General features: G+C 63.0%; 44 protein-coding genes and 1 tRNA gene. 18 read left to right on the forward strand and 27 right to left on the reverse strand.

What is annotated here, in order from left to right:
- From APH30_RS06680 to APH30_RS06705, 6 genes are all read left to right on the forward strand, one after another.
- Positions 1-279, forward strand: a 279-nt coding sequence (locus tag APH30_RS06680) for an acyl-CoA dehydrogenase family protein (protein WP_256221961.1), incomplete at its 5' end; no start/stop codon positions are given.
- 150 nt (positions 280-429) lie between these two features.
- Positions 430-1,611, forward strand: coding sequence for an SfnB family sulfur acquisition oxidoreductase (locus tag APH30_RS06685; RefSeq protein WP_054912015.1), 1,182 nt, complete (start codon positions 430-432; stop codon positions 1,609-1,611).
- Entirely contained in the window at positions 1,611-3,008 is a 1,398-nt protein-coding gene (locus APH30_RS06690; protein WP_054912016.1) for an LLM class flavin-dependent oxidoreductase, read from the forward strand. Before APH30_RS06685 ends, APH30_RS06690 begins: the two co-directional genes overlap by 1 nt.
- Positions 3,001-3,801: a MetQ/NlpA family ABC transporter substrate-binding protein gene (locus APH30_RS06695; RefSeq protein WP_029884778.1), complete on the forward strand. Its 801-nt coding sequence runs from the start codon at positions 3,001-3,003 to the stop codon at positions 3,799-3,801. The genes APH30_RS06690 and APH30_RS06695 overlap by 8 nt, the downstream gene beginning before the upstream one ends.
- Position 3,802: 1 nt before the next feature.
- Positions 3,803-4,912, forward strand: a complete 1,110-nt coding sequence (locus APH30_RS06700) for a methionine ABC transporter ATP-binding protein (RefSeq protein ID WP_054912017.1) — start codon at positions 3,803-3,805, stop codon at positions 4,910-4,912.
- The gene (locus APH30_RS06705) at positions 4,902-5,546 is read left to right on the forward strand and encodes a methionine ABC transporter permease (protein ID WP_054912018.1); all 645 of its coding nucleotides are present in this window, start codon (positions 4,902-4,904) and stop codon (positions 5,544-5,546) included. The genes APH30_RS06700 and APH30_RS06705 overlap by 11 nt, the downstream gene beginning before the upstream one ends.
- A 31-nt stretch (positions 5,547-5,577) precedes the next feature.
- Here the strand turns inward: APH30_RS06705 and dibA are convergent, their stop codons facing one another.
- Entirely contained in the window at positions 5,578-7,476 is a 1,899-nt protein-coding gene (dibA, locus tag APH30_RS06710) for a phosphodiesterase DibA (protein ID WP_054912019.1), read from the reverse strand.
- Between the two features lie 146 nt (positions 7,477-7,622).
- On the opposite strand from dibA, the gene desA reads away from it, so the two are divergent.
- Together desA and APH30_RS06720 are read left to right on the forward strand one after the other, a co-directional pair.
- Entirely contained in the window at positions 7,623-8,807 is a 1,185-nt protein-coding gene (desA, locus tag APH30_RS06715) for a delta-9 fatty acid desaturase DesA (RefSeq protein ID WP_054912020.1), read from the forward strand.
- Positions 8,808-8,906: 99 nt separating this feature from the next.
- A complete protein-coding gene (locus APH30_RS06720; RefSeq protein ID WP_029884782.1) occupies positions 8,907-9,935 on the forward strand; it encodes a sensor domain-containing diguanylate cyclase in 1,029 nt (342 codons plus the stop codon).
- A gap of 21 nt (positions 9,936-9,956) precedes the next feature.
- Here the strand turns inward: APH30_RS06720 and APH30_RS06725 are convergent, their stop codons facing one another.
- From APH30_RS06725 to gabD, 3 genes are all read right to left on the reverse strand, one after another.
- Positions 9,957-11,219 (reverse strand): response regulator, encoded by a 1,263-nt coding sequence (locus APH30_RS06725; RefSeq protein ID WP_054905589.1) that lies wholly within the window; start codon positions 11,217-11,219, stop codon positions 9,957-9,959.
- Between the two features lie 135 nt (positions 11,220-11,354).
- Positions 11,355-12,632: a 4-aminobutyrate--2-oxoglutarate transaminase gene (gene gabT / locus APH30_RS06730; RefSeq protein ID WP_054912021.1), complete on the reverse strand. Its 1,278-nt coding sequence runs from the start codon at positions 12,630-12,632 to the stop codon at positions 11,355-11,357.
- 182 nt (positions 12,633-12,814) lie between these two features.
- A complete protein-coding gene (gene gabD / locus APH30_RS06735) occupies positions 12,815-14,257 on the reverse strand; it encodes an NADP-dependent succinate-semialdehyde dehydrogenase (RefSeq protein ID WP_009682215.1) in 1,443 nt (480 codons plus the stop codon).
- Positions 14,258-14,572: 315 nt separating this feature from the next.
- Between gabD and APH30_RS06740 the strand changes: the two genes are divergently transcribed.
- From APH30_RS06740 to APH30_RS06750, 3 genes are all read left to right on the forward strand, one after another.
- Positions 14,573-14,649: transfer RNA gene (locus APH30_RS06740), tRNA-Arg, on the forward strand.
- Between the two features lie 160 nt (positions 14,650-14,809).
- Complete coding sequence (locus tag APH30_RS06745; RefSeq protein ID WP_054912022.1) at positions 14,810-16,540, forward strand: dipeptidase; 1,731 nt, start codon at positions 14,810-14,812, stop codon at positions 16,538-16,540.
- Between the two features lie 221 nt (positions 16,541-16,761).
- Positions 16,762-17,199 carry a CBS domain-containing protein gene (locus APH30_RS06750; protein ID WP_009682213.1) on the forward strand — a complete coding sequence of 146 codons (438 nt, stop codon included), beginning with the start codon at positions 16,762-16,764 and terminating at the stop codon, positions 17,197-17,199.
- A 6-nt stretch (positions 17,200-17,205) separates the two neighbouring features.
- Here APH30_RS06750 and APH30_RS06755 read toward each other — a convergent pair whose 3' ends face one another.
- The 5 genes from APH30_RS06755 to APH30_RS06775 form a co-directional block, all read right to left on the reverse strand.
- Complete coding sequence (locus APH30_RS06755; protein WP_009682212.1) at positions 17,206-17,844, reverse strand: hypothetical protein; 639 nt, start codon at positions 17,842-17,844, stop codon at positions 17,206-17,208.
- Between the two features lie 69 nt (positions 17,845-17,913).
- Positions 17,914-18,156: a DUF2789 domain-containing protein gene (locus tag APH30_RS06760; protein WP_029884786.1), complete on the reverse strand. Its 243-nt coding sequence runs from the start codon at positions 18,154-18,156 to the stop codon at positions 17,914-17,916.
- 180 nt (positions 18,157-18,336) lie between these two features.
- Positions 18,337-18,969, reverse strand: a complete 633-nt coding sequence (locus APH30_RS06765; RefSeq protein ID WP_054905592.1) for a LysE family transporter — start codon at positions 18,967-18,969, stop codon at positions 18,337-18,339.
- Positions 18,970-19,072: 103 nt separating this feature from the next.
- Positions 19,073-19,660 carry a mechanosensitive ion channel family protein gene (locus APH30_RS06770; RefSeq protein ID WP_029884787.1) on the reverse strand — a complete coding sequence of 196 codons (588 nt, stop codon included), beginning with the start codon at positions 19,658-19,660 and terminating at the stop codon, positions 19,073-19,075.
- Positions 19,660-21,570 carry an ATP-binding cassette domain-containing protein gene (locus tag APH30_RS06775; RefSeq protein WP_054912023.1) on the reverse strand — a complete coding sequence of 637 codons (1,911 nt, stop codon included), beginning with the start codon at positions 21,568-21,570 and terminating at the stop codon, positions 19,660-19,662. Before APH30_RS06775 ends, APH30_RS06770 begins: the two co-directional genes overlap by 1 nt.
- Before the next feature lie 50 nt (positions 21,571-21,620).
- Here APH30_RS06775 and APH30_RS06780 point away from each other — a divergent pair, with 50 nt between their 5' ends.
- Positions 21,621-22,103, forward strand: a complete 483-nt coding sequence (locus APH30_RS06780) for a TIGR02444 family protein (RefSeq protein WP_054912024.1) — start codon at positions 21,621-21,623, stop codon at positions 22,101-22,103.
- On the opposite strand, the gene APH30_RS06785 is transcribed toward APH30_RS06780, so the two are convergent.
- Entirely contained in the window at positions 22,079-23,122 is a 1,044-nt protein-coding gene (locus APH30_RS06785; RefSeq protein WP_054912025.1) for an AlgP family protein, read from the reverse strand. The two genes, APH30_RS06780 and APH30_RS06785, sit on opposite strands and share 25 nt — an antisense overlap.
- A gap of 270 nt (positions 23,123-23,392) precedes the next feature.
- Between APH30_RS06785 and APH30_RS06790 the strand changes: the two genes are divergently transcribed.
- A complete protein-coding gene (locus APH30_RS06790; RefSeq protein WP_054912026.1) occupies positions 23,393-24,031 on the forward strand; it encodes an FKBP-type peptidyl-prolyl cis-trans isomerase in 639 nt (212 codons plus the stop codon).
- 9 nt (positions 24,032-24,040) lie between these two features.
- Here APH30_RS06790 and APH30_RS06795 read toward each other — a convergent pair whose 3' ends face one another.
- The 7 genes from APH30_RS06795 to APH30_RS06825 form a co-directional block, all read right to left on the reverse strand.
- Positions 24,041-24,511 (reverse strand): Rsd/AlgQ family anti-sigma factor, encoded by a 471-nt coding sequence (locus APH30_RS06795; protein WP_054912027.1) that lies wholly within the window; start codon positions 24,509-24,511, stop codon positions 24,041-24,043.
- A gap of 230 nt (positions 24,512-24,741) precedes the next feature.
- Entirely contained in the window at positions 24,742-25,248 is a 507-nt protein-coding gene (locus APH30_RS06800) for a disulfide bond formation protein B (protein ID WP_009682202.1), read from the reverse strand.
- 221 nt (positions 25,249-25,469) lie between these two features.
- On the reverse strand, positions 25,470-26,708 hold the full coding sequence (locus APH30_RS06805) for a heme biosynthesis HemY N-terminal domain-containing protein (protein WP_054912028.1): 1,239 nt from the start codon (positions 26,706-26,708) through the stop codon (positions 25,470-25,472).
- Positions 26,705-27,805, reverse strand: coding sequence for a uroporphyrinogen-III C-methyltransferase (locus APH30_RS29440; RefSeq protein ID WP_047150044.1), 1,101 nt, complete (start codon positions 27,803-27,805; stop codon positions 26,705-26,707). Before APH30_RS29440 ends, APH30_RS06805 begins: the two co-directional genes overlap by 4 nt.
- A 45-nt stretch (positions 27,806-27,850) precedes the next feature.
- Positions 27,851-28,618 carry a uroporphyrinogen-III synthase gene (locus APH30_RS29445; RefSeq protein ID WP_029887269.1) on the reverse strand — a complete coding sequence of 256 codons (768 nt, stop codon included), beginning with the start codon at positions 28,616-28,618 and terminating at the stop codon, positions 27,851-27,853.
- Positions 28,615-29,556, reverse strand: a complete 942-nt coding sequence (hemC, locus tag APH30_RS06820; protein ID WP_054912029.1) for a hydroxymethylbilane synthase — start codon at positions 29,554-29,556, stop codon at positions 28,615-28,617. The genes APH30_RS29445 and hemC overlap by 4 nt, the downstream gene beginning before the upstream one ends.
- A 163-nt stretch (positions 29,557-29,719) precedes the next feature.
- Complete coding sequence (locus APH30_RS06825) at positions 29,720-30,463, reverse strand: LytTR family DNA-binding domain-containing protein (RefSeq protein WP_054912030.1); 744 nt, start codon at positions 30,461-30,463, stop codon at positions 29,720-29,722.
- A gap of 296 nt (positions 30,464-30,759) precedes the next feature.
- On the opposite strand from APH30_RS06825, the gene argH reads away from it, so the two are divergent.
- Complete coding sequence (argH, locus tag APH30_RS06830) at positions 30,760-32,154, forward strand: argininosuccinate lyase (protein ID WP_054912031.1); 1,395 nt, start codon at positions 30,760-30,762, stop codon at positions 32,152-32,154.
- 89 nt (positions 32,155-32,243) lie between these two features.
- Here the strand turns inward: argH and APH30_RS06835 are convergent, their stop codons facing one another.
- Positions 32,244-32,906 (reverse strand): glutathione S-transferase, encoded by a 663-nt coding sequence (locus APH30_RS06835; protein ID WP_054912032.1) that lies wholly within the window; start codon positions 32,904-32,906, stop codon positions 32,244-32,246.
- Between the two features lie 149 nt (positions 32,907-33,055).
- On the opposite strand from APH30_RS06835, the gene APH30_RS06840 reads away from it, so the two are divergent.
- On the forward strand, positions 33,056-33,355 hold the full coding sequence (locus tag APH30_RS06840; RefSeq protein ID WP_054912033.1) for a hypothetical protein: 300 nt from the start codon (positions 33,056-33,058) through the stop codon (positions 33,353-33,355).
- A gap of 69 nt (positions 33,356-33,424) precedes the next feature.
- The gene (locus tag APH30_RS06845; RefSeq protein WP_009682190.1) at positions 33,425-33,670 is read left to right on the forward strand and encodes a TIGR02647 family protein; all 246 of its coding nucleotides are present in this window, start codon (positions 33,425-33,427) and stop codon (positions 33,668-33,670) included.
- Between the two features lie 155 nt (positions 33,671-33,825).
- Here APH30_RS06845 and APH30_RS06850 read toward each other — a convergent pair whose 3' ends face one another.
- On the reverse strand, positions 33,826-35,769 hold the full coding sequence (locus APH30_RS06850; RefSeq protein WP_054912034.1) for a cytochrome c/FTR1 family iron permease: 1,944 nt from the start codon (positions 35,767-35,769) through the stop codon (positions 33,826-33,828).
- 219 nt (positions 35,770-35,988) lie between these two features.
- Here APH30_RS06850 and APH30_RS06855 point away from each other — a divergent pair, with 219 nt between their 5' ends.
- On the forward strand, positions 35,989-36,444 hold the full coding sequence (locus tag APH30_RS06855) for a transposase (RefSeq protein ID WP_054912035.1): 456 nt from the start codon (positions 35,989-35,991) through the stop codon (positions 36,442-36,444).
- A 181-nt stretch (positions 36,445-36,625) separates the two neighbouring features.
- Here APH30_RS06855 and APH30_RS06860 read toward each other — a convergent pair whose 3' ends face one another.
- From APH30_RS06860 to APH30_RS06885, 6 genes are all read right to left on the reverse strand, one after another.
- A complete protein-coding gene (locus APH30_RS06860; RefSeq protein WP_054912036.1) occupies positions 36,626-38,044 on the reverse strand; it encodes an efflux transporter outer membrane subunit in 1,419 nt (472 codons plus the stop codon).
- Positions 38,041-38,916, reverse strand: a complete 876-nt coding sequence (locus tag APH30_RS06865; RefSeq protein ID WP_029885347.1) for an HlyD family secretion protein — start codon at positions 38,914-38,916, stop codon at positions 38,041-38,043. The genes APH30_RS06860 and APH30_RS06865 overlap by 4 nt, the downstream gene beginning before the upstream one ends.
- Positions 38,913-39,125 (reverse strand): DUF1656 domain-containing protein, encoded by a 213-nt coding sequence (locus APH30_RS06870; RefSeq protein WP_009682394.1) that lies wholly within the window; start codon positions 39,123-39,125, stop codon positions 38,913-38,915. The genes APH30_RS06865 and APH30_RS06870 overlap by 4 nt, the downstream gene beginning before the upstream one ends.
- Positions 39,122-41,209, reverse strand: a complete 2,088-nt coding sequence (locus tag APH30_RS06875) for an FUSC family protein (RefSeq protein ID WP_054912037.1) — start codon at positions 41,207-41,209, stop codon at positions 39,122-39,124. The genes APH30_RS06870 and APH30_RS06875 overlap by 4 nt, the downstream gene beginning before the upstream one ends.
- Complete coding sequence (locus APH30_RS06880) at positions 41,206-41,658, reverse strand: MarR family winged helix-turn-helix transcriptional regulator (RefSeq protein ID WP_029885345.1); 453 nt, start codon at positions 41,656-41,658, stop codon at positions 41,206-41,208. Before APH30_RS06880 ends, APH30_RS06875 begins: the two co-directional genes overlap by 4 nt.
- A 380-nt stretch (positions 41,659-42,038) precedes the next feature.
- Positions 42,039-42,833, reverse strand: a complete 795-nt coding sequence (locus APH30_RS06885; RefSeq protein ID WP_054912038.1) for a tetratricopeptide repeat protein — start codon at positions 42,831-42,833, stop codon at positions 42,039-42,041.
- A 207-nt stretch (positions 42,834-43,040) separates the two neighbouring features.
- On the opposite strand from APH30_RS06885, the gene APH30_RS06890 reads away from it, so the two are divergent.
- Complete coding sequence (locus tag APH30_RS06890; RefSeq protein ID WP_054912039.1) at positions 43,041-43,601, forward strand: WYL domain-containing protein; 561 nt, start codon at positions 43,041-43,043, stop codon at positions 43,599-43,601.
- A gap of 23 nt (positions 43,602-43,624) precedes the next feature.
- On the opposite strand, the gene APH30_RS06895 is transcribed toward APH30_RS06890, so the two are convergent.
- Both APH30_RS06895 and APH30_RS06900 read right to left on the reverse strand, forming a co-directional pair.
- Entirely contained in the window at positions 43,625-43,966 is a 342-nt protein-coding gene (locus APH30_RS06895; protein ID WP_054912040.1) for a hypothetical protein, read from the reverse strand.
- Positions 43,967-44,178: 212 nt separating this feature from the next.
- Positions 44,179-48,127, reverse strand: a 3,949-nt coding sequence (locus tag APH30_RS06900) for an immunoglobulin-like domain-containing protein (protein ID WP_156326377.1), incomplete at its 5' end; no start/stop codon positions are given.

A 48,127-nucleotide genomic window follows, 5' to 3' on the forward strand; every position in this document is an offset into this window, starting at 1 on the left:
GACGAGGTCAGCGCCGCGCCCGTCGATGCCGCGAGCGCTGCGCGCGCGTCCATTGCGGTGGCCGAAGCCAAGGTGCTGACCACTGAAATTGCCCTGCAGGCCAGCGAAAAGCTGTTCGAGCTGGCTGGCAGCCGCGCCACCCTTGCCGAATTCAACCTCGACCGCCACTGGCGCAACGCCCGGGTGCACACGCTGCATGACCCGGTGCGCTGGAAGTACCACGCGGTTGGGGCTTACCACCTTAACGGGACCTTGCCCGCGCGGCATTCCTGGATCTGAATTCAATGGCCTTGGGGGCTGCTTTGCAGCCCATCGCGACACAAGGCCGCTCCTACCCGTGGCGCGGACCGGCATGGAACCGCGTATCCCTGCAGGAGCGGCCTTGTGTCGCGATGGGCCGCATTGCGCTCCCAAGGCCCGGAGAAACCCATGACCATCAGAATCATCACCAGCGACACCCAAGCCCTGCATGTCGCCGACGAAATCGCCCAACAACTGCGCCGCGACAGCGCCCTGCGCGACCGCGAACGCCGGCTGCCGCACAGCGAACTGGACCTGTTCACCCGCTCCGGCCTGTGGGCCATCAGTGTGCCCAAGGCCTTCGGCGGCGCTGGCGTGTCCAACGTCATCCTGGCCAAGGTCATCGCCCGCATCGCCCAGGCCGACGGCTCGCTGGGGCAGATCCCACAGAATCATTTCTACAGCCTGGAAGTACTGCGGGTAAACGGCAGCCCCGAACAACAGAAGCGGCTGTATGGCGAAGTGCTGGCCGGCCGCCGTTTCGGCAATGCCCTGGCCGAACTGGGTACCAAGACCGCCAACGAACGCACCACCCGCCTGAGCCGTGACGGTGACGGCTTTCGCATCAACGGCCGCAAGTTCTACGCGACTGGCGCCATCTACGCCCAGCGTATTCCTACGTCGGTGGTCGATGAACAGGGCGTGCAGCACCTGGTGTTCGTGCCGGCCGATAGCCAGGGCGTACAGGTGATCGACGACTGGAGCGGCTTTGGTCAGCGCACCACCGGCAGTGGCTCGGTCCTGTTGGACAACGTTTACGTCAGCGCAGCGGACGTGGTGCCTTTCCAGAGCGCCTTCGAGCGCCCCACTCCGGTCGGCCCGCTGGCGCAGCTTCTTCACGCCGCCATCGACACCGGCATCGCCCGAGCCGCCTACGAGGATGCCCTGCACTTCGTGCGCACCCGCAGCCGACCATGGGTCGACGCAGGCCTGGACAAGGCAAGCGATGACCCACTGACGTTGAAAAGCTTCGGCCACCTGGCGATCCGCCTGCACGCGGCCGAAGCCCTGCTGGAACGCGCTGGCGAATACCTCGACCGCGCCCGCAACGACAGCACCGCCGACACCGTCGCCGCGGCGTCCATCGCCGTGGCCGAAGCGCGTGCCATCAGCACGGAAATCGCGCTTGCCGCCGGCACTGCCCTGTTCGAACTGAGTGGGAGCCAAGCGACGCTGGCCGAGCACAACCTCGACCGCCATTGGCGCAACGCCCGCGTGCACACCTTGCACGACCCGGTCCGCTGGAAATACCACGCCATCGGCAATTACTACCTCAACGACGTCAACCCGCCACGCCGGGGGACCCTCTGATGGCCAAGCAAATCCTGCTCAATGCCTTCAACATGAACTGCGTAGGGCACATCAACCACGGCCTGTGGACCCACCCACGGGACACTTCGACCCAGTACACCAGCCTGGAGTACTGGACCCAGCTCGCACGCCTGCTGGAGCGCGGCCTGTTCGATGGGCTGTTCATCGCCGATATCGTCGGTACCTACGATATCTATGGGCAATCGCTGGACGTCACCCTCAAGGAGGCCATCCAGTTGCCGGTCAATGACCCCTTGCTGCTGGTTTCGGCCATGGCCGCCGTCACTCGCCACCTGGGTTTTGGCCTTACCGCCAACCTGACCTACGAGGCGCCGTACCTGTTCGCCCGACGCCTATCCACCCTGGACCACCTGAGCCAGGGCCGGGTTGGCTGGAACATCGTCACCGGTTACCTCGACAGTGCCGCCCGCGCCATGGGCCTGGCACAGCAACCCGAACATGACCGCCGCTACGACCAGGCCGACGAATACCTGCAGGTGTTGTACAAGCTGCTGGAGGGCAGCTGGGCCGACGACGCGGTGGTCGCTGACCGCGAACAGCGCATCTATGCTCGCCCCGACAAGGTGCGCAAGGTGCAGCACCATGGCGAGTTCTACAAGGTCGACGGTTACCACCTGTGCGAGCCCTCGCCGCAGCGCACCCCGGTACTGTTCCAGGCAGGCAGCTCGCAACGCGGCCTGGGCTTCGCCGGGCAACATGCCGAATGTGTGTTCATCAGCGCTCAGGACAAGACCGCGGCCCGCGCCCAGGTCGAGCAGGTACGCGCGGCTGCCTCGGCTGCCGGGCGCGAACCGCGGGCGGTCAAGGTCTTCATGGGCATCACGGTAATCGTCGCGGCGACCGAGCAACAGGCCCAGGCCAAGCATGCCGAGTATCTGCAGCACGCCAGCGCCGAGGCCGGCGTCGCACATTTTGCGGCCTCGACCGGCATTGACTTCGCGGCCTATGCACTGGACGAGCCGATCCCCTTCAGCCAGGGCAACGCCATTCAGTCAGCCACGCGCCAGTTGCAGGGCAACGCCTGGACCCGCCGGCGCCTGTTGCAACAGCACGCGCTGGGCGGGCGCTACGTGAAGGTGGTCGGCGACCCCGAGCAGGTCGCCGAACAGTTGATCGCCTGGCTCGACGAGACCGGCCTGGACGGCTTCAACCTGACCCGCACCGTCACCCCGGAGAGCTTTGAGGACTTCATCGACCTGGTCGTTCCTCAACTGCAACAACGCGGCCGCTACAAGACCGCGTACGCCGAGGGCACCCTGCGCCAGAAACTGTTCCAGGCCGAGCACCCGCACTTGCCCGCCGACCACCCTGGTTCGGCTTACCGCTTTACCCGCACCCCTACCCCTGCACCGACTGGAGCCCTGCACCATGCTTGAAAAACTGTTCCGGCCCGTCGTGGCCATCGCCCTGTCCCTCGGCCTGTGCGCCACTGCCCAGGCCGCCGAACCCCTGAAGATCGGCACTACCTCGGCCTTTGCCATCCCGCTGGAAGCCGCTGTGGAAGAAGCCCACAAGCAAGGCCTGGAGGTGAAGCTGATCGAGTTCAGCGACTGGATCGCGCCCAATGTCAGCCTCAACAGCGGCGACATCGACGTGAACTACTTCCAGCACATCCCGTTCCTGGAGAATGCCAAGGCGGCTGCGGGCTTCGACCTGGTGCCCTATGCACCGGGCATCATCAACAACGTGGGCCTGTACGCGAAAAAGTACAAAAGCTTCGCCGACCTGCCTGAAGGGGCGAGCGTGGCCATCGCCAACGACCCGATCAACAGCGGCCGCGGCCTGCAACTGCTGGCCAAGGCCGGGTTGATCACGCTCAAGCCAGGGGTTGGCTACAAAGCCACCGAGGACGACATTGTCGCCAACCCGAAAAAGCTGAAGATCCTGCAAGTCGAAGCCGTACAGTTGGTGCGTGCCTATGACGACGCCGACCTGGTGCAGGGATACCCGGCATACATTCGCCTGGCCAACAGCTTCGATGCCAGTTCAGCGCTGCTGTTCGACGGTCTGGAAAACAAGGAGTACGTGATTCAATTCGTGATTCGCCCGCAGAGCAAAAACGACCCACGCCTGGCACAGTTCGTCGACATCTACCAACATTCGCCTGCAGTACGCGCAGCGTTGGACAAGGCTCACGGCAAGCTGTACCAGGCCGGTTGGGAAGGCTGACATGAGCCAGGCCAGCGCATTCAAGGCGCCCACCCCTCAACCGCGAGCGTCAACGGCCAGGGAGCACGCCCTGCACCCGGAAATCAATCAAGCCCATGTACGCTTCATCGGCCTGGGCAAGACCTACCCTGGGCAGGCGCAACCCGCTTTGCACGGCATTGACCTGAACATTCGCCAGGGCGAAGTGTTCGGCATCATCGGCCGCAGCGGCGCCGGCAAATCTTCGTTGCTACGCACCATCAACCGCCTGGAACGCCCCAGCCACGGCCGGGTACTGATCGACCAGGTGGACATCGCGGCGTTCGATGACGACCAGCTGGTGGCGCTGCGCCGGCGTATCGGCATGATCTTCCAGCATTTCAACCTGCTGTCGGCGAAGACGGTGTGGCAGAACGTCGAGCTGCCCTTGAAGGTGGCGGGCGTGGCCAAGGGCGAGCGCCAGCGCAAGGTCCGGGAGCTGCTGGCACTGGTCGGCCTGCAGGAGAAACACCACGTGTACCCGGCGCAGTTGTCAGGCGGGCAGAAACAGCGCGTGGGTATTGCCCGGGCACTGGTGCATGACCCCGAGATCCTGCTGTGCGACGAAGCCACCTCCGCGCTGGACCCGGAGACCACGGCCTCGATCCTGGAGCTGCTGCGCGATATCAACCGGCGCCTGGGCCTGACCATCGTGCTGATTACCCACGAGATGGCGGTCATCCGTGATATCTGCCACCGGGTGGTGGTGCTGGACCGCGGCGAGGTGGTCGAGCAGGGCGAGGTCTGGCGTGTCTTCGGCGCCCCACGCCACGAGGTCACCCGAACTCTGCTTGCGCCGCTGCAGGCGCGGCTGCCTGCGGCGCTGCAAGCCAGCCTGCACCCCCACCCCACAAGCCGTGACTGCGCCGTGGTACTGCAACTGACTGTGCTTGGCGAGCCTGAACTGTCTGCCCTGTTCCACGACCTGGGCGGTCGCGTCCGCCTGCTGCAGGGCGGCGTGGCGACCATTGGCGAGCACGCTCTGGGCCAGTTGATCCTGTCGGTGCAGCACGCACCGCACGATACCCAACAATTGCTGCAACGCGCCCGCCGTTGGGCGGACAACGTGGAGGTGCTGGGCCATGTGGTTTGATCGTCTGCTGGAAGGCTTGCTCGATACCCTGCTGATGGTTGGCGTGTCGTCGCTTATCGCCCTGCTGCTGGGGATACCCCTGGCGCTGCTGCTGGTCACCAGCGGCAAGGGCGGCATATTCGAGGCAGCCTTGCTGAACCGGGTACTGGGCGCCTTCGTCAACCTGTTCCGCTCGATCCCGTTCCTGATCCTGATGGTCGCGCTGATCCCGTTCACCCGGCTGGTGGTGGGTACGACCTATGGTGTGTGGGCGGCGGTTGTCCCGCTGACCATCGCCGCCACGCCGTTCTTTGCCCGAATCGCCGAGGTCAGCCTGCGCGAAGTCGACCATGGCCTGGTGGAAGCCGCGCAGGCCATGGGTTGCCGGCGCTGGCACATTGTCTGGCATGTGTTGTTGCCCGAAGCGTTGCCGGGCATTGTCGGCGGTTTCACCATCACCTTGGTGACCCTGATCAACTCCTCGGCCATGGCCGGGGCGATCGGTGCCGGAGGGCTGGGCGACATCGCCTACCGGTATGGCTACCAGCGCTTCGACAGCCAGATCATGCTGACCGTGATCGCCATGCTGGTGGCGCTGGTGGCGTTGATCCAGCTGGGTGGCGACCGATTGGCGAAAGGCTTGAACAAGCGTTGAGTTCTTCGCGGGCAAACCCGCGAAGAGGCCCTCAATCCCAGTGCAAATCCGCAGCCGGCACCGGCCGCCCGAACCAGTACCCCTGCCCCAGCTGGCACTGCTGCTGCAGCAGGAAGGCGGCCTGCTCTGCCTGCTCGATACCCTCGGCATGCACCTGCATGCCCATGCTGCGGGCCAGGGCGATGATCACCCGCACGATCGCGATGTCATCCTCATCCAGCGGCAACCCGGCAACGAAGCCCTGGTCGATTTTCAGCTTCTGAACGGGCAAACGCTTGAGCCGCAGCAGCGAAGAGTAGCCTGTGCCGAAGTCATCAATGGCCAGGGTCACGCCAAGCTCACGCAAGCGGTGAAGTTGCTCCAGCGCCACCTCCGGGTCTTCCATCACAGCGCTTTCGGTCACTTCCAGCTCCAGCAAGGCGGGGGCCAGGCCGGTGTCGTGCAGGACGTCGGCCACTTGCCGGTACAACTCGTGCTGGCCAAACAGCCGGCTGGAGATGTTCACCGCCACGAACGCCAATTGCCGGCCTTGCGCTTGCCACTGCACCATTTGCCAGCAGGCCTGGCGCAGCACCCAGGCGTCGATCTCGGCAATCAGGCCGGTACGCTCGGCGATCGGGATGAACTCGCTCGGCGGGACCAGACCGCGCTGCGGATGCTGCCAGCGCACCAACGCCTCGACCCCGACCAGGCTGCCGGTCGCCAGGTCGTGTACCGGCTGGAAGAACACCCGCAGTTCCTCATGCTCCAGCGCCCGACGCAACTCGCCGGCCGTCTCGACCCGGTGCTGCGCGTGGGCCGTCAGTTCTTCGGTGTACAGCGCATAGCAGGCTCGCCCATTGCCCTTGGCCTTGTACAACGCCGAATCGGCGTTACGCAGCAACTGTTCGGCACACAAGGCATCGCTGGGGAAAAGGCTGATACCGGCACTGACACTGATGAACAGCCGATGGCCATCGAACAGGAACGGCTCGCGCATGCGCTCGATAATGCCCTGCGCCAGTTTGCCTGCCTGGCCGACTTGCTGGCAGCCTTCGGCCAGCACGCCGAACTCGTCACCGCCCAGCCGGGCCAAGGTCACACCATTGCCCAGTATCTTGCCCAGGCGCTCCCCCACCAGCCTCAGCAACTGGTCACCGATGGTGTGGCCAAGGCCATCGTTGATGCTCTGGAAGTGGTCCAGGTCCAGCAGCAGCAGCAGGGCGCACCCACGCTTGTTGGCCTGCGCCGCGGCCAGGGCCTGCTCGACGCGGTCGTTGAACAGCAAGCGGTTGGGCAGGCCGGTCAGCGGGTCGTGGTGGGCCAGGTAGGCCAGTTCCTGCTCCGAATGCTTGATCGCGCTGATGTCACTGAACACGGCCACGTAATGGCTCAGCTCACCCTCGTCATCGTGAATAGCGCAGATGGTCTGCCACTGCGGGTAGATTTCGCCGCTTTTGCGCCGGTTCCAGATTTCGCCGCTCCACTCGCCCTTTTCAGCCAGGGTGGCGTAAACCTGCTGGTAGAAGGCCTGGCCATGGCGGCCCGACTTGAACTTGCTCGGGCGCTGGCCGATCACCTCGTGCTGCTGGTAACCGGTAATGCGCATGAAGGCACGGTTGACGTGCACGATCAGGCCCTGGCGGTCGGTTACCAGCACCCCTTCCAGGGTACTGTCGAACACCGCGGCGGCCATGCGCAGGCGTTCCCGGTCTTCGCAGCGCAACCGCGCGCCATGGCCGATGAAATGCAGCAGCCGCACCCGGGACAGATAAATCAGCAAGGCACTGCACAGCACCCACACCACCACGTTGATCTGCCGCCCCACGGTCAATGCCAGGGGGTCGTCGGTCATGCTCTGCAGCATCACCTCGGCCAGCACCAGCCAGAGGATCGAGAGCACCACATAGAGCGCGGCCATGCGCAAGGCGTCGCGAACGGAAACAGACATGTCGGGTGGGATAGCCCATTGAAAAGAAAGGGGCATTATAAAGGCTGAAACATGTCGTGACCTCCTGTCTGAACAGTTGACTGGTTTTATTTCCCCACCAAGGGATAATCGACCCTTCCCCCCGCATTTCGAGGGCATTTACATCTATGTGGTACAACGGCCTGCTCGACTTGTCGGCCTGGCAACTGGTCGGCATCACCCTGTTGATGACCCACGTGACCATTGTCAGCGTCACGGTCTACCTGCATCGCTACTCTGCGCACCGGGCCCTTGAGCTCAACGGCGCGCTCAAGCATTTCTTCCGCTTCTGGCTGTGGCTGACCACGGCGCAGAACACCCGCGAGTGGACGGCGGTCCACCGTAAGCACCACGCCAAGTGCGAAACACCCGACGACCCGCACAGCCCCGTGCACAAAGGCCTGAGTACGGTGTTGCGCAAAGGCGCCGAGCTGTATCGCGAAGAGGCCCGCAACCCAGACACCCTGCGCATCTACGGCAAGAACTGCCCTGATGACTGGATCGAGCGCAACCTTTACTCGCGCTACAAACTGGGCGGCATCGCGTTGATGGCCGTGATCGACCTGCTGCTGTTCGGCACCCTCGGTATCACCGTCTGGGCGGTCCAGATGATGTGGATCCCATTCTGGGCTGCCGGTGTCGTCAACGGCCTGGGCCACGCGTTCGGCTACCGCAACTTCGAATGCCGTGACGCGGCCACCAACCTGGTGCCGTGGGGCATCGTGATCGGCGGTGAAGAGCTGCACAACAATCACCACACCTACCCCAATTCGGCCAAGCTGTCGGTCAAGCGCTGGGAGTTCGACATGGGCTGGGCGTGGATCCGCCTGTTCTGCCTGCTGCGCCTGGCCAAGGTGCAGCGTGTGGCGCCGATTGCCCATCGGGTGGAAGGCAAAGGTAGCCTGGACATGGACACCGCCATGGCGATCCTCAACAACCGCTTCCAGATCATGGCCCAGTACCGCAAATTGGTGATCGCCCCACTGGTAAAGCTGGAACTGGCGCGTGTCGACGCCTCGGTGCGCCACCACTTCCGCCGTGCCAAGCGCCTGCTATCCCGTGAAACCAGCCTGCTCGAAGACCGCCATCATGTGCGCATCGAATCGATGCTTGCGCACAGCCAGGCCCTGAAGACCATCTACGAAAAGCGCCTGGCCTTGCAGCAGATCTGGGCCCGCACCAGCGCCAACGGCCATGACATGCTGGCCGCCATCAAGGACTGGGTACACGAAGCCGAAACCAGTGGTATTCAAGCCCTGCGCGACTTCGCGGCACAGCTGAAAACCTATTCCCTGCGCCCGATCGGCGCCTGATCGCCGTTGATCGGCACGCCCCAGCATGGGGCGTGCCAGCTGGAACTTCCCCACCTCGCCCCCACTCAAACCCCGCACATCGCCCGCGTGGCGGGCAGGATGCTGGCCGCACGCTTTCACGTCGAGACTCGCTACGTGCACATGGCCAAGAATATTCCAATGACATCGCCGGGCCCGGTACCACCGGGAGCCGCCCGCACTTTACTGGCGCTCCTTCATGCGCAAGGTGAAGTCGCCCGCCTGAGCGAACGCGAACAGCTGTTCAGCTCGTTGCTCGAGAGTGTCAACGCAGTGCTCTGGGCCTTCGATTGGGAAACACGCGAAGTGCTGTACGTAAGCCCCGCCTACGAGCGCATCTTCGGCCGCCCGGCCAGCCTGGTACTGGCCGACTTCAACGAGTGGCGCGACAGCATCTACCCCGACGACCTGGAATACGCCGAGCGCAGCCTGGCCCAGGTGCTGCTCAAAGGCGCGGTCGAGGACCGCGAGTACCGTATCATCAATGCCGACGGGCAAGTGCGCTGGTTGAGCGACAAGTGCTACATCAACCAGCAGCATGACGGCGACCGCGTGATCATCGTCGGCATTGCCGAAGACATCACCGAGAAAAAGCAGCTGGAAGGCGAGTTGCAGCGCCTGGCCACCATTGACGTGCTGACCCAAAGCAGCAACCGCCGGCACTTCTTCGAATGCGCCCAAGCGGCGTTTGACAGCGCCCGGGAAAACGGCACGCCGTTGGCCTTCCTGTTACTGGACATCGACGACTTCAAACAGATAAACGACAGCTATGGCCACCAGGAAGGCGACCAGGTGCTGCAGCACATCGCCGACAGCGGCAAGGCCGTGTTGCGCCGTGGCGACCTGTTCGGGCGTATTGGCGGCGAGGAGTTCGCGGCAGTCTTCCCAGGGTGCAGTGCCGAGCTGGCCGGGCAGATTGCAGAGCGGCTGCAGCGGCAGATTCAGCGTTTGAGCTTCAGCCACGGGGCGCACACTTACGGGGTAACGGTGAGCCAGGGGCTTACCGGGTTGACCGCTGAAGATGTGGCGCTGGACAGCCTGTATGCCCGCGCCGATGCGGCGATGTACCAGGCCAAGCGGCAGGGCAAGAATCAGATCGTGCGCGGTTGACCCCCCTTACGCCTGCCCGGCTCAAGGAACATCGTCGGCTTGTATAGGGCCTTCAGCCGCGGGCTGCGAACTGGTTTCGGGGTTCTCCACCTTGCGCAACCGGGTCAGCTCCGGCAAGCCCATCTTCAGCAAACGCGCCGTCTTGCCACTGGCAATCTTCGCCAGCCCCTGCTCAGCCGGTAGCCGCGCCAACTGCCCGGCCAGGTTCATGGCCAGAATATCGCGCGAGTACACCCCGCCACCGAGTTGATAGATCGCCGCGATCAGCTCGCGTAAAGCCAACGGCAAGCGCCAGCGGGTGCGCAGCGCCGAGCCGAATGCGGCACCGAACTCGTTGAGCGACAACTGGACCTTGTCTTCGTCCAGCTCGCCGCCCGCCAGGCGCCATTCCTGCAGGCAGCGCAGCACCGCCAGGTCGCCCAGGCAATGCAGCAACCCTGCGCAATAGCAAAGCCCTTCGTCCAGCGCCAGCAGGCGCGCCAGCGTACGGCCATATTCGGCGGTGTGCAGGGACAAGTCCCAGTACTGCGCCGCATGCTGCGCCAGCAAGGGGTCGCTGAGGCGGGCGCTGCGCTTGAGGGTCATGCCCAGAATCAGGTTCATGCTTTGCGTGCTGCCCAGCTTGTTCAGGGCTTGCAGCAGGGTTTGCACCGGTGCTTCACGGTGCAGGGCTGCGCTGTTGGCAGCCGCTATCAGCACCGCGGTCACTTGCGGGTCACGACAGACTTCTTCTTCCAGCACCTTCAGGTTCAGGCCTTCAGGGTTCAGGGCTCGCTTGATCGCCACCTGCAAGTCGGCCAGCAGCGGCCCGCCATCGGCAGTAGCCCGGCGCTGTTCGAGGTAAGCGCGCAGGCTGGCACCGGGCTGCAAGGGCGGCACCGGGCAGGCGATTTCTTCGCCCACGCCCAGCAGCAACTGTTCCAGGCGCTTGCGCAGGTTACCCAGGTTCAGGGGCTTGCTCAGGTACGCCGTGGGGTGCAGCGGCAGGGCTTCGCGCACACTCGCACTGTCGCTGCGGTTGCTCATGAGGATGAACGGCAACCCCGACCCTTTGGCGCGAACTTTGCGCAGCAGGTCGAGGCCGTCGATGCCCGCCAGCTCACGTGCTGCAATGATCAGGTCCGGCTTGGCGGCCAGGGCGCTGAGCGCCTGCGAGCCGTCGGCACAGACCTGAAGGCGGGCATCGCAGCGAACGCTCAGCAGCATCTCGCTGAGCATGTCGCGCACCCATGGGTCGCCTTCGACGATCAGTACGCTCGGTGGGGTGGGCTCTGCAGCGTTCATCGCCAACTACTCCTGTAAATCCTTGCCTCAGCCTTTTACAACGTGCTGGGCGCATCATCCAACAACCATAGCCTCCGACGCATCACCGGGCATAAAAAAACCCGCCGAGGCGGGTTTTTTCTGAAGCGCATCACATCAGGCAAGTTCAGCGAAGCACTCTTCGATGATGGCCAGGCCTTTGTCCAGCAGCGCGTCTTCGGCGGTCAGCGGAACCAGAATCCGCAGAACGTTGCCGTAGGTGCCGCAAGACAGCAGGATCAGGCCTTTTTCGCGGGCTTTGGCCACAACCTGGCCAACAGCAGCGGCGTCAGGGGTGTGGGTGCCTTTCTGGAAGACTTCGACGGCAATCATCGAGCCCAGACCACGAACGTCGCCAATGATCGGGTGTTTCTTCTGGATTTCACGCAGGCCGGTGGTCAGGCGCTCACCCACTGCCTTGCTGCGGTCCAGCAGTTTCTCTTCTTCGAACACTTCGATCACGGCCAGGGCTGCGGCGCAAGCGATCGGCGAGCCGGCGTAGGTGCCGCCCAGGCCGCCCGGAGCGATAGCGTCCATGTACTCGGCCTTGCCGCATACACCGGCCAGCGGGAAGCCGCCGGCGATGGACTTGGCAAAGGTGGTCAGGTCAGGCGCAACGCCCATCTGCTCCATGGCGAAGAAGGTGCCGGTGCGGCCAGCGCCGGTCTGCACTTCGTCGGCGATCAGCAGGATGCCGTGCTGGTCGCACAGGGCGCGCAGGCGCTTCATCAGCTCTTTAGGCGCTGGCAGGAAGCCGCCTTCGCCTTGTACAGGCTCCAGGATGATTGCAGCGATGTCGCGTGGCTCTGCGTCGTTCTTGAAGATGCGCTCGACCGAGGCGATGGCGTCGTCAACGCTCACACCGTGCAGCTCGCTCGGGAACAGGGCGCGGAAGACGCCGCCTGGCATCAGGCCCATGCCTGCGGAGTACGGCACGACCTTGCCGGTCAGGCCCAGGGTCATCATGGTGCGGCCGTGGTAGCCGCCGGTGAAGGCGATAACGCCGGCACGGCCAGTGGCGGCACGGGCGATTTTCACGGCGTTTTCAACGGCTTCGGAGCCGGTGGTGACCAGCAGGGTCTTCTTGTCGAAGTCGCCTGGGACCAGCTTGTTGATCTTTTCGCACAGCTCGACGTAAGGCTCGTAGGCCAGCACCTGGAAGCAGGTGTGGCTGACCTTGGTCAGCTGCTCTTGCACGGCTGCAACCACTTTCGGGTGCAGGTGGCCGGTGTTCAGCACTGCGATGCCGCCGGCGAAGTCGATCAGTTCGCGGCCTTCAACGTCGATCACGGTCGAGTTCTTCGCGCTGTCGACGAAGATCGGGTGAATCTGGCCAACGCCACGCGGGACGGCAGCTACACGACGTTGCATCAAGGATTCGTTGGTCTTGCTCATAATGCCCTCATTGCGCCGACAGTAATGGCGCTTTTATTCGGGGGTGGCTGGGAGTGCTCGCGAACAGTATTCGTTGATCGACTGCCACAAGCGCCCTGGCCACCAGGTACTGCAATGTAAAAAAGGCCAGCGAGACGTCGCTCTCGCGCCCCGCTGGCAGAGGTAAAGCCGTTACCGTGCGATCAAACGCTGATGCACAGGTATTTGATTTCGAGGTAGTCCTCGATACCGTACTTGGAACCTTCGCGGCCCAGGCCAGAAGCCTTGATGCCACCGAATGGCGCCACTTCGTTGGAAATCAGGCCGGTGTTGATACCCACCATGCCGTACTCCAGGGCTTCGGCAACACGGAACACACGGCTCATGTCGCGGGCGTAGAAGTACGAAGCCAGGCCGAATTCGGTGTCGTTGGACATGGCGATGACTTCGGCTTCGTCCTGGAAGCGGAACAGCGGCGCCAGTGGGCCGAAGGTCTCTTCCTTGGCGACAGCAGCAGTTTTCGGTACATCAACCAGGATGGTCGGCTCGAAGAAGTTGCCTTCGATCAGCTTGCCGCCGGACAGTACCTTGGCGCCTTTGGAAACGGCGTCTTCGATGTGCTCCTGAACCTTGGCGACAGCCTTGCCGTCGATCAGCGGGCCAGTGGTGGTGCCATCTTCCAGGCCGTTACCGATCTTCAGCTTGGCCACCGCAGCCGCCAGCTTCTCGGCGAACGCGTCGTAGACGCCGTCCTGCACGTAGATACGGTTGGCGCAGACACAGGTCTGGCCGTTGTTACGGTACTTGGAGATGATCGCGCCCTCGACCGCCTTGTCCAGGTCGGCGTCGTCGAACACGATGAACGGGGCGTTGCCACCCAGCTCCAGGGAAACCTTCTTGATGTCCTTGGCGCATTCTTCCATCAGCTGGCGACCGATTTCGGTCGAGCCGGTGAAGGACAGCTTGCGTACCAGGGAGTTGCCGGTCAGTTCGCCGCCCACTTCACCAGCGCTGCCGGTAACCACGCTCAGCACGCCAGCCGGGATACCGGCACGGTGGGCCAGTTCGACCAGGGCCAGGGCGGAGTAAGGGGTTTGCGAAGCAGGCTTGAGCACCATGGTGCAGCCAGCGGCCAGGGCCGGGCCGGCTTTACGGGTGATCATGGCAGCCGGGAAGTTCCACGGGGTGATGGCCGCGGTTACGCCGATTGGCTGCTTGATGACGATCAGGCGCTTGTCTGGCTGGTGGCCCGGAATGGTGTCGCCATAGACACGCTTGGCTTCTTCGGCGAACCACTCGATGAACGAGGCGGCATAGGCGATTTCGCCCTTGGCTTCGGCCAGCGGCTTGCCTTGTTCGGTGGTCATCAGGCGAGCCAGGTCGTCCTGGTTTTCGATCATCAGTTCGAACCAGCGACGCAGCTTGGTCGAGCGCTCTTTGGCGGTCAGGGCACGCCAGGCCGGCAGAGCCTTGTCGGCAGCTTCGATGGCGCGGCGGGTTTCCGCGGTGCCCATCTTAGGCACGGTACCGATGACTTCACCGGTGGCCGGGTTGGTCACCTTGATGGTCTGGCCATTGTCCGCATCCAGCCACTCACCGTTGATGTAGGCTTGCTGGCGGAACAACTGAGCGTCTTTGAGCTGCATGTCGGCTTCCCGAATTGTTGATTGTTGAAAAGCGCCCAAGGCAGGGCATCGAGCGTTTGAAATCTCAAACGAATGCTAAGCGGCTGCTGGGGTGTTGGACAATAGGCTGTTCGAAAAAAAGAACGAATGGTTGAACAGCCGGGCGGAAAAGTCATCATTTGCGTACTGGCGACCGGCCCTTTCGCGGGCACGCCCGCTCCCACTGGGCGGAAGCGGCTTCAGCCGCGAACCGGCCGGCACAGGCAACCGGGAAAAAAGGCTACAGATCAAGGCGATGGACGCGACCGGCGCAGATGGGTATCATGCGTGCGCGTTGCACTCGTAGCTCAGCTGGATAGAGTACTGCCCTCCGAAGGCAGGGGTCGTGGGTTCGAATCCCGCCGAGTGCGCCATATCAAAAAGCCCTGGGCCTGTGCCCGGGCTTTTTCATTTGTGCGACATGTCGCGTTTCTGGCACTCCCGTGCCACTGGCCATTGATGTTAGCGTGGGCGTCCTCCCGTTGCTCCAACGGGTACCCCATAACAATCCATGGCGAAGGAATGCGCGCAACCATGCACCTGAAAAAACTCACCGCCACCACCCTGCTGCTGGCCAGCATCGGCCTGTTCACCCAACCGGCCCAGGCCAACCTCACTCAGCAACAGGCCGCGGCAATCGTCAAAACCTTCGACGGCAGCGACCCGCGTGACTTCAAGCAGTTCCTCGGTAAGCTCAAAGGCAGTGACCTGGCCAAGGCCGATAACCTTGAGGCGACACTGCAGGCCTACCTGAACGGCAAACCGCTGGCCGCCGGGCAACAGGACGAGATCAACCGCCTGCTTGGCCTGTATACCCGCATCAAGTACGGCAAGGCTGCCACTGAAACCCTGCGCGAACTGGTGGCTATTCCAACCTACAACGTCGAGGGTACGCCGCAGTACGAAAACCCGGCGTTCCTGAAAATCGCCGACAAGATCAAAGCACTGGCCGACAGTTTCGGCCTGGCGTTCCGTAACATCGATAACCGGGTTTACGAAATTTCGCTCGGCAGCGGCAAGGAAGTGATCGGCATCCATGCCCACGCCGATGTGGTGCCGGTCAATCCGGACAACTGGAAGCTGGCCGACGGCACCCGCCTGGACCCGTTCAAGGTCACCCTGGTTGGCGACCGCATGTATGGCCGCGGCACCGAAGACGACAAGAACGGCATCGTTGTCGCGATGTATGCGTTGAAAGTGGCCAAGGACGAAAACCTGCCACTGGCCCGCCAATTCAAGCTGCTGATCGACACGACGGAAGAAACCAGTGGGGATGCGATCCCCTATTACTTCGAGCGCAACCCCACGCCTGATTACAACCTGGCGCTGGATGGCGGCTACCCGGTGGTCATTGCCGAGAAGGGCTACGGTACGATCATGGCCAGCTTCAGCAAACGCCCGGCCACGGGTGAAGGTGCTGAAATCATCAACCTGACTGGCGGGCTGGCCACCAACCAGATCCCCACCACCTCGGTCGCAACCCTGGCCACCGACAACCCGGCAGCACTCGCCAACCAACTGCAGCAAGCCGGCGCCGGGTATGTAAAGCAGCACGGTGGTGACTTCAGCATCGACGCCAAGGCCGACGGCAAGCAGGTGGTGCTGACAGTAACCGGGGTTTCCGCGCATTCCTCGGAGCCGGAGTCCGGGGTAAACCCGGTTGCACGCATGCTCGACTTCCTTGCTGGCGTGGGCCAGCAAGTACCGCTCAAGCACAACCAATTCACCGACGCCGCCCGCTACGCTGCCGACAACTGGGGCCTGGACTACTTGGGCAACAAGCTGGGCGTGGCCTTCAAGGACCCGTTCATGGGCCCGCTGACCGCGTCGTTGACCTATGTAGGGGTGGACGACAAAGGCTTGAAACTGGCGGTGAACCTGCGCATTCCCAAGGGCAAGCCGCTTGCCACGATCAAGGACGAACTGGCCACCAGACTGGACAAATGGACCCGGCAGAGCCGCACCTCGGTGGCCTTCGACTATAGCCTGGACGAACCGATGTATCGCAACCCCGAGGGCCAGTGGGTGAAGGCTCTGCTGGCGGTGGCCAGCGAGAACCTGGGCATGAAGCATGAGTTCGGCACCTCGGCGGGTGCCACGTCGGTACACGACCTGCCCAACGGCGTGCAATTCGGCCTGGCCATGCCAGACGTGAAGTACACCGGGCACAACGACAACGAGTTCAAGACGGTAGAGCAGTTCATGCTGGACCTGCAGGTCGTCAGCGAAATGGTCGCGCGGATCGGGCAAATGCCGAAGCTTTGATCGGCTGCACCGATAAAGCCGCTCCCATAGGGTGCATCACAGGCTCTGAGGCCAATGACACTACCTGTGGGAGCGGCTTTAGCCGCGAAGAGGCCCGCATAGGCGAACACCGATGACGTTTTTCAATCGACTCCATGCCGTTTCCTGCATTGCCGTGCAGAGCGCCGTACCGGATGCTTTAGTTACACCGAGACAGCGCTTTTCCACCCGCAGAGGCCCGTATGAAGACCGTCGAACAAATCCTCAAGACCAAGTCCCAGCACCAGACCGTGTACACCATCGGCCCGGATGACTCGGTGCTCGACGCCCTGAAAATGCTGGCGGAGAAAAACATCGGTGCACTGCCGGTAGTCGAGGGCAAGCAGGTGGTGGGTATCGTCAGTGAGCGCGACTATGCACGCAAGCTGGTGCTCAAGGGCCGCTCTTCTGCCGCCACCCCGGTACGGGAAATCATGAGTGCGCCAGTGGTCACGGTCGAGCCCAGGCAGAACCTCGAGTACTGCATGAACCTGATGACCGACCGCCACCTGCGCCACTTGCCGGTCGTGAGCAATGGCGAGCTGCTAGGGCTGTTGTCGATCGGCGACCTGGTGAAGGAAACCATTGCCGAGCAGGCCAGCTTGATCAAGCAGCTGGAGCAGTACATCCGCGGCGAATAAGCGCATTCAGTGGTAGCCGCGCTCCAGTTCGTCCAGCTGGTGGTCAAAACTGCGCAGGCGCGCCGACCAGGTGTAGACCAGCACTTCGAGGTCGCGATTGAGCACAGCTGTATTGCCATGCCCGCTTTGCGTGGGTTCGCCCAGGTCCAGCTGGTAGCGCTCGCGGGCCATGGCCTGGGCCACGCTGGATAGGTCGCGGGCGTTGGCCAGCCAATGATGATGGTGGTCGTGGATCTCGCGGTCGAGCACCCGGCACTGGCGCTTCAGCGCATCGAGGCTTTGCTCCAGCGGGGTGCCCTTGAGTTCGCCCATGACCTCTTCGAAAGTGCGCCCCGAATGCCAGTAGCTGCCCCAGAAATAACGATCGAAGACCGTTTCCACGCGGCGTAGCGCAACTTTGGTGTTCCAGATGGTCAGCAACGTGCGCCCCTGGATCACTTCGCGCTTGTTCAGGTGCAACTGCTGCCAGGCGACCCAGGCCAGCGCCACCACGGCGACAGCCACGGTGACCGCGGCGGCGGCGTAGAGGAACTGCACCGCCTGGTTCAGTTGATGCGCCTGCCTGATGCCGTAGAAGTAGCTGGCCGTCAGAATGCCCAGGATGGAAACGGAGCACCAGAAACCTGATACGTAGGGATCTTTCATCGCGCTATCCCCCGATTGTTTTCCTGAGCATAGCAACGGCCATTCACACGTCAGGTGCCGCTCGGCGCTTTATTTTTTCTGGGGGTGAAGCGCCTCGTTGAGTTGGTCGATCATCGGGATCCAGTCGTCATCGGCGATGTATTTTTCTTTCAGGAACGCGCGCTGCGAATCGCTCCAGAAAGGCGCATCGACCAGTTTCACATCGTCCTCGAGCGGTGAGTGTGTCGTGATGAAGCGGTCGATTTCGACCGGGTCGTCAGACAGCCCCAACTGTTTGAAGATTTCCGACAAAGGATGAATCGGCTTGTCCATGTTTCCTCCTCGGTGCCGGGGCGTGCATCGAAGCTGCCGGCCCGGCATGGGTTGAGAGCACCAGTTGCAGGTTCGGCTCCATGCTCATGTGAAACGGATGATCGTGATCATCCGCCCCCTGATAGACAGCACCCCGACGGACAAGACTCGATCGAACCTGCATTTATCGCAGCGCGCCTGTCAGACGGGTGCGCGGCGCAAGGTCGCCAGGAACGCCGCTGCACCAATGAACAACCCGGCAAACGTGCGGTTCAAGCGCTTCTGCTGCCTGGGAGTACGCAGCAGGCGCAATACCCGCGCGGCCAAGCCGGTGTAGCCCGCCATTACCAGCAGGTCGACACTGACCATGGTCAGGGTGATTGCCACATACTGCGGCAGCAGCGGTGCATGCGGGTTGATGAACTGCGGCAGTACCGCAAGCATGAACACCAGCGCCTTGGGGTTGCTGACGTTGACCAGGAAACCGCGGAACATCAGGCTCAACGGCCTGCCGATGGGGCGAACGCCCGACTCATCGGTCATGTCCATCGGCAGCGCACGCCATTGCTTGTACGCCAGGTAAACGAGGTAAGCGACGCCAAACCACTTGATGAACTGGAACGCCGTGGCCGAGGCGGCCAACACGGCGCCCACGCCGGCGGCGATGATGGCGATTTGCAAAATCAGGCCCAGTTGCAGGCCCAGGGCATTCCAGTAACCGCGCCAGAAGCCGTATTGCAGGCCACTGGACATCGAGGCAATCGCCCCGGCACCAGGGGAAAGGCTGATCACCCAGCAGGCGGCAAAAAATCCCAACCATACTTCCATCGACATCACACACCTCGCTCGCACTAATGTTGCAAAAGATTAAGCTAAGGTGTTGGTGAAAAAATGACCAGCAAATTTTGCAGAATTCAGCGTGCTTGTGCGGGCCATGTCAGTCCGCCTCGAGCAACACGTCCTTGTGCATGGCCTGCACTTCGGCCCCGCGCCAGCGCCGCACCGACTTCTGGAAGAACTGGCTGTTCGGCACCTGCACCAATGCCCCGCCTGCCTCGGGCACTTCCAGCAGGGTAGTGAACAGCAGGTTGATGGCGATTACCCGGCCCTTTACGCCCGGCTTGTCGAGGGTGTCGACCAGCTCGACCACATCACCAATACGAAACGGCCCGACCGTGAAGATCAGCACCGCGCACAGCAGGTTGGACAGTACGCTCCACATGGCGAAGAACGCCACCGCCGCCACCGCCACGAAACCGGACAGGGCCGTCCACAGCACCGTTGCCGAAACCCCCAGGCGCTCCAGCACGAACAGCAGCGCGCTGCCCATGATCAACCAGCGCAGGCCACCGCGCACGGGCACCAGCAACTCCGGTGGCAAGGGGTAGCGCTGGCCCAGGCGGCTGAGGCCACGGGCCACGATGCGCTGCAGGCCAAAAGCCACCGCCAGGATAAGGAGTATCTGCAAGCCCAGCCAGAAGGTGTCCATCCACTGCCCTGGCAGCAAACCACGCAGCTCCTCCATCAGGACAGCGCCTCAAGCTCGGCTTGCATGCTTTCGAGGGTTTCCAGTGCTTCCATCCAGCCCTCTTCCAGCTCCCCTTCGCGTTGCTTGAGCTTGGTCTGACGCGCCAGCAGGTCACGCAATTGATCCTTGCGCGCCGCGTCGTAAAGCCCAGCGTCGCCCAGCGCAGTCTCGATTTCGGCCAACTGCGCGTGCACCTGATTGAGCTCGGCTTCCAACTTGTCAGCGGCCTTCTTGTGCGGGGCCAATTGCTGGCGCAAGGCCGCGGCGGCCTGGCGCTGGGCTTTCTTGTCGGTCTTGTCCGGGTTGACCGGCGCAGTACTGGCCGGCGCGCTGCGCTGGCGATACTCGACCAGCCAACGGCTGTAGTCGTCCAGGTCACCGTCGAAGGTGTCGACCTTGCCGTCAGCGACCAGCAGGAAGTCGTCGGTGGTGCTCTTGAGCAGGTGACGGTCGTGGGATACCACTACCACGGCGCCGGCGAACTCCTGCAAGGCCATGGTCAGCGCCAGGCGCATTTCCAGGTCGAGGTGGTTGGTGGGTTCGTCGAGCAGCAGCAGGTTCGGCCGTTCCCAGGCGATCAGCGCCAGCGCCAGCCGGGCCTTCTCGCCACCAGAGAAGTTCACCACCGGCTCGTCGCAACGGGCGCCATGGAAATCGAAGCCTCCCAGGAAGTCGCGCAGGGTCTGCTCGCGCTCGGCGGGGGCAATGCGCTGCAAGTGCAGCAGCGGGCTGGCCTTGTCGTCCAGCGAGTCCAGCTGGTGCTGGGCAAAATAACCCACGGCCAGGTTCTCGCCGCGGACCAGCCGGCCGGACAACGGTTCCAGCTCACCGGCAAGGTTCTTGATCAGCGTCGACTTGCCTGCGCCATTCGGGCCGAGCAGGCCAATACGCGCGCCCGGGGTGAGTTGCAGCTTGACCTTGTCGAGGATGGCTTTGTCGCCATACCCCAGGCGGCCTTCGGACATGCTCAACAGCGGGCTGGAAATTTTCTGCGACTCGCGGAAGACGAAGTCAAATGGCGAATCGACGTGCGCCGCCGACAGCTCCTCCATGCGCTCCAGGGCCTTGATCCGGCTCTGCGCCTGGCGCGCCTTGGTGGCCTGGGCCTTGAAGCGGGCGATGTACTTTTCCATGTGCGCGCGCTGCGCCTGCTGCTTCTCGTAGGCCTGTTGCTGTTGCGCCAGGCGTTCGGCACGGGTGCGCTCGAAGGCGGTATAGCCGCCCTTGTAGAGGTTCAGCTTGCGCTGCTCTACATGCAGCACATGGTCGACCACGGCATCGAGGAAGTCACGATCGTGGGAAATCAGCAGCAGCGTGCCAGGGTAGCCCTTGAGCCAGTCTTCCAGCCACAGAATGGCGTCGAGGTCCAGGTGGTTGGTGGGCTCGTCGAGCAGCAGCAGGTCGGACGGGCACATCAGCGCCTGGGCCAGGTTGAGGCGCATACGCCAGCCGCCAGAGAAGTCACCGACTCGGCGGTCCATCTGCTCGTTGGTAAAGCCCAGGCCGGCCAGCAGCTTGCGGGCGCGAGCGTCGGCGGTGTAGCCGTCAGCGCTTTCCAGCTCACTGTGCAGGCGCGCCAGGGCGGTGCCGTCGTGCGCTTGCTCGGCAGCCGCCAATTCGGCCTGGACCTTGCGCAGGCGCACGTCACCGTCGAGCACATAGTCCACGGCCAGGCGATCGAGGGTATCGACCTCCTGGCGCATGTGGGCGATGCGCCAGTCGCCGGGCAGCTGGCAGTCGCCGGCATCGGGCGACAGCTCACCGCGCAGCAAGGCGAACAGGCTGGATTTGCCGGCACCGTTGGCGCCGATAAGACCGGCCTTGTGACCGGCGTGCAGGGTCATCTCGGCGCCTTCTAGCAAGCGCTGCGGACCACGCTGTAAAGTGAGGTTGGATAGTCTGATCATGATGGTCGCGGAGTCTACCAGCTTCCTCGGCCCATAGCGCGAGTGGAACCATGCACACCGACCTGTGGAATCACGCCCTGGCCCTGTACGCCAGGCCTGGCGTAGAAGCCGCCTGCCTTGAACTGCAAACACTGGGTGGCGATGTCTGCCTGCTGCTGTGCGCCACGTGGTTGCAGGCGCGTGGGGTTGCCGTGACGGACCAGCGCGCGCAGGCATTGCACGGCATTGCCGACCCCTGGCAACGGACAGTGGTCACCCCGCTACGCGACCTGCGCCAGCAATGGCGCGCGGCAGCACAGCTGGATAACCGGCTGGCACTTGTGCGCGAGCAAGTGAAAGGGTTGGAATTACAGGCAGAAAGAGCGTTGCTGGAACGCTTGCAAGAACGTGCCCAGCAGTGGCCCGCGAACTCTGCTGAGCCCACGGGCGACTGGCTGGCCCGGCTGGTGCCGGACCAGGGCCGACAACATGACGCGTTGCTGCAGCTACGCGCCGCGGCTGCAGCGCTTCAGGACGCCGAAGACGGTGCCTGAGCAGGCGTGCTGGCCGGCGCCGATGGCGCTACCGAAGTGGCCGAGTTGGCAGCGGCAGCCGGAGCGCTGGGGGCAGGCGTAGCCGGTTTGGCATCGGCTGGTTTGCTGGCGGCAGGCTTGGCAGCCGGTTTCGCTGCGGTACGTGCTGGCGCCTTGGCTGCAGCTGGCTTGGGCGCAGGTTTGGTGGCTGCAGATGCTTTGGCTGCCGGCTTGGAGGCAGGCTTGGCGGTGGCTGTTGCTTTGGCGGCTGGCTTGACTGCGGGTTTTGCGGCGGCAGTGGCCTTGGCGGCTGGCTTGGCCGCAGGTTTAGCGGCAGCAGTGGCCTTGGCGGCTGGCTTGGACGCAGGTTTAGCGGCGGCAGTGGCCTTGGCGGCCGGCTTGGCCGCAGGTTTTGCGGCGGCAGTGGCCTTGGCGGCTGGCTTGGCCGCAGGTTTTGCGGCGGCAGTGCCCTTGGCGGCTGGCTTGGGCGCAGGTTTTGCGGCGGCGGTGGCCTTGGCGGCTGACCTAGACGCAGGTTTTGCGGCGGCGGTGGCTTTAGCTGCTGGCTTGGCTGCGGTAGTGGCTCGACCGGCTGGCTTGGTCGCCGGCTTGGCAACAGCTGGCTTGGCAGTTTTGGCTGCACGCTGGTCAAGGGCCTTGGTCGCGGCTTCACGCACTTTGCCTACACCTTGGGCCAACTTGATGCTGTCTTGGGCATCGCGCTTGAGTTGCTGAATGTAGGCGCGCGTCTGGGTTTGACGCTCCTTGAGGGAGTCCAGCAGTTCTTCAAGTTCAGCGCTGGCTTTTTGCGCTTTGGTCTGTGCCTTGGCTTTACCGGCCTTGGCTGCACCTTGCAGTTTCAAGCGAGCGTTGTGCAGTTTTTCCTGCGCTTTGCCACGCTGCTTTTCCAACTTTGCCAGCAGTTTTTCCGCATCAGCCAGCGCTTGCGAGCAGGCTTCTTCCAAATGTTCGAGCAAGCTACCCGAAAGTTGCTGGAGCAGGTGTAACGGCGTACTTACTGGCTTCTTTTTGGCCGACATGGTTTACCTCCTGGCTGACGAGAGTGCGGCTCATACTATGCTTCTGCTGCTACCGCCGCTAGGGCATGTTGACCGTAATAGTTACGCCGCGTTGCATGCCTGGGCAACGTTGTAAGCTTGCAGCTGCGGATAAGTGTAGATGCTGGACAAAGCCTTGCCGCGCCGCTGCCCTGTTGCGACTCAAAGCCGCGCCCACGCAAAGCCGCGAAAAAGCCAATGCACATATTCAACACTGGCATACTTCCACGCTCATTGGCGCAGGAACTGACCATGCCTCGATTTCTTGTTTTAGGTTTATGCCTGCTGGCGCCCCTCGCCCTGGCCGACAGTGATGAACACGATCTCGCCTACAGCCTTGGGGCCAGCCTGGGCGAGCGGCTGCGCCACGACATGCCTGGCCTGCAACTGGATGCCTTGGTCGATGGCTTGCGCCAGGCCTACCAAGGGCAGCCGCTGAAGCTCGACAAGGCACGCATGCAGGCCGTGCTGCAGCAGCATGATGCACAGGAAAGCGATGACCAGGCGCAAAAGCAGCAAGCGGCCGAAAAACGCTTCATCGCCAATGAGCGGGGGCGTTTTGGCGTGCATGAGTTGCCAGAGGGTGTGCTTTACAACGAGCTGCAGGCAGGAAGTGGCGCGCAGCCGAAAGCCGGTGGCAAAGTGCAGGTACGCTACGTAGGCAGGTTGCCGGACGGCTCGGTATTCGACCAGAACCAGACGCCACAGTGGTTCAGCCTGGGTTCGGTGATCGAGGGGTGGCAGGTAGCGTTGCCGCAGATGCACGTTGGCGCCAAGTGGCGCCTTGTCATTCCATCCGCACAAGCCTATGGGGCCGAGGGCGCAGGCGACTTGATTCCACCCTATACCCCATTGGTATTCGAGATCGAACTGCTGGGGGTTGGCGACTGACACCAACCATCAGGCCTGTACCGCGTCCTCTTCCTTGTGCGCGTTGTGCAGCACTTCGATCAGGCAGTCTTCCAGTTCGAAGCGCTCATGCAGCAGGCCACCGAGCTTGCCCAGTTTTTCGGCAAAGCGCTCTGTGTCCTTGCACTCAGCTTTCGCACAATGGTCGTTGAAAGCCAACGCGATCTGCGTGATGTCATTGATGCGTGGGTTGATCTCTTCGGCCAGCTTCAGTGCCTTCTCGTCACCGAAAGCCTTGGCTTCCCTGACCAGCTGCTCGCAGACCTCGAAGTGCCACGCCGAACAGTAGTCCACAAGCAGGCCACAGAAATCCCCGTTCGTATCCTTGTCGGCAAAGGCCAGCTCTTTGGCGCGCAACGCGCGGAAAGACTGCACCAATTCCTTGCGCTCCGTCAGCCAACGATCAATAAGTTCGTGAACCCCACCCCAGCGTTCCTGAGCGTTCTGACAACTATCGAGCATGGCGATCTCTTCCCTTCTGGGTAGATGCCGCTGCACCTCGCGCTGCGAAGGCGCGCACAAAGGTGATATCAGCAGGACGGCATCGAGCAGTTGTGTTTTGAGTATCCGTGCTGCGAGATTATTCCCGCACGTGTTGCCCTTCAAGGTACGCAGTGGACAAACTTCATACAAGTGTTTAATACCGTGTTACATGGCCATTGGTCATTCTGATGACCCAACCTTGCGCCAGGTCAAGCGCCTGCCAGGGTGCGGAAACGATACGCCAGCAGGCAGCTCGCGGGCAGCGCCGCCAGCAGCAGGAAAGCCAACAGGCTCCACTCGGGAAGGGTCAGGTCGAGAAAACTCCAGCTCAGCGCGCTGCACTCCGGACCGCCGAATAGCAGTTGCCGGGCCGCCTCCACCCAACCCTGCTCGAATACACGCCCGATCGGCAGCGGGCATGCATCTACAACCCTTTCAGCACCCTGCAGCCAGACCTGCCGCGCGGCCAGCGCCGCCCCGCCCAGCGAGCAGGCCAACGTCGCCCATGCGTAACGCCGCAGGCCACGTGCACGCGGTGCCTGCAGCACGCTGGCCAGGCTCAGCAGGGCATACAGGGCTAGCAGCAACCGCTGGCTCAAGCGCAACGGGCATGGCACCAGCCCAAGCATGTTATCCAACTGGAAGGACGCAGCCAGCACTGCCAGTGCGGCCAGGCAAGCAGGAAGAAACAAGGTGCGCAAACGGGCCAGCAGCATGGGTGGTGAAGGTCCCGGGATGAGAGTGTGGCCTGGAACGGTAGAGGAAAGACGGGCTTTGTTTCAAGGCGCTACAGCAACGACAAGTCGCTGAAACGCGTAAGAAATTTCCGTCTATCCGATAGGAGGCGACTGAGGACTGGGAATGCAGATTCAGCATACAACGGAAGATAAATCACCAGCCCCCATAGCCCGCGCCTTGCCGCGGGCTATGGGGTAGGTCAGGCGCGTACGCCTTCTGGCAGCGGCAACGCCAGCAGGCGTTCGTCGAGCAGGCCAAGCCCCTCCTGGAACAGTTGGTTGCTGCGCTCCGTCTCACCCAGGCCGGCGAGCAGGCGCGCCAGTTCGGCGCAGGCCTCGGGGTTGCGCTCCATGCGCAGGCTGCTTTCCAGGTAATCGCGCGCCTTGCCCCACAGACGGTTCTGCAGGCTGAGGCGGCCAAGGGTGAGCAACAGGCTGGCATCTTGCGGGTGGTCTTTGAGCCAGCCCTCGGCGGTTTGCAACTGGCGCACCGGGTCATCGCCACGCACCAGGCCATAAAGGCGAGCCAGATGGCTTTCGTAGTTCCGCTTGAGAGCCGTGCGCAATGCCTGTTCGGCCTCGCTCTCGGCACCTACCTGGCGTAGCTGTTCAGCGTAGGCCAGCACGAGTTGCGGCTCCTGGCGCTGGGCGGCAGTCAGTTGCTGCCAGGCGCGCTCCAGGGCCTGCCGTGCACTTTGCGCGTCCTCGCCACGGGTTGTGGCCAGGCTCAGGTTCTGGCCCCAGGCGCGCTGCTCGAGGGCAGCAAGCTCGGCGGCCGGTAGAACCTTGCCTTTGCGCAGGTCGGGCAACAGGCGAATCAAGGCGGACCAATCACCGCGCTCCAGGTACAGGCGCTGCAACAGCCGCAGGACCTGGCTGTTGTGCGGGTGGCGCTCCTGCATGGCCAGCAAGGTCTCCAGCGCGCCATCGCTTTCACCCCGGTCCATCTGCAGTTGGGCATGGGTCAGGGCAATGGCCAGTTCTGCCTGTGGCTGGCGCTCCAGGGCACGCTCCAGCAAGTTGTCGCTGTCTTGGCTGCGACCTTGCTCGTTGGCGGCACGCGCTGCACCGAGGTAGTACAGCAGGGGATGGCGCTCGGCCTCCGCGGCACGGTGCAAATGGCGCTGGGCGCTGGCCCAGCGACCCTCGGCCAGGTCGAGCTGGCCCTGTTCGATTGCCAGGCGAATACGCCGGCGGCGGTTGCGCCGCGACCAAGGGTTGACCACGCCGCTGGAGGTCAGCAACAGCCCCACCAGGTAGCGCAGCAACCACAACACCAGAACGACCGCCAGCAGCCCACCCAACGCCGCCCACAGCCCCGATTGATAACGGAAACCACCGTAGGAAACCAGTACGTAACCGCTGTGCTTGGCGACGGCGACACCCAGCGCAGCAGCGACCACGATGGCCAGTACGGCCAGCAGGTAGACTCGCTTCATGGCTTGCCCCCCTCGGCCTCGGCCGGCAGATGGCGGCGCTGAATGTAGGCCTGCACGGCTGCCAGGCTTTCGCTGAGGTCAGGGGTGACCACCGACACTGGCTGCTCGGCCAAGGCATTCAGGCTGTCGAGCATGGCCTTGCTTTGCGGGTTGTCGGCATTGAAGTTGGCCAGCAGCACGCTGCGGGCATCATCCAGCGCCTGGGTATAGACCTTCGCGTCGCCATTGAGCGCCGCCCACTGGGCCTGCTCGATGGTCAGGCTCAATGCCAGGCGCAACTGGTTGAGCTGCTGCCCGGCCAGCAATGGGCGCACGTTTTCGTCGGCATTGAAGTCAACCTGGAAATACTTGGAGATTTCCGCCCACCACTGCGACAGGCGGCTGACACCGTCGCCATCGGCGGTCAAGGCGCCGAGGGCATCGGCATTGCTGTCGAACTCCGGCGACTGCGCGCTCAGTTGCTGGACCAAGTCACGCTGCGCAGCCAGCTTCAGGAACAGGCCCGTGCGGTCTGGTTGCTGGGTGCTGTTGAGCGTGGCCAGGCTGCGGTTCAGTTGCTCGCGAGCGGCAAAGGCACCTGGGTCGCTCTGCTCGCGCAGGATCTCGTCGGCACCTTCGACCAGGGCCTTGGCGCTGGTGATGTCCTGCAAGGCCGACAGGCGCAGGGTAGCCAGGCGCAGCAGGTGCTCGGCTTCTGCCAGGCGCCACTCCTTGCGGCTTTCGCCGAGCACGGTTTCCAGGCGCTGGCTGAGGCGCTGCTGGTCGCCCTGCAACTGCGCTACCAGCCGCCGGCGGTCTTCCAGTTCGCTGGCGGCTGGCAGGCTGGCCAGTTGCGCACTGATCTGCTGCTCACGCTGTTGCAAGGCCTCGGCGCGCTGGTTAAGCGCCTCGATGTGCTGGCCCTGGTCGAACTCGCTGCCTTGCAGTTGACGCACCTGCCAGGCACCCCAGCCACCTACCGCCACCCCGGCCGCGCCGAGCAGCAAGGCCAGCGCAGCAAGGCCATTGCCGGAGCGCTTGGCAGGCGGGGTGGTAACGGGATCCGCCGGCGTTTGCGCCGACGGCTGATCGTTATTGGACAAGACAGTCTCGCTCACGTATCCATCCTTTGCATGGGGGCGCATCGCGTTCAGCTTAGCGCCTTAAGAGGCAGGTGCAGTGCAAGACTGCACAGCTGCCAGCAAGGCCGCGGCACTGGCGCCACGGCAATCCACAACCTGTTGGGCCCCAGCGGCCCTGGCCTGCCCGGCTACCCGCGGGCTCGGCACGAACAACGGCAACCGGGCCAGCTGTGGCCAATCGGCGCCAGCCAGTTGCTGCAAATGTTCCAAACCCTGCCCACTGCTGACCACCAGGCCATTGAGGCGTTCCGCTTCGATGCGGCGCATCAGCGTGCCTGCGGGATAAACCGGCAGGCAGCGACGATACAGTTCCAGATAATCGACACTAGCACCTTGCTCTGCAAGACGCTCTGCCAGCAGTTCGCGACCTCCAACGCCACGAACGATCAATACCCGCGCTGCTGGCACGGCAACCGCCTGGCGCAGTGCCGGCAGCATCAGCAGTGCTTCGCTGTCGTCGCCACGCGGCGGGCAACTCACCCTCAGACCCGCCTGCTGCAACACTGCGGCAGTGGCCTCGCCTACGGTGAACCAGCCTTGAACGGGCGGCTGCAGGCTGGCGTTGGCCAACTGTTCAAGCAACAGCCGTGCAGCTGGCTTGCTGACCACGATGATCGCCTGGAAGCCACCAAGGCCCTGCAGCAACGCGCGCTGCCCAGCCTGGATTTGCACGGGTTCGATCTCCAGCAACGGCAGGCAGTGGCTGGCCACCCCCGCTGCCGCCAGGCTTTGCGCCAGCGCCGCACAGTCCTCGGCAGGCCGGGTCAGCAACAGGCGCCATTGGCTCACGGGTGGCCGGCCTCGCCATAGACCTCTTTGAGGATGGCCTCGGCACCCTGCCTCAGCAGATGTTCGGCGACCTCTACACCAAGGGCTTCGGCAGTTGCACGGGGGGCCCGGGCATCGGCCACCAGCAGGGTGCCGCCACTCGGTTGGCCGACCAGGCCGCGCAACCACAGTTGGTCGCCTTCCAGCACCGCGTAGCAAGCGATCGGCACCTGACAACCGCCGTTCAGGCGTTTGTTCATGGCGCGTTCGGCCACCACCCGGTCAGCCGTATCATGGTGGTGCAGCGGCGCCAGCAAGGCATGGATCGCGTGGTCGGCGCTACGGCATTCGATGCCTACCGCCCCCTGGCCACCGGCAGGCAGGCTATCGTCGACACTGATGGTGGCGGTGATACGTTCTTCGAAACCGAGGCGGATAAGGCCGGCGGCCGCGAGGATGATGGCGTCGTATTCGCCGGCATCGAGCTTGGCCAGGCGGGTGTTGACGTTGCCGCGCAGGAAGCGGATCTGCAGGTCGGGGCGACGCGCCAGCAGTTGGGCCTGGCGGCGCAGGCTGGAGGTGCCGACCACGCTGCCGGCAGGCAGCGCTTCAAGGCTGGCAAAATGGTTGGAGACAAAGGCGTCACGCGGGTCTTCCCGCTCGCAGATACAGTACAGGCCCAGCCCCTCGGGGAAGTCCATGGGCACATCCTTCATCGAATGCACGGCGATGTCGGCTTCGTTGTCCAGCAGGGCGGTTTCCAGCTCCTTGACGAACAACCCCTTGCCACCGATTTTTGCCAGCGGGGCGTCGAGCAGCTTGTCCCCGCGGCTGACCATGGGCACCAGGGTCACCAGCAGCCCAGGGTGGGCCTGCTCGAGGCGGGCTTTGACGTATTCGGCCTGCCACAGGGCCAAGGCGCTTTTACGGGTGGCAATGCGGATTTCGCGAGTGGACATGAAACGCCCCGATCCAGAGAAATGCCGTGGATCATAACAGCATCGCAAGGATCGCTAGCAGATCTGGATCAGCTAAGGGCCCCTTCAGGGCTGCCCTGCACCCTGACGGTGGTGCCGACCTGCCGGCCAGCAAGGGCCCAGCCCTTGCCATGCGGGCACCGGTTCAGAGGGCCTGCATCATCTTGCGCACACCGGCCACATGACGCCGGCTTACGGTAAGGGCATCGCCGTTCAGGCCTTTGAGGAACAGTTGGAAGTGGCCCAGGGGCGTGCGCTGAAGGCGTTCGATGCGTTCCCGGGCAACCAAGGCATTGCGGTGAATACGTACAAAGCGGTCGCCAAACTCGTCTTCCAGCGCCTTGAGGGGCTCGTCGAGCAGTACTTCCCCACCTTCGTGGCGCAAGGTCACGTACTTGTGGTCGGCAATGAAGTAGACCACCTGGTCCAACGGAATCAGCTCGATACCTTTGCGGGTGCGGGCGCTGATATGACTGCGCGGGCCACCGCCTTCATTGGCCGGCCGCGTCAGTGCCGCCAGTTGCGCCCGGTTGGGTTTATCGGCCTTGCGCAGTGCATCCCGCAGCGCTTGAGGGTGAACGGGCTTGGCAACATGGCTGAGGGTACTGTCCTTGAATGCCTCGGCACTGTATTGGTCATCCCCGGTGCAAAACACCACCGCCGGCGGCGCCTCGCGCTCGCACAGGCGGGCCGCGACCTGCAAGCCGTCCAGGCCTGGCATGGCGATGTCCAGCAGCACCACGTCGGGCTTGAGGCTGTCGATCAGGGTCAGGGCCTCTTCCCCGTTGGTAGCGCTGGGCTCCAACACGGTGTAACCCTCCAGTTCGCCGAGCAGCCGGCTAAGGCGGTCACGGCCTTGGGGTTCGTCATCAACGATCAGGACATTCATAATTGCGCTGGATTCCTGAATGAGTCTCGCACAGGTATAGCGTAGACAGGTGTGGTTCGAGCGACACTGCGGTCACGCTCTAGACCGGTGCGATGGCCAAAGATTCACTCGGCCGGCAGATTCACTGCCAGTCTTCTGTCCAACTGTAGACGGTCCGTGGAACACTGCCGTTCATTCCTTCAAATCATTCACTGCCATTTTCCGGGCATTTCTGTCGACCGGCGCCCTGCGGCAGCCGTCCCAACCCTGTTATTATCGGCGCCACTTTTTCGTTCACGCCTGCAATGAGTGAATCCATGAGCACCGACAAGACCAATCAGTCCTGGGGCGGCCGCTTCAGTGAGCCCGTCGACGCCTTCGTCGCCCGCTTCACCGCCTCGGTCGATTTCGACAAGCGCCTGTACCGCCACGACATCATGGGTTCGATCGCCCATGCCACCATGCTGGCGCAAGTCGGCGTGCTCAGCGATGCCGAGCGCGACACCATCATCGATGGCCTGAAAACCATCCAGGCCGAGATCGAGGCCGGCAACTTCGACTGGCGCGTCGACCTTGAAGACGTGCACATGAACATCGAGGCACGCCTGACCGACCGCATTGGCATCACCGGCAAGAAGCTGCACACCGGCCGTAGCCGCAACGACCAGGTGGCAACCGATATCCGCTTGTGGCTGCGCGATGAAATCGACCTTATCCTGGCCGAAATCACCCGCCTGCAGCAGGGCCTGCTGGAGCAGGCCGAGCGCGAAGCCGAAACCATCATGCCGGGCTTCACCCACCTGCAGACCGCGCAGCCGGTCACCTTCGGCCACCACCTGCTGGCCTGGTTTGAAATGCTCAGCCGCGACTACGAGCGCCTGGTCGATTGCCGCAAGCGCACCAACCGCATGCCGCTGGGCAGCGCCGCACTGGCCGGTACCACCTACCCGATCGACCGCGAACTGACCTGCAAGCTGTTGGGCTTCGAGGCCGTGGGCGGCAACTCGCTGGACGGCGTTTCGGACCGTGACTTCGCCATCGAATTCTGCGCTGCAGCCAGCGTGGCGATGATGCACCTCTCGCGCTTCTCCGAAGAGCTGGTGCTGTGGACCAGCGCGCAGTTCCAGTTCATCGACCTGCCGGACCGCTTCTGCACCGGCAGCTCGATCATGCCGCAGAAAAAGAACCCCGACGTGCCAGAGCTGGTACGTGGCAAGACCGGCCGCGTGTTCGGCGCCTTGACCGGCCTGCTGACCCTGATGAAAGGCCAGCCGCTGGCCTACAACAAGGACAACCAGGAAGACAAGGAGCCGCTGTTCGACGCTGCCGATACCCTGCGCGACTCGCTGCGTGCCTTTGCCGACATGATCCCGGCGATCAAGCCCAAGCACGCCATAATGCGTGAAGCGGCGCTGCGTGGCTTCTCCACGGCTACCGACCTGGCCGACTACCTGGTACGCCGTGGCCTGCCGTTCCGCGACTGCCACGAAATCGTTGGCCATGCGGTGAAGTATGGGGTGGATACCGGCAAGGACCTGGCCGAGATGAGCCTGGACGAACTGCGCCAGTTCAGCGACCACATCGAGCAGGATGTGTTTGCCGTACTGACCCTGGAAGGGTCGGTGAATGCGCGTGACCATATTGGTGGTACGGCGCCGGCGCAGGTGCGGGCTGCCGTTGTTCGTGGCAAAGCCCTGTTGGCGTCTCGCTAAGCCTCAAGGCGAGGGCTTCGCCCTCGTTCGCGGGCCCGCCCGCTCCCACAGTGGGAGCGGGCGTGCCCACGAAGGGCTCAACACCAGGCTCAGCGCTTACCGCTGCGAATCATCTCCATGAAGGCCGGCATCGCTGCCTCCTTGTCTGCCACGATCCGCGCCATGTGCGGGTTCTCACCCATCAGCTGGAGCAACGCCTTGGCTTGCGGAAAGTCCGCCAGCAGGTCGATGTTCAGCACCTTCTTACCCACCGCATAAGCCAGATCGACCGAGAAGCAGAACATCAGGTCTGCCAGCGTCAGTTGCTCACCCCCTACATACGGCGCAAAGCGCCCGTTACGCTTGAGCGTGGCGAAGCCGGCCAGCAGGTCGGTACGTGCCTTATCCTTGACCAGTGGCTCTACCGCCATGCCAAAGAAGGACTCGGCGTAGCAGGTACGGGCTGGCAGCTCGATGTACAGTTCAATTTCCTTGAGCAACTCGCGTACCTTGGCCTGCTGGAACGGGTCGGCCGGCAGCAGCGCCTTGCCGCCCTGAGTCTGCTCGATGTAGTCGAGGATCACGCTGGTTTCGCTGAGAAAACCGTGTTCGGTTTCCAGCACCGGCACCTTGCCCCGCGGGCTCACTTCCAGCGCCTTTGGCGCCTGGCCGCCGTAAAAGGTGACCTCTTCGAAAGGCAGGCCTTTTTCCAGCAGCGCCAGCTTGACCATGTTGTAGTAGTTGCTGACCGAGAATCCATGAAGCTTGAGCATGAGGTAACAGCCTCCGGGCCGTAAGGGGTTTGGCTCGGCTTTTATAGACCGTAAGCCTGTTCCTGACCAGCGTCATGCACCTCGTCTATGACCGGGCATTGCCGCTACAGGCGTGGCACACTGTGCATCCCACCACAGGAGTACCGCCAATGAGCGAGCCCACCGACATCGACAATGACGACGAAGCCTTCGCCGAGGCAACGCTGACCCAAGCCATCGAGAACCAGATCGAAAGCGGCGAGCCGCCGGCGGCCAAGGCCACTTTCAACAAGCTGACCCTGGTTGGTTGGGAACGTGAAGACATTCTCAACGTGATGGCCCATGTGCTGGCCTACGAGATTGACAACATGCTGGCAGAAGACCGCCCCTTCAACGGCGAGTGGTATGAAAATGCCCTGCGTGCGCTGCCCGAGCTGCCACCTGAGATGGATCAAGGCGAGGACGAATAACCCGGCTACACTCGAAGATCAGGCACCGTAGAAAGTGCCGTAATCCTCGTCTGGAAGTCAGGAGTTACCATGCCTTTTACCCCCGATCTTATCGATGAAATGGAAGTACTCGCGCTGTTCAAGCACGACAGCAGCCAGGAAGGCATCAAGATAACCAGCACTGCATCCCCCGCCCTGGTCGCCGCTGCGCAGCGCCTGCATGAAAAGGGGCTGACCGACCAACCGGATGGCGGCTACCTGACCAGCCTGGGTCATGACGCGGTTGAAAGTGTGCAGCTGTTGCAGAACATTCTCAAGGCGCCACAGCCGGCCTGAGTGCCCTTCGCGGTCAAGTGTGTAGGAGCGGCCTTGTGTCGCGGTCGGGCCGCAGAGCGGCCCCGACAATTTGTGCAGCGCTGCCGAAATCCTGGGGCCGCTTTGCGGCCCGATCGCGACACAAGGCCGCTCCTACAGGGGGACGGCGCAAGGTTTTAGTTAGCAGTTGCCCTGCGCTTCTCTGCCAGGCGCGAGCGCCCGTACAGCAAGATGATCGCCAGCAAGGCCACCGCCTGCGCCGACAGCGAGTAGGCGTCGGCATGTATCCCCAACCAGTCGAACTCGAAGAACGCTACCGGGCGCGTGCCCAGCACCCCGGCTTCTTGCAGCGCCTTCACGCCGTGCCCGGCGAACACCACTGACAGCGTGCACAGCAGTGCCGCATTGATGCTGAAGAACAGCGTCAGGGGCAGCTTGGCCGAACCGCGCAATATCACCCAAGCCAGGCCCACCAGCAGCACCAACGCCGTGGCGCCGCCTGCCAGCACCGCCTGGTGCCCGGCAGGGCCCGCCTGCAGCCACAAGGTTTCATAGAACAGGATCACTTCGAACAACTCGCGGTACACCGAGAAGAACGCCAGCACCGCGAAGCCAAAGCGCCCGCCACCACTGACCAGGCTGTTCTTGATGTAGTCCGTCCACGCAGCGGCGTGGCGTCGATCGTGCATCCATACCCCAAGCCACAGCACCATCACGGCCGCAAACAGCGCCGTGCAGCCCTCCAGCAACTCACGCTGGGCACCACCGACATTGATCACATAGGCCGCCAGCGCCCAGGTAGCGAAGCCAGCGACCAGCGCCAGGCCCCAGCCGATGTTGACGCTGCGTACCGCTGACTGCTGGCCGGTGTTGCGCAGGAACGCCAGGATCGCCGCCAGCACCAGAATCGCCTCAAGGCCTTCACGCAACAGAATCAGCAGGCCTGAGACATAACTCAGCGACCAGCTCAGGCCGTCGCTACCCAGCAGCTTTGCCGCCTGCTCAAGCTTGACCTTGGCTTCGCCCAGGCGCTGCTCGACTTGGCCCACGGGCAGGCCATCCTGCAAGGATTGGCGGTAAGCCATCAGCGTCTTTTCAGTGGCCTTGCGCGCCTGGGTATCGATGTTGTCCAGGGAGCTTTCTACCAGCTCGAAGCCCTCAAGATAGGCCGCAACCGACAGGTCATAAGCTTGGTCGCGGTCGCCTGCGCGGTAAGCGGCCAGGCTTTTGTCGAGCGTACTGGCGGTGTATTCGAGCAATTGCGCAGGGCCACGCTTGACCTGCGGCGGCTGGGCACGCTGGGCGCGGAATGCTTCCACGGCCGCGGTACCTTCGTTGGCGGCGATTTCGGCTGGGGTCTGGCGGGCCAAGTCGGCGATGTTCCAGGTTTTGTCGCCTTTGCCGGCTTCCGGCTTGGCGGTGAAGCTGGCGATGTAGGCCGCCACGTCCCAGCGCTGGCGGTCGTCCAGCTGGTCGGCAAAGGACGGCATCTCGGTGCCGTCGATGCCCAGGGCAAGGGTGTTGTAGAGGTCGAACAGGCTCAACTGGTCAAGGCGCGCGACGTCACGCAGGTTGGCCGGCGCGGGCTCCAGGCCGACGCCTGCCGGGCCATCGCCCGCGCCGCTTTCACCGTGGCAGATGGCACAGTTTTGTGCGTACAGGGCAGCACCACGGGCCGGGTCCGGGGTGATTATCGGGGCTTGGCTCACCTCATAAGCCACCGCAAGGCGTGCGCCCAGTTGCCGGGCCTGCCTGGATACCGCTGGGCCGTCCAGACGCTGGTCGATGGCCTGGCGCAGCGCTTGCACGCCCTGCTCCAGTGCCGCGTGCTCGGCATTTGCAGGCAGGCCTTTGACCAGTTCGGCCAGTACCGCGCCGAACTCGCGCTGCTCGTCGTATTCGCCGCTGTCGACCACCTTGCCGTCACTCACGGTTGGCGGGTAGTCGGCACCAATGTAGTCAAGCAGGTGCAGGGCCTTGGTAGCCTCGGCGGGGGCTTCGGCCAATGCCGCAGCGCTGCACAGCGCCAGCACCGTGCCGAGCAATAAAGCCGGCAGCCAGGCAAGCGGACGGGAACGGGTTTTCATGGCCAGTCTCGAAGGGAATGCGAAAGAGAACATTGTTCACTTCCACTTTGCTTCACTCAAGGGTGCTGGGCGGATTTCATGAAAAATCTTGGTACAAATTAAGATCAAGCGGGATGGCACGGTACCTGGGGGCAGCCTTGCCGGCGATGAAGGAGGCACCGATGCCACAGGAAACACCGGGTACCAAATGATTCACCGCGGGTAGGTCCTTACCCACTAGCCTGTTGAGCCACTATTCAAGAGGCAGGGAACATGGATCGTCCCCATTCAAAGCAGCTACGGCTTGGCCGGTTTTCGGAAACCCGTCGGTTGTATTTGCTTACCAGCACCACCCTGGCAAGAGCCCCAATCTTCAATGACTTTCGCTCAGCCCGCTTGCTGGTGGCCGAGTTCCGCCAGGCTGAAGAGGAAGGTAGCGCCCGATCGCTTGCCTGGGTGGTGATGCCTGACCATTTCCACTGGTTGGTCGAGCTTGGGCCGGCCAGCTTGAAGCGGCTGATGCGCAGGGTGAAGTCCCGTAGCACCATGATGATCAACAGGCATCGAGGGCGAAGCGGCCAGCTCTGGCAGAAGGGGTTTCATGACCGGGCCGTGCGGCGTGAGGAGGATGTGCAGGATGTGGCGCGGTATATCGTCATGAACCCCAAGCGAGCGGGTCTTGTTGCGAGGGCTGGGGATTATCCGCATTGGGATGCGATTTGGCTCTGACCGGATGTTGCCTGCGGGGGCCCTATCGCAGGCAAGCCAGCTCCCACAGGGTTACCCATCAGCCTTGCAGCAGGGGCTGGCCTGTCAGGGCCTCAGCGCAGGCAAACCAGCTCGCACAGGAAATTATAGTGCTCGAGGACAGCGACGAACCTGTGGGAGCTGGCTTGCCGGCGATTGGGCCTCAAGGTTTTGTGGTGTCATTCCAGCCACCACCGAGGGCGAGGAACACGCCAATTTGCCCCAGCGCCACTTGGCTATCAGCCGCTGCCAGTTGCGCGCGCATGTCGGTATAGGTGCGGGTCGCCTGCAAGTCCGCCAGGAACGACTCACGCCCGGCCTGGTAGTACCGGTGCGTCTGGTCAGCCGCATCCTTGGCCGACTTCTCTGCCTCGGCCAGTGCGTCACGCCGGTCCAGCAGGGCACTGTACTGCGCCAGGCGAGTCTGGGTCTCGCGGATGGCGTTCAGTACCACGCCGTCGAAATTCGCCAAGGCTGCTTGCGTAGAGGCTTCAGCCATGCGAATGCGGGCGCGTGTGCCGTTGGTGGGGATGCTCCAGCTGATCTGCGGGCCGAAACCCCAGCGGTTGGTCGACGGCTCACCAAGGTTTTCCAGAATACCAATCGTGCCCACCTGCGCACCGATGCTGATGTCCGGGTAAAGCGCGCCGGTAGCAACCCCGATAGAGGCAGTTGCTGCGGCCAGCTGGCGTTCGGCCTGGCGCACATCAGGCCGGCGTTTGAGCAACGCAGCACCGTCGCCCACCGGCACCAACTGGTTCAGGTGCGGCAGCTCGGCACAATCGGCGGTGCCGGCGGGCAACTGGTCTACCGGTTTGGCCAATAACGCAGCCAAGGTGTACAGGCCGGTTTCACGCTCGGCCTTGAAGCGCGGCAGTTCGGCGCGCAAGGACTTGAACTGGGTCTGCGAGCGGGTGACCTGGGTTTCATCGCCACGACCTGCATCACGCAAGCGCTGGTTGAGCTTCACGCTTTGCTCCTGCAAGTCGAGCGACTGGCGGGCGATGTGGTATTCCTCGTTGGCCGAGCACACCTGGGTATACGCCTTGACCACGTCGGCCACCAAGGTGATGCGGGCGGTATCGGCAGCAGCCTGCACCGCGTCGGCATTGGCCTTGGCAGCCTCGGTGCCACGCTTGAACGTGCCCCACAGGTCGAACTGATACGAAGCGCTGATGATGGCCTCGCCAATGTTGGCCACCGGCACCTTCTCAGGCTGCAGGAAGGCTTCGCCAGACTCCTGCAAGCGCTGGGCACCCAGTTTGACGCCGCCGTTGAAGCCACCTTGCGACTCGGCCACTTCGACCTGGGCGCGGGCCTTGGCGATGTTGGCCGCGGCTACGCGCAGCTCGGTATTGGCACTCAGGGCCTGGCGCACCAGCTCGTTCAGCCGTTGATCCTGATACAGCTGCCACCAGTCCTCGGGCACCGGCGCCGAAACCACGCTGTCGGCATCCTGGCGCAGCGGGCCATTGAGGTCGCTGCGTTGCACCGCCGCGTCCTTCGGCACCTCATAGTCGGGGCCGACCATCATGCAGGCCCCCAGCGACAGGCACAGGCCAGCCAGGATGAGCTGTTTCATGGGTGCTGGCCCTCGATGATCGACACCGTTGCGGTACGCCCGGCGATCATGCGGAAGTCCTCAGGCACTTCGTCAAACGCAATGCGCACCGGAATACGCTGGGCCAGGCGCACCCAGCTGAACGCCGGGTTGACATTGGGCAGCAGGTTGGCGCCGCTGCTGCGGTCGCGGTCTTCGATGCCGGCGGCAAAGCTCTGCACATGGCCGCGCAGGCGGGTGTTGTCGCCCATCACGCGGATATCCACGGCATCGCCGATATGGATGCCGCCAAGCTTGGTTTCTTCGAAGTAGCCGTCGACGTGATACGAGGCACTGTCGACCACCGACAGCACCGGGCGGCCGGCGGTGACGAATTCGTGGTTACGCGGCGCACGGTCGTTCAGGTAGCCATCTACCGGGCTGCGTACCACCGAGCGGTCGAGGTTGAGCTGGGCGGTATCGACCGCCACCTGTGCCTCGCTGACGGCCGAGCGGGCGCGGGCCACGCGGGACTGGCTTTCCTCCAGTTGCTCGGCCGCCACCAGGTTGCCCAGCTTGCGGTTGCGCTGCGCTTCGCGGGAGGCCTGGGCCAGGGTTTCCTGGCGCTCGCCGAGGGTGGCCTTGGCCTGGCGCAGGGCCAGGGTGAAGCGGTCCTGGTCGATGGTGAACAGCACGTCGCCGCGCTTGACGGTCTGGTTGTCGTGCACCTCGACTTTCTGGATCAAGCCCGACACATCGGGGGCGATCTGGATCACGTCGGCGCGGATATGGCCGTCGCGCGTCCAGGGCGCAAACATGTAGTAGACGACCATCTGCCATACGAGCACGGCGGCGAAGGTCACTACCAGCAAGGTCAGGACCACACGGCCCAGGGTCAGCAAAGGTTTTTTCATGGCAGCATCAGGTTTCGGCAAAAGTGGTCCACCGCGCCAAGCAGCACGGCATACAGGGCAACGTTGAACAACGCCCGGTGCCAGACCAGGCGGTAGAAATGCATGCGCACCAGCACCGCGTGCAACCCAAGGAACAGCAGGTAGGTGCCAAGCATCATCACCAACAGCGTGGGCAGGAACACCCCGCTGATATCCAGTTCACCAATCACAGGGGCGCTCCGTCGAGGCCGGCAGGCAGTTGCAGTTGTTCGGCGGGTTCGAGCATTACCTCCACACCTGGCAGCAGGGCAAGGCGCAGGCCGCTCAGCGCATGCAACAGGTGGGTGCGGGCATCGCCACGCTCGTACAGTTCATCCAGGTTCAGCGCCAGCCGCGCCCGCTCCATGTTGCGCAGCAGCGCGGCCGGCGCGTGCAGGCGCTGGCCTGCGTGCAGGCAGGCGGCGTAGTGCGCACCCACCTCGGCAACCACGGTGTTGAGCCGCTCACGGGCCTGCTGACCAGCGCGCGGCAGGTAGGCCAGCAAGTCGAGCAGGTTCAACCCCACACGCAGGTCATGCAGCGCTACACCGCTGTCCTGGCCCGTTTGCGACAGGCGCGGCAGGTGCTGCATCAGGCGGTCTAGCATCTGTACGCCAAGCTTGCGATGTTCGGCCAGGGTCGCCGGTTCGGTCATTTCGACAATGTCGCGCCAGGCGAAGCGGGTCATGCGCTTGGCAGCCAGCTCTACCCCAAAGGGGCGCATGACCAACGTCCAGATGAAGGCGAACAGCAGGCCGACAGGGCCGGCCAGGTTGGAATTCAGGAAGGTGAAGAAGTCGGCATCATAGGCGCCCTGGATGCTGATGAAAGTCGAGGTGTTGACGATGGTCAGCAACGTGCCCAGGTAAAAACGCGGTTGCACGGTCAGGGTGCCGACGCAGATGAACGGCACGGCAAAGGCCAGCACCAGCATCGGGAAGTCGTGCAGGTTGGGCAGCACCAGGAACAGGTACAGGCTGGAGAAGATCACCGACAGCAAGGTCCAGAAGAAGAACCGGTAGATCTGCGGTGCCGGGTCGTCCATGGCCGCGAAGAAACTGCACGACACGGCCGCGAGAATTACCGCGCTGGCGCCGTCGTTCCAGCCCAGGCCAATCCACAGGCCACAAGCGACGATGATCGCCAGCACCGTGGTGGCCACCGAGTACAGCATCAGGCCACGGTCGAAGAACGGTGTCAGGCGACCCAGGCGCCAGTGCCGGTACACGGCCCGCCAAGGCGTGGCATCGTCGGTGCGCAGGGCATGTTGCAAGGTGCAGCAGTCCTGCCACAGGTCGGCCCATTCGGTCAGCCGGTACAGGGCGTTGGATAACAGCAGCTCGGCGCGCTGGTCGAGCATGGCGGCAGCGGGCTGCAGGCGCTCGATCTGCTCGTGCAGCGCAGCCCAGCGGCCGACAGAAGCGCTGGCGGCAGTCCCTTGCAGCCATTCGCGAGCGCTGGCGAGCACAGGCTGCAACTGGGCGAACTGGGCCGGGGCGCGGCCCTCCAGTGCAACCAGCGCATCATCGAGCGCATCGATGACCGGCAGCAGGTGAATCATCCGCCCACGCAGCTCACGGGCGTTTTTCAGGGTATGAGGGCCAGCCCCTTCGTGGCCGAGCTGGCCGATCATCAGCTCCAGCGAGTTGAAGGTGGTGACCATCGCCCCGCGCATGCCGCCGACCTTGTCGGTGCTGCCAGCGCGGGCCAGGTAGGTATCGCTGTAGTTAAGGGCCTCGGTAAACCAGTTGCCGGTGGCGCCGACCACCACTGGGGCCAGCCGGCGAGGCCAGAAAATGGCGCCAACGACGGCTGCGCAGACAATCCCCAGGCAGATTTCCTGGGCGCGGGAAGACGCGACGTCAAACACCGCCAGGGGGTTATCCACAACCGCCAGTGCGATCATCGGCAAGGTGTAGCCGGCCAGCATCAGCATGTAGTTGTTGGCCGTGCGCAGGTTCAGCGAAAGGAACAGCAGGGTGCCGGTCCACAGGGCGATGGCAATGCTCAGCAGCAACGGCGACTGTACCAGCGGTGGCACCAGAAGGACCGCCCCCCCGGCACCGAGCAAGGTGCCCACGGCACGGTACAGCGCCTTGGAGCTGGTTGGGCCAACGAAGGGGCTGGAAACGATGTACACCGTGGCCATGGCCCAGTAGGGCCGCGGCAACTGCATGAGCAGGGCAATGTACAGGGCGATCATCGAGGCCGCGAAGGTGCGTACACCGTAGAACCAGTCCCGCGCCGGGGGGACCGAGCTGAAGAAGCCGTTCATGCCACCCCGCCTGCACCGCCCAGGCCGGCAGCCTCGAAGGCGCGCAGCACGCGCAAGGCGGCTTCCAGGTCAGCCTGATCGATGCCTTGCAGCACATCCCTGCGCACGCGCACCAGTTCGGCTTCGATGGCTTCGGCCAAGCGGCGGCCTTCAGCGGTGAGGCTCAGGGCCTTGGCGCGACGGTCGAGGGGGTCTTCACTGCGGCAGACCAGGCCAGCCTTGCACAGTTGGTCGAGCAGGCGTACCAGTGACGGGCTTTCCAGGCCGGCTGCCTGGGCCACCGCCACCTGATGCACACCGTCGCCGAGGCGCACGATCATCAGCAGCGGCGCAGCGCAGGCCTCGGAGATGCCGTAACTGGTCAACGCGCAATGGCAGATGCGCCGCCAATGGCGAGCCGCAACTACCATGCCACTGCTGACCTGCAGGCGCAGGAGATCAAGGGACATGAACAGTATCCAGGTATATTCATAGTTTGCTAACTATCAATATACGCTCGTACCTCCCCCTGTCGTCAACAGCGGGTGACGAGGGGTATGGGTGAATGGATGCGCATGCTGGAGGGTGGATTGCCTGTGCTGGCGTTATTGCCGGATTTAGCCGGGTTCTTGGGAGCGGGCGTGTCGAAGCGTCGAACCGCCGCGAACACCGGCGTAGCCGGTGCCAGCCACTGCGCTGGATTCTTCGCGGGCACGCCCGCTCCCACACAGGCCGCGTCGCGCTTACGAACTGAGTTCTCTGCGCGACAGCGCAGGCCGTAGGGCTGTGTGATCTCCCACAGGTATTGCACACATACTGCAGCCTGTGGTCGCCTGTGCGAGCGGGGGAATCAGGGGTGTATCTGGTCTTCCAGCTTCATGGTCAGGGCGAGTGTGCTGCCCATCTGCAAGGCGCGGTCGCGCCACTGCAGGTAGCGCACGCTGTCACGGCTGCTGAAATGCACCGCCAGCTCTTCGGCCGCCTGTACCACCCCTGCGGCTGCCGCCAGTTCCAGCCAGTACAATGCAGCCTTGATGTCGGGTTCCACGTACAACCCGTGCATCAAGCGATAACCCACCTCGAAGCGGCAACGCGCTTCGCCACGCTCGGCCCCGCGCATGAACCACTGGTAGGCCTGCACCAGGTCTACCTGCCATTGCTGCTCGCCATCGCACACTTCTTCTTCATACAGGTCACCCAGGGCCGCAGCGGCATGCAGCAAGCCGCGCTCGAAGGCCTGCCGGTAGCAATCCGCCGCCTGGGCATAGGAGGGGTCGACACCCTTGCCGAAGTAATGCTGCTGCCCAAGGTTGAACCACGCAGCAGCATTGCCCTGCAGCGCCGCCATGCGCAACAGGTGCCCGGCCAGCACGGTATCAGCGCGCCAATACTTGCCGTTGAGCCAGATCCAGCCCAGGTCGTTGAGTGCCGCTACGCTACCTTGCAATGCCTGGCGGCGCAGGTCGGCGTAAACCGCCTGCAGGTCACTGGCTTCGTCCAGGCGGTTGATCAGCAGCGAGCGCTGGCTGGGCAAGCCTACCCCGGCGAACAACCGATGCCGCCTGCCGGCCGGTGCCGGGGCGGCGATGACCCGTTCGGGCAAAAGGCGGGCAAGCAGCGAATGGATATTGCTGGCAGCAGACATGTTCATCCTCATTGAACGACGCACAACCCCAACCTTCGGCTGTGATGAGGCGTGATTCTGCGTGATGTCACGTCAAAACCTGTCGCGAACGATTCGGCACCAGGCAACCAAATGCGACTTACTTGATCTGAGCAGGGCGTGGCCAATTGCCATGCCCCTCGCCTGCCGCCATGCTATGACGGCAAGCCTAGACAAGGACGTTATCTTTTGCCGTTCGCCACCACCCGCGCCACCCTCAGCCGCCAATGGGCGCTGCTGCGTCAGCTACCCAGTCGCTCCCCGGGCATTACCAGCGCCGAGCTGGTGTGGCGCCTGCGCGACGTGGGCTTCACTGTCAGCAAGCGTACCGTTGAACGCGACCTGAATGAGCTTTCGTTGATTTTTCCGCTGGAGCGCAATGACAAGAGCATACCGTTCGGCTGGCACTGGGCGGCCAGCGCCGTGGGCGAACTGCGCGGTAATTTCGACTTGTTGAGCCACTTGCGCGGCGATGCACTGCAACCGGCCCAGGGGGAGGGCGTGGAGTTGGTGGCGTGGATCAGCGATGCATTGGCGCGGCAGTTGCGCGAGGCCCCGCTGAGCAGCGACATGCAGCTGACGGCGCTGGAGCATGGGCACCGGCTGCGAGCCACGGTCAGCGATGGCTGGCCGCTGCGCTGGTGGCTGTTGAGCCAGGGGGACGGGGTGGTGGTGGAGCAGCCGATGGGGTTGCGCGAGGAGATTGGCAAAACCTTGAGCAATGCGGCTGCGCAGTACCAGAATCGCTAGCCTGCGCCGGGGCTGAATCAGGCTTAGATCAACCCGCCCTGCTCATCTTCGTCGATCAGGTTATTCAGGCTGCTGAGGGCCTTGCGCGCGGTAGCGCGGTTCAGCAGCTTGGCCTGTGCACCCGGCGGCAGGTCAGTGATCTTGAATACCCCTTTGGCAGTCAGCACATCGATCAGGTCTTCAAGTACGCGGATCATGTCCAGGTCACTTTGCTTGAGCTGATTGAGGCTGTTTTCCACGACATCATCGGCAAACCATTCCTGAATATCGGCGTGGTCGGCTGGGAGCATTTCGGTGAACTCATCAAAAGCGGCTGCCTCTACACGCAGCAACTCACCGGCGGCATTGCGTTGCACGTAGAACATGGCGGTGTCCCTCGTCACTTTGGTTCCTTGTTGGTAGGCAGCAGCATAGGCAAAGATCAGCAGGCACGCAGGCCCAGCGCCTGAGTATGCGCTGTCGGAAGGTGCCAGGAAAGAGCCGGCACGGCCATTACCTGGTTCATGGGGCCCTTGCGGGCGCGGCCTTGTGGAATGAAACAGGGGCCGCGACGGTCAGGCGCGGCCCCTTCAACACATCAGCTGTCTTTGTTGTGGATGATGATGGTCGGGTCAGCACCGCTGATCAACGAGTTGATCGTGGTGTTGGACCAGTTCACCCCTTCAAGCTTGATGGTCACATCGGCATTGGCGATACCGCCTGCGGCGTTGAGCTTGCCTTCGCTGCTGACCTGCAAGGTGGTCGTACCTTCAACCGTGGTGAGCTTCAGGTAATTGTCGATGGTACTGCCCTTCTCGCCTTGCAGCAGATCGCTCAAGTCGATCTTGTCCTTGTCCCCCATCTTGAAGTCTTTGATGACGTCGTTACCGAAATCACCCGCTTTCCACACGAAGGTGTCTGCGCCGCTGCCACCGATCAGGATATCGTCGCCCTGCCCACCGATAAGGGTGTCATTGCCGGTACCGCCCAGCAGGATATCGTTGCCTTTGCCACCATCGAGCGTGTCGTTACCACCTTGGCCAAAGAGAATGTCGTTGCCATTGCCGCCCGACAGGATGTCGTTGCCGTCTTTGGCGCCGGAGATGTCGAACTCGTTGTAGTGCTCAGTGATGTACTGGTGGACATTGCTGGTGGTGATGGAGCTGACATCAACGCCGCTCTTCTGTGCGACATAGCTTTGCAGGGCCTGGTAGCCCTCGCTGACGACACCATTGAGGGTAATCAGGTCACCGAAGATGATGTCGTTGCCGTTGCCACCGTCGATGGTATCGGCACCTGGGACCGTGGCTTCGGTATGACCGAGAATCGCCTTCGCCAGGTCGGACGGGTCGATGTTGGTCTGCGGCTTACCTGCGCTGTCGTAAGGCTTCAAATCAGTGAGCGTCACATCGCTGTTCAAGCCGATAGCCTGGACTTTGCTCAAACCGTTAGTGCCACCCAGCACAGCGAAGCTCGCCGTGGAACCCGAGGCCGCATCGCTATAGCTCCACTCATTCCCCCAGCCCGCTCGCGAGGATATCTCGTAGGTGCCATCACCTTGGGCATGGATGGTGCCCACTTCGTAGGTATCGACAGAACCATTGCTCTTGTACGTGTAGACGTAAACAGTGCCACTGCTGTCGATGTCCAACCTGTGCGTACTATCGACCATGGTGCTGAACGTATCGCCAATTTTGTAATTGTTGACGTTCACCACATCGTCCAGGTACTTGCCGCCGGTCCACAGGCGGGGGTTGGTCGATTCGCCACTCTGATAGAACGTTGGCTTACCATCGGTAATGAAGTACGTCAGGTTTTCAGCACCTTTGTTACCGGTGGCCATGGTGCTCTTGAAGAAGTTGGACGTGGTCTTGAAGGCGTCTTCATAGTTGGTGCCGCCCCCGTAGTAACCACCCACCATCGAGTTAAGTACCGCCTGCAACTTGCTCAATGCATCCGCGTCGGCAAGGTTCACCGCCACGTTCTTGTTCACCTGGCTGTCGAAGTCGACGAGGAAGATGTTCACCGTACCCGAGGTATCAGCACCCAGGCTGGCCTTGAGCGAGTTGAATACCGAAGCCAACTGCGTCTTGGCATCGGCAATCGACTTATCGCTCATGCTGCCCGAGCTGTCGACCATGAAGGCAATGTTGTAGTTCTTGCCCTGGACCACGTTCAGGCCCGCCACGTCGGCGACGATGATGTCGTTACCTTCGCTGCCGGTGAGGGCGTCGTTGCCCGATGTGCCTACGCTGGCCTTGTAGGTCGCGGGATACACGGTCACCGGGATATTGCCGGTGGTAATAGCCGAACCACCCACGCTTTCAGTGGCAGTCGAGATGACCTTGACGTCGAACGAACCTTTGTAGTAGGTCGGTGGCGTCAGCGTCAGGCTGCTGAGTTTCCAGCCCGTTACATCCACCGGCGTGCTGCCTACAGTGACAGTATGGCCTGCACCGTCGCTGAGCACGGTCCCTTTGGGGATACCGCTCAGGCTTACGCTCAGGGTTTCCGAACCGTCAGTGTCGGTGAGGGCGGTGGAGATAGCCACCAGTTTGACCGAGCCGCCTTCCGGCCCCTCATTGAGCTTGTAACCGTCATAGTAGCTTTGCCCGTTCACAGTGTGCAGATCGGACACGCCCAGGCCAGCCTTGGCCATCTCGGTCACGTTCTGGTACATCTTTATGTTCGAGCTGCTCAGGTCGGTGACGCCACCGTCGCCGACCTTGATGTTCAGGTCATAGCTGCCTGGGCCAGCCTGGTTGGCATGGTAGACCTCGATCGGGTAGTAGCCGCTGGTGTTCGGGGTAAAGGTCCCCGACACCTGGCCACCAGCACCCCAGGTGGCAGTGACCACAGTCTTGCCGCCGATGGTGACCACGAAGCTGTCGTCGGCAGTGCCGCTGAAGGTGTAGGTCTTGCCGGCTTCGAGGTAGATCAGGCCAGAGGTTTTCGAGCCGGTGCCACCTGCAACGCTGCCATCGGACTGAACATTGGTCGTGGTGCTGCTGGAGCTGGCACTGCCCGAGTTGGCAAAGACCGTCTTCAGGTCATCGCCGGTAATGCCGTTACCACCCGTGCCAAGACCTTTGAGGCTGTTCCAGACTTCCTTGGTGAGGCCTTTGGAATCGATGTCGGCGCTGCCGAAACTCAGCGTCGGCTTGTCGGCAACCGGGCGAATGTCGACCTTCATGGTCGAATCTGTGCCTACGTTGGTGCCGTCATTCGGCTTGAACTTGAATTGCGCGTAGTCGGCTTGCTGGTTGCCCACGCCGTTGCCGCCATAATTATCGGTACCCGACTCGTTGCGCAGCGGAACGAACTTCAGGTTGCCGGCCTCGATGCTGGCCTGGCTGACAACCTGGCCAACGCCCACATTCGTCCAGGCCGTGCCGTTGAAGAACTGCAACGTGCCGGAACCCGGGATCGAGCTGATGGTTACCGACAGACCAGTGTTGCCATCGGGGTCGGAAACATTGAAGTCGCTCCAGGCAAACACATAGTCGGTGTCTTCCACACCAAACACTGCACCGTCGCGCGAAACCGGCACGTGGTCGTTGTCCACGATGGCCGTGGTAACGCTCGACTTGCTGGTATCCACCTGCAGGTTCTCGAACTTGCCACCCGACACGCCTACGATCGTCACCACAAAGTTTTCGGTACCCTCGACCAGCTTGTCGTCGATGGTGCCGATGGTGAACGTGGTACCGCTGCTGTTGGCCGGAATTTTCACAGTGGTCACACCGATGAAGTCCTCGCCGTTCTTGGCGGTGCCGCTGTAGCTGAGCGTGACGGTGACTTCGTCCTTGGCCTCGTGGGTGAGGTTCAGGGTGTAAGTACCCGTCTCGCCTTCGTTCAGAGACGTCGTGCCGTTGATGCTGACTTTGGCAACGTCACCTTGGCCAGACGGCTCGTCGGTGACCGATGTGCTGACGCTGGTGGTGCTCGGTACCAGTTTCTCGAACACCTTGTCGCCGCTCACGGTGATGCCGGTGATCGACTTGGTGATCGTCGGCTGGCCGCCTACGTATACGTCGTCCGGCGCATTGATGGTCACGCTGCCGGTGGCCGAACCCGCATTGATGGTGACCTGGGTGCCACCGCTCAGGGTGACGGTTACACCGCCATGGCCGGTAACCGGCAGGTTGCTGTTATCGCCCACCAAGGTCACGGTGTACGTAATCGCGCCACCTTCGGCCACGGTGGACTTGTCCACCGACAGCACTGCAGTGACCTTGCTTTCGGTATCGGTCACGCTGACCGAGGCCGGGTTGCTGAACTCCAGCTTCTCGAAGGTGGCGTTCGGCACTTCGGCCTTGCTGATACCCACCGTGACGGTGCCCGGGTCCTTGAACACGTCGTCACCTTGCGCCGGTGCGGTGTAGACCTTGCTGGTCTCGCCCGCCTTGAAGAGCACGGTGTCGTTGTTGCTCAGGGTGACGGTCAGGTCCTTGTCCAGCGGCTTGTTCAGGCTGACGGTGAAGGTCGGTGCAGTGGCTTCGTTGACCGAAGACTGGTTGGCAACGATGCTGACCTTGACCAGGTCG

Origin of the sequence: Pseudomonas sp. NBRC 111127, from assembly GCF_001320345.1 — a bacterium.
Classification (GTDB): domain Bacteria; phylum Pseudomonadota; class Gammaproteobacteria; order Pseudomonadales; family Pseudomonadaceae; genus Aquipseudomonas; species Aquipseudomonas juntendi.

Bases quoted from the DNA above. Each gene is read 5' to 3' on its own strand.
- APH30_RS06685 (WP_054912015.1), top strand. From the start codon at position 430: ATGACCATCAGAATCATCACCAGCGACACCCAAGCCCTGCATGTCGCC.
- APH30_RS06690 (WP_054912016.1), top strand. From the start codon at position 1,611: ATGGCCAAGCAAATCCTGCTCAATGCCTTCAACATGAACTGCGTAGGG.
- APH30_RS06695 (WP_029884778.1), top strand. From the start codon at position 3,001: ATGCTTGAAAAACTGTTCCGGCCCGTCGTGGCCATCGCCCTGTCCCTC.
- APH30_RS06700 (WP_054912017.1), top strand. From the start codon at position 3,803: ATGAGCCAGGCCAGCGCATTCAAGGCGCCCACCCCTCAACCGCGAGCG.
- APH30_RS06705 (WP_054912018.1), top strand. From the start codon at position 4,902: ATGTGGTTTGATCGTCTGCTGGAAGGCTTGCTCGATACCCTGCTGATG.
- dibA (WP_054912019.1), bottom strand. From the start codon at position 7,476: ATGTCTGTTTCCGTTCGCGACGCCTTGCGCATGGCCGCGCTCTATGTG.
- desA (WP_054912020.1), top strand. From the start codon at position 7,623: ATGTGGTACAACGGCCTGCTCGACTTGTCGGCCTGGCAACTGGTCGGC.
- APH30_RS06720 (WP_029884782.1), top strand. From the start codon at position 8,907: ATGCTGGCCGCACGCTTTCACGTCGAGACTCGCTACGTGCACATGGCC.
- APH30_RS06725 (WP_054905589.1), bottom strand. From the start codon at position 11,219: ATGAACGCTGCAGAGCCCACCCCACCGAGCGTACTGATCGTCGAAGGC.
- gabT (WP_054912021.1), bottom strand. From the start codon at position 12,632: ATGAGCAAGACCAACGAATCCTTGATGCAACGTCGTGTAGCTGCCGTC.
- gabD (WP_009682215.1), bottom strand. From the start codon at position 14,257: ATGCAGCTCAAAGACGCTCAGTTGTTCCGCCAGCAAGCCTACATCAAC.
- APH30_RS06745 (WP_054912022.1), top strand. From the start codon at position 14,810: ATGCACCTGAAAAAACTCACCGCCACCACCCTGCTGCTGGCCAGCATC.
- APH30_RS06750 (WP_009682213.1), top strand. From the start codon at position 16,762: ATGAAGACCGTCGAACAAATCCTCAAGACCAAGTCCCAGCACCAGACC.
- APH30_RS06755 (WP_009682212.1), bottom strand. From the start codon at position 17,844: ATGAAAGATCCCTACGTATCAGGTTTCTGGTGCTCCGTTTCCATCCTG.
- APH30_RS06760 (WP_029884786.1), bottom strand. From the start codon at position 18,156: ATGGACAAGCCGATTCATCCTTTGTCGGAAATCTTCAAACAGTTGGGG.
- APH30_RS06765 (WP_054905592.1), bottom strand. From the start codon at position 18,969: ATGTCGATGGAAGTATGGTTGGGATTTTTTGCCGCCTGCTGGGTGATC.
- APH30_RS06770 (WP_029884787.1), bottom strand. From the start codon at position 19,660: ATGGAGGAGCTGCGTGGTTTGCTGCCAGGGCAGTGGATGGACACCTTC.
- APH30_RS06775 (WP_054912023.1), bottom strand. From the start codon at position 21,570: ATGATCAGACTATCCAACCTCACTTTACAGCGTGGTCCGCAGCGCTTG.
- APH30_RS06780 (WP_054912024.1), top strand. From the start codon at position 21,621: ATGCACACCGACCTGTGGAATCACGCCCTGGCCCTGTACGCCAGGCCT.
- APH30_RS06785 (WP_054912025.1), bottom strand. From the start codon at position 23,122: ATGTCGGCCAAAAAGAAGCCAGTAAGTACGCCGTTACACCTGCTCCAG.
- APH30_RS06790 (WP_054912026.1), top strand. From the start codon at position 23,393: ATGCCTCGATTTCTTGTTTTAGGTTTATGCCTGCTGGCGCCCCTCGCC.
- APH30_RS06795 (WP_054912027.1), bottom strand. From the start codon at position 24,511: ATGCTCGATAGTTGTCAGAACGCTCAGGAACGCTGGGGTGGGGTTCAC.
- APH30_RS06800 (WP_009682202.1), bottom strand. From the start codon at position 25,248: ATGCTGCTGGCCCGTTTGCGCACCTTGTTTCTTCCTGCTTGCCTGGCC.
- APH30_RS06805 (WP_054912028.1), bottom strand. From the start codon at position 26,708: ATGAAGCGAGTCTACCTGCTGGCCGTACTGGCCATCGTGGTCGCTGCT.
- hemC (WP_054912029.1), bottom strand. From the start codon at position 29,556: ATGTCCACTCGCGAAATCCGCATTGCCACCCGTAAAAGCGCCTTGGCC.
- APH30_RS06825 (WP_054912030.1), bottom strand. From the start codon at position 30,463: ATGAATGTCCTGATCGTTGATGACGAACCCCAAGGCCGTGACCGCCTT.
- argH (WP_054912031.1), top strand. From the start codon at position 30,760: ATGAGCACCGACAAGACCAATCAGTCCTGGGGCGGCCGCTTCAGTGAG.
- APH30_RS06835 (WP_054912032.1), bottom strand. From the start codon at position 32,906: ATGCTCAAGCTTCATGGATTCTCGGTCAGCAACTACTACAACATGGTC.
- APH30_RS06840 (WP_054912033.1), top strand. From the start codon at position 33,056: ATGAGCGAGCCCACCGACATCGACAATGACGACGAAGCCTTCGCCGAG.
- APH30_RS06845 (WP_009682190.1), top strand. From the start codon at position 33,425: ATGCCTTTTACCCCCGATCTTATCGATGAAATGGAAGTACTCGCGCTG.
- APH30_RS06850 (WP_054912034.1), bottom strand. From the start codon at position 35,769: ATGTTCTCTTTCGCATTCCCTTCGAGACTGGCCATGAAAACCCGTTCC.
- APH30_RS06855 (WP_054912035.1), top strand. From the start codon at position 35,989: ATGGATCGTCCCCATTCAAAGCAGCTACGGCTTGGCCGGTTTTCGGAA.
- APH30_RS06860 (WP_054912036.1), bottom strand. From the start codon at position 38,044: ATGAAACAGCTCATCCTGGCTGGCCTGTGCCTGTCGCTGGGGGCCTGC.
- APH30_RS06865 (WP_029885347.1), bottom strand. From the start codon at position 38,916: ATGAAAAAACCTTTGCTGACCCTGGGCCGTGTGGTCCTGACCTTGCTG.
- APH30_RS06875 (WP_054912037.1), bottom strand. From the start codon at position 41,209: ATGAACGGCTTCTTCAGCTCGGTCCCCCCGGCGCGGGACTGGTTCTAC.
- APH30_RS06880 (WP_029885345.1), bottom strand. From the start codon at position 41,658: ATGTCCCTTGATCTCCTGCGCCTGCAGGTCAGCAGTGGCATGGTAGTT.
- APH30_RS06885 (WP_054912038.1), bottom strand. From the start codon at position 42,833: ATGTCTGCTGCCAGCAATATCCATTCGCTGCTTGCCCGCCTTTTGCCC.
- APH30_RS06895 (WP_054912040.1), bottom strand. From the start codon at position 43,966: ATGTTCTACGTGCAACGCAATGCCGCCGGTGAGTTGCTGCGTGTAGAG.